The organism is Amycolatopsis sp. NPDC114478, assembly GCF_055633805.1.
In genome coordinates, this window is sequence record NZ_JBVKDO010000021.1 from 1 (window position 1) to 55,368 (window position 55,368).

The 55,368-nt window shown below is 71.9% G+C and carries 55 protein-coding genes (1 of these 55 only partly in view); 26 read left to right on the forward strand and 29 right to left on the reverse strand.

What is annotated here, in order from left to right:
- Positions 1-180: 180 nt before the first annotated feature.
- Together ACZ7OH_RS40645 and ACZ7OH_RS40650 are read right to left on the reverse strand one after the other, a co-directional pair.
- The gene (locus tag ACZ7OH_RS40645) at positions 181-792 is read right to left on the reverse strand and encodes a TetR/AcrR family transcriptional regulator (protein ID WP_470285767.1); all 612 of its coding nucleotides are present in this window, start codon (positions 790-792) and stop codon (positions 181-183) included.
- Positions 793-802: 10 nt separating this feature from the next.
- Positions 803-1,621 (reverse strand): class I SAM-dependent methyltransferase, encoded by an 819-nt coding sequence (locus tag ACZ7OH_RS40650; RefSeq protein ID WP_470285768.1) that lies wholly within the window; start codon positions 1,619-1,621, stop codon positions 803-805.
- 189 nt (positions 1,622-1,810) lie between these two features.
- Here ACZ7OH_RS40650 and ACZ7OH_RS40655 point away from each other — a divergent pair, with 189 nt between their 5' ends.
- On the forward strand, positions 1,811-2,404 hold the full coding sequence (locus ACZ7OH_RS40655) for a dihydrofolate reductase family protein (protein WP_470285769.1): 594 nt from the start codon (positions 1,811-1,813) through the stop codon (positions 2,402-2,404).
- Here the strand turns inward: ACZ7OH_RS40655 and ACZ7OH_RS40660 are convergent.
- From ACZ7OH_RS40660 to ACZ7OH_RS40670, 3 genes are all read right to left on the reverse strand, one after another.
- A complete protein-coding gene (locus ACZ7OH_RS40660) occupies positions 2,388-3,239 on the reverse strand; it encodes a sigma-70 family RNA polymerase sigma factor (RefSeq protein WP_470285770.1) in 852 nt (283 codons plus the stop codon). The two genes, ACZ7OH_RS40655 and ACZ7OH_RS40660, sit on opposite strands and share 17 nt — an antisense overlap.
- 220 nt (positions 3,240-3,459) lie before the next feature.
- Complete coding sequence (locus ACZ7OH_RS40665) at positions 3,460-3,795, reverse strand: VOC family protein (RefSeq protein WP_470285771.1); 336 nt, start codon at positions 3,793-3,795, stop codon at positions 3,460-3,462.
- Between the two features lie 9 nt (positions 3,796-3,804).
- Positions 3,805-4,122 carry a DUF6223 family protein gene (locus ACZ7OH_RS40670; RefSeq protein WP_470285772.1) on the reverse strand — a complete coding sequence of 106 codons (318 nt, stop codon included), beginning with the start codon at positions 4,120-4,122 and terminating at the stop codon, positions 3,805-3,807.
- Between the two features lie 186 nt (positions 4,123-4,308).
- Here ACZ7OH_RS40670 and ACZ7OH_RS40675 point away from each other — a divergent pair, with 186 nt between their 5' ends.
- Together ACZ7OH_RS40675 and ACZ7OH_RS40680 are read left to right on the forward strand one after the other, a co-directional pair.
- On the forward strand, positions 4,309-5,403 hold the full coding sequence (locus tag ACZ7OH_RS40675) for a sensor histidine kinase (protein ID WP_470285773.1): 1,095 nt from the start codon (positions 4,309-4,311) through the stop codon (positions 5,401-5,403).
- Positions 5,400-6,071: a response regulator gene (locus ACZ7OH_RS40680; RefSeq protein WP_470285774.1), complete on the forward strand. Its 672-nt coding sequence runs from the start codon at positions 5,400-5,402 to the stop codon at positions 6,069-6,071. The genes ACZ7OH_RS40675 and ACZ7OH_RS40680 overlap by 4 nt, the downstream gene beginning before the upstream one ends.
- On the opposite strand, the gene ACZ7OH_RS40685 is transcribed toward ACZ7OH_RS40680, so the two are convergent.
- Both ACZ7OH_RS40685 and ACZ7OH_RS40690 read right to left on the reverse strand, forming a co-directional pair.
- Positions 6,034-6,258: a hypothetical protein gene (locus ACZ7OH_RS40685; protein ID WP_470285775.1), complete on the reverse strand. Its 225-nt coding sequence runs from the start codon at positions 6,256-6,258 to the stop codon at positions 6,034-6,036. The two genes, ACZ7OH_RS40680 and ACZ7OH_RS40685, sit on opposite strands and share 38 nt — an antisense overlap.
- Before the next feature lie 199 nt (positions 6,259-6,457).
- The gene (locus tag ACZ7OH_RS40690; RefSeq protein ID WP_470285776.1) at positions 6,458-7,489 is read right to left on the reverse strand and encodes a C40 family peptidase; all 1,032 of its coding nucleotides are present in this window, start codon (positions 7,487-7,489) and stop codon (positions 6,458-6,460) included.
- An 81-nt stretch (positions 7,490-7,570) separates the two neighbouring features.
- Between ACZ7OH_RS40690 and ACZ7OH_RS40695 the strand changes: the two genes are divergently transcribed.
- From ACZ7OH_RS40695 to ACZ7OH_RS40715, 5 genes are all read left to right on the forward strand, one after another.
- On the forward strand, positions 7,571-8,368 hold the full coding sequence (locus ACZ7OH_RS40695) for a biotin--[acetyl-CoA-carboxylase] ligase (RefSeq protein WP_470285777.1): 798 nt from the start codon (positions 7,571-7,573) through the stop codon (positions 8,366-8,368).
- A gap of 85 nt (positions 8,369-8,453) precedes the next feature.
- A complete protein-coding gene (locus ACZ7OH_RS40700; RefSeq protein ID WP_470285778.1) occupies positions 8,454-9,047 on the forward strand; it encodes a PH domain-containing protein in 594 nt (197 codons plus the stop codon).
- A complete protein-coding gene (locus tag ACZ7OH_RS40705) occupies positions 9,047-9,976 on the forward strand; it encodes a hydroxymethylglutaryl-CoA lyase (RefSeq protein WP_470285779.1) in 930 nt (309 codons plus the stop codon). Before ACZ7OH_RS40700 ends, ACZ7OH_RS40705 begins: the two co-directional genes overlap by 1 nt.
- A 103-nt stretch (positions 9,977-10,079) precedes the next feature.
- Entirely contained in the window at positions 10,080-11,039 is a 960-nt protein-coding gene (locus tag ACZ7OH_RS40710) for a TNT domain-containing protein (protein WP_470285780.1), read from the forward strand.
- Positions 11,039-11,299 (forward strand): hypothetical protein, encoded by a 261-nt coding sequence (locus ACZ7OH_RS40715; RefSeq protein WP_003105220.1) that lies wholly within the window; start codon positions 11,039-11,041, stop codon positions 11,297-11,299. The genes ACZ7OH_RS40710 and ACZ7OH_RS40715 overlap by 1 nt, the downstream gene beginning before the upstream one ends.
- 23 nt (positions 11,300-11,322) lie before the next feature.
- On the opposite strand, the gene ACZ7OH_RS40720 is transcribed toward ACZ7OH_RS40715, so the two are convergent.
- Positions 11,323-14,589, reverse strand: coding sequence for a GH92 family glycosyl hydrolase (locus tag ACZ7OH_RS40720; protein ID WP_470285781.1), 3,267 nt, complete (start codon positions 14,587-14,589; stop codon positions 11,323-11,325).
- Between the two features lie 134 nt (positions 14,590-14,723).
- Complete coding sequence (gene hisN / locus ACZ7OH_RS40725; RefSeq protein ID WP_470285782.1) at positions 14,724-15,509, reverse strand: histidinol-phosphatase; 786 nt, start codon at positions 15,507-15,509, stop codon at positions 14,724-14,726.
- Between the two features lie 42 nt (positions 15,510-15,551).
- Between hisN and ACZ7OH_RS40730 the strand changes: the two genes are divergently transcribed.
- Positions 15,552-16,247 (forward strand): response regulator transcription factor, encoded by a 696-nt coding sequence (locus ACZ7OH_RS40730; protein ID WP_086677054.1) that lies wholly within the window; start codon positions 15,552-15,554, stop codon positions 16,245-16,247.
- A 3-nt stretch (positions 16,248-16,250) separates the two neighbouring features.
- The gene (locus tag ACZ7OH_RS40735; protein ID WP_470285783.1) at positions 16,251-17,534 is read left to right on the forward strand and encodes an ATP-binding protein; all 1,284 of its coding nucleotides are present in this window, start codon (positions 16,251-16,253) and stop codon (positions 17,532-17,534) included.
- Between the two features lie 126 nt (positions 17,535-17,660).
- On the opposite strand, the gene ACZ7OH_RS40740 is transcribed toward ACZ7OH_RS40735, so the two are convergent.
- The 9 genes from ACZ7OH_RS40740 to ACZ7OH_RS40780 all read right to left on the reverse strand — a co-directional run bounded on the left by ACZ7OH_RS40740 (position 17,661) and on the right by ACZ7OH_RS40780 (position 25,744).
- Positions 17,661-18,080: a Pvc16 family protein gene (locus ACZ7OH_RS40740; RefSeq protein ID WP_470285784.1), complete on the reverse strand. Its 420-nt coding sequence runs from the start codon at positions 18,078-18,080 to the stop codon at positions 17,661-17,663.
- A 123-nt stretch (positions 18,081-18,203) separates the two neighbouring features.
- Positions 18,204-18,836 (reverse strand): response regulator transcription factor, encoded by a 633-nt coding sequence (locus ACZ7OH_RS40745; RefSeq protein WP_470285927.1) that lies wholly within the window; start codon positions 18,834-18,836, stop codon positions 18,204-18,206.
- A gap of 118 nt (positions 18,837-18,954) precedes the next feature.
- Entirely contained in the window at positions 18,955-19,599 is a 645-nt protein-coding gene (locus ACZ7OH_RS40750; protein WP_400900240.1) for a response regulator, read from the reverse strand.
- 18 nt (positions 19,600-19,617) lie between these two features.
- Positions 19,618-20,472, reverse strand: a complete 855-nt coding sequence (locus ACZ7OH_RS40755) for an NAD(P)H-binding protein (RefSeq protein WP_470285785.1) — start codon at positions 20,470-20,472, stop codon at positions 19,618-19,620.
- Positions 20,469-21,542, reverse strand: a complete 1,074-nt coding sequence (locus tag ACZ7OH_RS40760) for an MFS transporter (RefSeq protein ID WP_470285786.1) — start codon at positions 21,540-21,542, stop codon at positions 20,469-20,471. The genes ACZ7OH_RS40755 and ACZ7OH_RS40760 overlap by 4 nt, the downstream gene beginning before the upstream one ends.
- Positions 21,543-21,978: 436 nt before the next feature.
- On the reverse strand, positions 21,979-22,473 hold the full coding sequence (locus tag ACZ7OH_RS40765; RefSeq protein WP_470285787.1) for a GNAT family N-acetyltransferase: 495 nt from the start codon (positions 22,471-22,473) through the stop codon (positions 21,979-21,981).
- Between the two features lie 7 nt (positions 22,474-22,480).
- A complete protein-coding gene (locus ACZ7OH_RS40770) occupies positions 22,481-23,008 on the reverse strand; it encodes a GtrA family protein (RefSeq protein ID WP_400900232.1) in 528 nt (175 codons plus the stop codon).
- Between the two features lie 38 nt (positions 23,009-23,046).
- The gene (locus ACZ7OH_RS40775) at positions 23,047-23,544 is read right to left on the reverse strand and encodes a GtrA family protein (RefSeq protein WP_400900230.1); all 498 of its coding nucleotides are present in this window, start codon (positions 23,542-23,544) and stop codon (positions 23,047-23,049) included.
- Positions 23,545-23,554: 10 nt separating this feature from the next.
- On the reverse strand, positions 23,555-25,744 hold the full coding sequence (locus ACZ7OH_RS40780) for a sigma-70 family RNA polymerase sigma factor (RefSeq protein ID WP_470285788.1): 2,190 nt from the start codon (positions 25,742-25,744) through the stop codon (positions 23,555-23,557).
- A gap of 269 nt (positions 25,745-26,013) precedes the next feature.
- Here ACZ7OH_RS40780 and ACZ7OH_RS40785 point away from each other — a divergent pair, with 269 nt between their 5' ends.
- The 5 genes from ACZ7OH_RS40785 to purE all read left to right on the forward strand — a co-directional run bounded on the left by ACZ7OH_RS40785 (position 26,014) and on the right by purE (position 31,164).
- A complete protein-coding gene (locus ACZ7OH_RS40785; RefSeq protein ID WP_470285789.1) occupies positions 26,014-26,847 on the forward strand; it encodes a GGDEF domain-containing protein in 834 nt (277 codons plus the stop codon).
- A gap of 71 nt (positions 26,848-26,918) precedes the next feature.
- Complete coding sequence (locus tag ACZ7OH_RS40790) at positions 26,919-28,268, forward strand: glycosyltransferase 87 family protein (RefSeq protein WP_400900224.1); 1,350 nt, start codon at positions 26,919-26,921, stop codon at positions 28,266-28,268.
- Positions 28,243-29,454: a glycosyltransferase 87 family protein gene (locus ACZ7OH_RS40795; RefSeq protein ID WP_470285790.1), complete on the forward strand. Its 1,212-nt coding sequence runs from the start codon at positions 28,243-28,245 to the stop codon at positions 29,452-29,454. Before ACZ7OH_RS40790 ends, ACZ7OH_RS40795 begins: the two co-directional genes overlap by 26 nt.
- Before the next feature lie 13 nt (positions 29,455-29,467).
- Positions 29,468-30,652, forward strand: coding sequence for a 5-(carboxyamino)imidazole ribonucleotide synthase (locus ACZ7OH_RS40800; RefSeq protein WP_470285791.1), 1,185 nt, complete (start codon positions 29,468-29,470; stop codon positions 30,650-30,652).
- Between the two features lie 14 nt (positions 30,653-30,666).
- The gene (gene purE, locus ACZ7OH_RS40805; RefSeq protein ID WP_470285792.1) at positions 30,667-31,164 is read left to right on the forward strand and encodes a 5-(carboxyamino)imidazole ribonucleotide mutase; all 498 of its coding nucleotides are present in this window, start codon (positions 30,667-30,669) and stop codon (positions 31,162-31,164) included.
- Between the two features lie 41 nt (positions 31,165-31,205).
- Here the strand turns inward: purE and ACZ7OH_RS40810 are convergent, their stop codons facing one another.
- Both ACZ7OH_RS40810 and ACZ7OH_RS40815 read right to left on the reverse strand, forming a co-directional pair.
- Entirely contained in the window at positions 31,206-31,400 is a 195-nt protein-coding gene (locus tag ACZ7OH_RS40810) for a hypothetical protein (RefSeq protein WP_470285793.1), read from the reverse strand.
- 260 nt (positions 31,401-31,660) lie between these two features.
- Positions 31,661-33,337, reverse strand: coding sequence for a class I adenylate-forming enzyme family protein (locus ACZ7OH_RS40815; protein WP_470285794.1), 1,677 nt, complete (start codon positions 33,335-33,337; stop codon positions 31,661-31,663).
- Between the two features lie 110 nt (positions 33,338-33,447).
- On the opposite strand from ACZ7OH_RS40815, the gene ACZ7OH_RS40820 reads away from it, so the two are divergent.
- The 3 genes from ACZ7OH_RS40820 (at position 33,448) to ACZ7OH_RS40830 (ending at position 36,446) form a co-directional block, all read left to right on the forward strand.
- Complete coding sequence (locus tag ACZ7OH_RS40820; protein ID WP_436389947.1) at positions 33,448-34,605, forward strand: acyl-CoA dehydrogenase family protein; 1,158 nt, start codon at positions 33,448-33,450, stop codon at positions 34,603-34,605.
- A 417-nt stretch (positions 34,606-35,022) separates the two neighbouring features.
- Complete coding sequence (locus tag ACZ7OH_RS40825) at positions 35,023-35,952, forward strand: esterase/lipase family protein (RefSeq protein WP_470285795.1); 930 nt, start codon at positions 35,023-35,025, stop codon at positions 35,950-35,952.
- Between the two features lie 68 nt (positions 35,953-36,020).
- Entirely contained in the window at positions 36,021-36,446 is a 426-nt protein-coding gene (locus tag ACZ7OH_RS40830; protein WP_470285796.1) for a hypothetical protein, read from the forward strand.
- On the opposite strand, the gene ACZ7OH_RS40835 is transcribed toward ACZ7OH_RS40830, so the two are convergent.
- Positions 36,443-36,838, reverse strand: coding sequence for a hypothetical protein (locus ACZ7OH_RS40835; RefSeq protein ID WP_470285797.1), 396 nt, complete (start codon positions 36,836-36,838; stop codon positions 36,443-36,445). The two genes, ACZ7OH_RS40830 and ACZ7OH_RS40835, sit on opposite strands and share 4 nt — an antisense overlap.
- Before the next feature lie 137 nt (positions 36,839-36,975).
- Between ACZ7OH_RS40835 and ACZ7OH_RS40840 the strand changes: the two genes are divergently transcribed.
- Entirely contained in the window at positions 36,976-37,791 is an 816-nt protein-coding gene (locus tag ACZ7OH_RS40840) for a DUF1206 domain-containing protein (protein WP_400901891.1), read from the forward strand.
- Here ACZ7OH_RS40840 and ACZ7OH_RS40845 read toward each other — a convergent pair.
- On the reverse strand, positions 37,788-39,638 hold the full coding sequence (locus ACZ7OH_RS40845; protein ID WP_470285798.1) for a GTP-binding protein: 1,851 nt from the start codon (positions 39,636-39,638) through the stop codon (positions 37,788-37,790). The genes ACZ7OH_RS40840 and ACZ7OH_RS40845 overlap by 4 nt on opposite strands.
- A 258-nt stretch (positions 39,639-39,896) precedes the next feature.
- On the opposite strand from ACZ7OH_RS40845, the gene ACZ7OH_RS40850 reads away from it, so the two are divergent.
- Positions 39,897-40,337, forward strand: a complete 441-nt coding sequence (locus tag ACZ7OH_RS40850; RefSeq protein WP_470285799.1) for a DoxX family protein — start codon at positions 39,897-39,899, stop codon at positions 40,335-40,337.
- Here ACZ7OH_RS40850 and ACZ7OH_RS40855 read toward each other — a convergent pair.
- Positions 40,334-41,044: a TIGR03089 family protein gene (locus ACZ7OH_RS40855; protein ID WP_470285800.1), complete on the reverse strand. Its 711-nt coding sequence runs from the start codon at positions 41,042-41,044 to the stop codon at positions 40,334-40,336. The genes ACZ7OH_RS40850 and ACZ7OH_RS40855 overlap by 4 nt on opposite strands.
- 108 nt (positions 41,045-41,152) lie before the next feature.
- On the opposite strand from ACZ7OH_RS40855, the gene ACZ7OH_RS40860 reads away from it, so the two are divergent.
- A complete protein-coding gene (locus tag ACZ7OH_RS40860; RefSeq protein ID WP_470285801.1) occupies positions 41,153-41,983 on the forward strand; it encodes an NAD(P)H-binding protein in 831 nt (276 codons plus the stop codon).
- Here ACZ7OH_RS40860 and ACZ7OH_RS40865 read toward each other — a convergent pair.
- Positions 41,976-43,256: an LCP family protein gene (locus ACZ7OH_RS40865; RefSeq protein ID WP_470285802.1), complete on the reverse strand. Its 1,281-nt coding sequence runs from the start codon at positions 43,254-43,256 to the stop codon at positions 41,976-41,978. The genes ACZ7OH_RS40860 and ACZ7OH_RS40865 overlap by 8 nt on opposite strands.
- A gap of 38 nt (positions 43,257-43,294) precedes the next feature.
- Positions 43,295-44,821: an LCP family protein gene (locus ACZ7OH_RS40870; RefSeq protein WP_470285803.1), complete on the reverse strand. Its 1,527-nt coding sequence runs from the start codon at positions 44,819-44,821 to the stop codon at positions 43,295-43,297.
- Between the two features lie 140 nt (positions 44,822-44,961).
- Here ACZ7OH_RS40870 and rfbB point away from each other — a divergent pair, with 140 nt between their 5' ends.
- Both rfbB and rfbD read left to right on the forward strand, forming a co-directional pair.
- Positions 44,962-45,951, forward strand: a complete 990-nt coding sequence (rfbB, locus tag ACZ7OH_RS40875; protein WP_470285804.1) for a dTDP-glucose 4,6-dehydratase — start codon at positions 44,962-44,964, stop codon at positions 45,949-45,951.
- An 8-nt stretch (positions 45,952-45,959) separates the two neighbouring features.
- The gene (gene rfbD, locus ACZ7OH_RS40880; protein ID WP_470285805.1) at positions 45,960-46,847 is read left to right on the forward strand and encodes a dTDP-4-dehydrorhamnose reductase; all 888 of its coding nucleotides are present in this window, start codon (positions 45,960-45,962) and stop codon (positions 46,845-46,847) included.
- A 326-nt stretch (positions 46,848-47,173) separates the two neighbouring features.
- On the opposite strand, the gene ACZ7OH_RS40885 is transcribed toward rfbD, so the two are convergent.
- Genes ACZ7OH_RS40885 through ACZ7OH_RS40895 form a run of 3 tightly spaced genes read right to left on the reverse strand, consistent with a single transcriptional unit; the run spans position 47,174 to position 51,728 of the window.
- Positions 47,174-48,259, reverse strand: a complete 1,086-nt coding sequence (locus ACZ7OH_RS40885; protein WP_400900188.1) for a glycosyltransferase family 4 protein — start codon at positions 48,257-48,259, stop codon at positions 47,174-47,176.
- Positions 48,252-50,762 carry a glycosyltransferase gene (locus ACZ7OH_RS40890; protein WP_470285806.1) on the reverse strand — a complete coding sequence of 837 codons (2,511 nt, stop codon included), beginning with the start codon at positions 50,760-50,762 and terminating at the stop codon, positions 48,252-48,254. The genes ACZ7OH_RS40885 and ACZ7OH_RS40890 overlap by 8 nt, the downstream gene beginning before the upstream one ends.
- A 30-nt stretch (positions 50,763-50,792) precedes the next feature.
- Positions 50,793-51,728 carry a glycosyltransferase family 2 protein gene (locus ACZ7OH_RS40895; protein ID WP_470285807.1) on the reverse strand — a complete coding sequence of 312 codons (936 nt, stop codon included), beginning with the start codon at positions 51,726-51,728 and terminating at the stop codon, positions 50,793-50,795.
- Between the two features lie 9 nt (positions 51,729-51,737).
- Here ACZ7OH_RS40895 and ACZ7OH_RS40900 point away from each other — a divergent pair, with 9 nt between their 5' ends.
- The 3 genes from ACZ7OH_RS40900 (at position 51,738) to ACZ7OH_RS40910 (ending at position 54,931) form a co-directional block, all read left to right on the forward strand.
- Positions 51,738-52,814 (forward strand): glycosyltransferase family 4 protein, encoded by a 1,077-nt coding sequence (locus tag ACZ7OH_RS40900; protein WP_470285808.1) that lies wholly within the window; start codon positions 51,738-51,740, stop codon positions 52,812-52,814.
- Positions 52,815-52,885: 71 nt separating this feature from the next.
- Positions 52,886-54,016, forward strand: coding sequence for a glycosyltransferase family 4 protein (locus tag ACZ7OH_RS40905; protein WP_470285928.1), 1,131 nt, complete (start codon positions 52,886-52,888; stop codon positions 54,014-54,016).
- A 54-nt stretch (positions 54,017-54,070) separates the two neighbouring features.
- Positions 54,071-54,931 carry a glycosyltransferase family 2 protein gene (locus ACZ7OH_RS40910; RefSeq protein WP_400900180.1) on the forward strand — a complete coding sequence of 287 codons (861 nt, stop codon included), beginning with the start codon at positions 54,071-54,073 and terminating at the stop codon, positions 54,929-54,931.
- Here the strand turns inward: ACZ7OH_RS40910 and ACZ7OH_RS40915 are convergent.
- A protein-coding gene (locus ACZ7OH_RS40915; protein WP_470285809.1) for a hypothetical protein crosses the window boundary here: on the reverse strand, positions 54,928-55,368 show its 3' portion. 27 nt of this gene lie beyond the right edge of the window; only the last 441 of its 468 coding nucleotides appear in the window; its start codon lies beyond the right edge, outside the window; the stop codon is at positions 54,928-54,930. The genes ACZ7OH_RS40910 and ACZ7OH_RS40915 overlap by 4 nt on opposite strands.

Genomic DNA, 55,368 nt, shown 5'->3' on the forward strand with positions numbered 1-55,368 from the left:
CTTGCCAACGGCGATTCCGTGAGAGCCATACCCGGAGCCCCAGGGCCCACCGATCCTACGAATGACCAGTTCAGACCCAACAAAGAAGGTAGGACGGACCGTGACCGGTGTCGTGGAGCGGGCAGCGGGGGTGGTCGGCGAGGGCGCGGGCCGGTGACATGTCGGGTGCGCCTGGGAGAGCTACGGCGCGATGCCCTCGAGCATTGCACGCACCACCGCGTCCGGCGTTGGTGGGTCGAGGGGGCCCGTGTGCGGGAAGACCGCCGCCAGTACCGAGGCGTGGCAGTAGCCGACCAGCATCGCCGCGGCCGCGTCCACTTCGGACTTCTCGCGCAGCCTGCCGAGGGCTCGCTCCTCCTTCAGGTACGCCAGCAGGCGGTCGCGCCAGTAACCCGATCGCTCGCTGATCTCCGCGAACCGCTCCAGCACCCGCGGCTGGCCGATCAGCCCGCTGAACGCCGGCACGATCACCTTGTGCAGCGCCAGCCCGAACTCCAGGTGGCGGTGGAGGTTGCCCGCCACGGTGCCTTCGCCCGCCACCGGCAGGTCGCCCAGTTCCGCTTCCGTCGTGCGCACGTGCTCCAGCAAGGCCCGGGCCACCAGCTCCTCCTTGTCGGAGAAGTGGTTGTAGAGCACGCCGTCGGCGACGCCCGCCATGCGCGCGATCTCGCGCACGGTCATCCCGGCCGTCCCGTGCGTGGCGATCATCTTCTGGGCGGTCTCGACCAGCAGGTCGTGCAGCGACTGGCCGTCCCGCTGCGCCGCGGCTTTCCTCGGTGACATCACCGCCATCGTAAGGGCCTCACGACCTCCTTCCCGTGACCAGCCACGCCGTTCCGCGCAGGCGGACCGCGTCCGGGCCCGCGTACGGCGCCAGTGCCGCCGTCAGAGCCTCCGTCGCTTTGGCCGCCGTCTCGCCGTCGACCATGCCCAGGTGGTGGCGGACCGGACCCCAGTCGCTGATGAACCGGGCCGCGTCGGGGACGTCGTGGCCCCAGACCTGGTCGGCCTCGACGCGGGTGCACACCACGTCGGTGAAGCCGGCTTCGGTCAGGACTGCCGTCGTGCGGTCCGGGTCCGCGAACGACGTCGGCCCGCTGCCGTCGGGGCCGGTGGGCTGGGGAAGGTACTCGGCCAGCGCGCCGAAAACCCGGCCGAGGTCGGTGCCCGCCAGCGCCGTCATGCACAGGAACGCCAGCCGACCGTCAGTGCTCAAGGCCCGCCGGACGTTGGCGAACGCCGCCACCGGGTCGGCGAAGAACATCACCCCGAACCGGCTGACCGCCAGGTCGAACGAGCCTTCGGCGAACGCGTGCACCTGGACGTCACCCTGCTCGAACGCCACGTTCGGCACCTCCGCCGCCCGCGCCCGCGCGGTCGCCAGCATCGGCCCGGACAGGTCGACCCCGGTCGCGGACCCGGCCCGGGCCGCCGCCAGCCGCGTCAGCTGGCCGTTGCCGCAGCCGATGTCCAGCACCCGGTCGCCCGCGCTGACCTGGTCGAGCAGGAAGCCGTTGAACCCGCTGTTCACGGCGTCGTAGCGGTCCGCGTGCGACGCCCAATGTTCCCCCTCGTACCCGTTCCACGCCTCGGCCTGCGCGGTGTTGACGATCCCCGTCATCCCCATCTCCTTCGTTGTGAACACGCGTTCATGAACACTCGTTCATAGTCCCGAGATCCGCCACGGCTGTCAAGGCATCGGCCACCCGGAGCCGGATGTCGGCCAGGTGGCAGATCTTCCGGTCAGGCGATCGCGGAAGACTTCTCGTCATCAGGGAAACCGCCCCTGACCAGCACAGAGGAGCTAGAAATGGCCGACGTGATCGCCAACATGTCCATGTCCCTCGACGGTTTCGTCGCCGACCCGCAGGACCGCATCGACCACCTGTTCGGGTGGTTCGGCAGCGGCGACGTCGAGGTCCCCACCGCCGTCGAGTGGGCGACCTTCAAGACCTCCGAAGCGAGCGCGAAGATGCTCCGCGACGCCATGGCCAACGTCGGCGCGCTGATCACCGGCCGCCGCCTGTTCAACCTCACCCAGGGCTGGGGCGGCGCGCACCCGATGGGCGTGCCGGTCTTCGTCGTCACCCACGAGGAGCCCGCGGACTGGCCGCACCCCGACGCGCCGTTCACCTTCGTCACCGACGGGCTCGAAAGCGCCGTCGAGCAGGCCAAGAAGGTCGCCGGGGACAAGAACGTCGCCGTCGCCAGCACCACGATCGCGCAGCAGTGCCTCAACCTCGGCCTGCTCGACGGCATCCAGGTCGACCTCATCCCGGTGTTGCTGGGCGACGGCGTCCGGTTCTTCGACCACCTCGACGCGACCGTCGCGCTGACCGGCCCCGAGGTCGTCGAGGGCACCGGCGTGACGCACCTGTCCTACCGGGTCACGCGAGGAGCGTGACGTGCAGCGCGGCCAGGCGGGCGGGTTCGGCGATCACTTCGTACGCCGCCACCCGCTCGCCTTCGACCGCCACGGCCAGCGCGAGCAGCAGCCGGCCGCGCGCGGCCATGACGACGCCGACCGCGCCGTCGACCAGGGCCGCTTCGGCGAAGTGAGCCCGTTTCCCGAACACCTGGGTCTCCTCGGCCACCGCTCGCGCCCCACGGGCTTCGAGGGCCGCTCCGGCCGGCAACGCGGCCGCGTCGGCGCGGCGGACGACGTCGGGGGCGAGCACGTCCAGGAGCTCGTCGAGGTCACCACCGCGGGCCGCGGCGAGGAAAGCGTCGACCACGCGGCGGTGCCGCGCCAGGTCGGCCGGCGGCAGCGGGGACGTGCCCCGGACCCGCTGCCGCGCGCGGCTCGCGAGCTTCTTCGCCGCGACCGGCGTGCGGTCGAGCACCGGCGCGATCCGCTCGAACGGCACCGCGAACAGGTCGTGCAGCACGAACGCGATCCGCTCGGCCGGGCCCAGCGCGTCGAGCACGACGAGCAGCGCGCGGCCCACCGAGTCAGCCAGCTCGACCTCGCCCGCCGGGTCCGCGTCGGCGGCCGGCTCCGGCAAGACCTCGAACGGGTCTTCGCGACGGGCCTTCCGCGAACGCAGGACGTCGAGGCAGACGCGGGAAACGACGGTCGTCAGCCAGGCCGCCAGGTTGTCGACCGAGTCCACGCGGTTCAGGCGCAGCCAGGCCTCTTGGACGGCGTCGTCCGCCTCGGCCAGCGAACCGAGCATCCGGAACGCCAGCCCGCGCAGCCTGCCGCGTTCGGCCTCGAACGCCGCGGCCAGCTCATCCATCGGTCACCTTTTCGCCCGCACCCACCGTCGCACTTCCGACGGATCCCGGCGACCAGAGGTGACCGATGAGCTTGCTGACCCCCTGCCGGCCTGGGCGCGTGTCCCGGACGGCGGGTCTTGGAGTCGTCGACGCCGTGCGCACGGCCGGGATCGCCGTCGGCGTAAGGCTTTCGCCGTGGTGGACCGGCGGGCGGCCCACTGGCGGGGACCGGTCGTCGCGCTACTCCGGGCACCACACCGCGAGCTCGCTCCCGCCGGGCTCGCGGAAGTGGAAGCGCCGGCCGCCGGGGAAGGTGAACGGTTCCTTCGTCACCTCTCCGCCTGCCGCCTCGATCGCGGTGCGCGCCGCGGCCAGGTCGTCCGTGCGGACCGTGACCAGCGGCGCGCGGGCTTGCTCGGCCGCGTCCGCCTGGAAGCCGAAGGTGAGGCCCGCGGCCCGGACGTCGGTGTAGTCCGGGCCGTACGGCGTCACCTGCCAGCCGAAAGCGCGCGCGAAGAACTCGCCGGACGCGGTGGCCGACGTGGACGGGAACTCGACGAAGTCGACTTCGAACATGCCCCGACGCTAGCGGCGACCACCGACAAAACCGCGCGAGCGAGCCAGCGCCAGCCCGCCCAGCGCGACGGCGGCCAGCCCGATCACCAGCGCCACCCAGCCCCCGACGATCCCGTACCCGGTGCCGGGACCGCCCTTGGCCATGGCGACGACGACACCGCCGCCGGCCGCGCCGGCGACCCCCGAACCCAGCGCGACGACGGCTCCCCGGCCGCGGGTCAGGGCCAGCACGCCGGCGACGACGCCGGCCACTCCCACCACCGTGGCGATCACGGACCACACGCGCCCCGGCGTCATGGCGTAAGTACTGACAGCGGCAAGGGTCATGGCGTACTCCCATCTTCGGTGTCCGGGCAGCATGTCCGCCGGATCCGTCGCCCGTCGTCGTGCGGATGCGGGCACTTCCCGCTGCCGCGGCCGCCGCAGGAACCCGGGATGTACCGCGGCCGCGGTAGTCCGCGAATGCTCTTCACGCCGGATTCGCCGTCCGGAACATCCGGTTAGGGTGCGGGGATGCGGGTCGTGGACGGGGTGATCGCCGTCGGGGTCGCGGCGGCGTTGCTGGTCGCCGGGCTCTCGGCGCGGCACGTCCCCACGGACCTCGACCCGCTGGGGTACGCGCTCCTGGTGGCCGGCGGGCTGGCTCTGGCCGCGCGCCGCGGGGCTCCGGTCGCCGTGCTCGCGGTGACCGCGGCGTGCGCGCTGGGCTACCAGGCCGCCGGGTTCGAAGTGCCCGTCGTCGCCTACCTGTTCGCGGTGTACGCCGCCGTCCGGGCCGGACACCGCGTCGCCGCGCTGGTCGCGTCGGTGCTCATGCTCGGCGCGGTCCCGTTCGCGATCCTGGCCACGGGCCTGCACACGACCGGCGAGGCGTTCACGCAGTCCCGCGACGTCCTCCAGATCGCCTGGCTGATCGCCGCCGGCGCCGCGGGGGAGGCCCTGCGCCAAGCCGAGCGCCGCGCCGACGAGGCCGAACGGACCCGCGAGGAGACCGCGCGCCGACGGGCCGACGAGGAGCGGCTGCACATCGCGCGGGAGCTGCACGACTCGCTCACGCACCAGATCTCCGTCATCAAGCTGCAGGCCGAAGTGGCCGTCCACCTGGCCGCCAAGCGCGGCGAAGACGTGCCGGACGCCCTCCTCGCGATCCGCGACGCCGGCCGTGACGCGGCGCGGGAACTGCGGGCGACGCTGGCGGCGTTGCGCGACGACGGCACGAGCCCGCCGCACGGCCTCGACGACGTCCCGGACCTGGTGGAGCGGGCCCGTTCCGGCGGTCTCGACGCGCGGCTGACGATCGAAGGCCGCTGCGAAGACGTGCCGGCGGCGGTCGGCCGGACCGCCTACCGGATCGTCCAGGAGTCGCTGACCAACGTCGCCCGGCACGCCGCCGCGGCCGGCGCGTCGGTCCGGATCGACCACCGGCCCGGCACGCTCGTCGTCCGCGTCGACGACGACGGTCAGACCACTGTGGACAGTGCGCCGGGCGTCGGCCTGACCGGGATGCGCGAGCGCGTCACGGCGCTCGGCGGCCGGCTCCACGCCGGGCCGCGCCGCGAAGGCGGGTTCAGCGTCCGGGCCGAGCTCCCCGTGGACGGCCCGGCGTGATCCGCGTCCTGCTGGCCGACGACCAGCCGCTCATCCGCAGCGGGTTCCGCGCGCTGCTCGACGCGGAGGCCGACGTCGAGGTGGTGGCCGAAGCGGCCGACGGCGGCGAAGCCGTGACACTCGCGCTGGAGCACCTGCCGGACGTCGTGCTCCTCGACGTCCGGATGCCGGGTGTCGACGGCCTCGAGGCAACCCGCCGCATCGCCGCGGACCCGGCGCTGGCCGCGGTGCACGTCGTCATCCTGACCAACTACGGCTTCGACGAGTACGTCTTCGAAGCCCTGCGCGCCGGCGCGGCGGGGTTCCTGGTGAAGGACATCCGCCCGGAGGACTTCCTGCACGCCGTGCGCGTCGCGGCCCGGGGCGACGCGCTGCTCGCGCCGTCGATCACCCGCAAGCTGATCGACCGGTACGTGACGCAGCCGCCGGTGCCCGGGGCGCGGCTGGCGGAGCTGACCAACCGGGAGCGGGAGGCGGTCGCGCTGGTCGCGCGGGGGCTGTCCAACGACGAGATCGCGGCGCGGATGGTGATCAGCCCGTTGACCGCGAAGACGCACGTCAACCGGGCGATGGCGAAGCTGCGGGCGCGGGATCGGGCGCAACTGGTGGTGTTCGCCTACGAGTCCGGCCTCAGCTCGGCGGCGAATCCGTCGATCGGCTCACGGTGAGCAGCAGCGGCACCCCCGCGCCCTCCCGGGCGGCCAGGTCGGCGGGCACCCGATCGACGCCCACCTGGAACCATGTGACCAGCGAAGATCCCGGCGCGGAGAGGGGATGCTCGTGGGTGCGCGAGTCCTTTCCGGACCCGCCGATGCCCGGCTCGCCGGGCGGCGCGAAGCCGGGAACGGCGTCCACGTAGGACACGGTCCGCGGGGCCGCAATTGCCGGGGACCGGACCAGCAACCCCGCCGGGACGAGCACTGCGACCGCGAGAATGATTCGAGTCGAATACCTCTTCGCGCGACTGGACATACGATCTCCCCTTCGTATGCGGGAGGCCGTGCGCCGATTGTTCATTGACGCCGAAGGATTTGACGGCTCACGAACAGTCCGATCAGGCCGGGCGGCCCGCGCCCGCGTAGTCGTCGCCCTTCGAGTGGTACGTGTGGATCTGGATCGCCTGGCCCTCGGTCGGCGCGTTGATCATCAGGCCGTTGCCCAGGTACAGGCCCACGTGGTGGATGCGGGTCGCCGGGCTGCCGTAGAACACCAGGTCGCCCAGGCGGGGCTCCTGCGTGGGCGGGACCGGCGGCAGCGCGCGGAACTGGCTGTCCGCCGTCCGCGGCAACGCCACCCCCGCGCTGTCGTACGACGCCTTCGTCAGGCCCGAGCAGTCGAAGCCCGCCGCGCCCGCGTCCGGGCCGTTGCCGCCCCAGACGTACGGGAGGCCGAGCTGGCCCAGGGCGAAGCGGGTCGCGCGGACCCGGGGCGACGAGGCCGACGCCGGGTCCAGGGAGAGCGTCGCGTACAGCTGGGCCATGCCGAGGACGCGCTGGCGGAACAGCTCCGTGTCGCTGCCCGGGTGGTAGGCCGCGATCGCCTTCCACCAGCCCGGGCCGGCGCCGAGGTCCGTGCCGCCCGCGCACAGCGCCCGGCCGGCCGCGATCGGGGCCTCGCCGCCGTACTTCTTGGCCTGCGCCGCCGTCAGGCCCAGCGCGTTCCCGCCGGCGCGGCCGTGGTCCGACGCCGCCGAGCCGACGCCCGCCAGGGTGACCCACGAGAGGTGGCAGGACGGGTCTTCGCTCCGCAGCGCCAGCTCGCCGTTCGCGTAGCCGATCAGTGCTTCGGCGGGGATGTCCAACGGCCCCGCCAGCTGCTCGGCCCACTGCTGCAACGGGCTCTTGCCGCCCTGGCCGGACGCGCCCTGGCCCGGTTCCTGGGCCTTCACCGGTGCGCTGACTTCGAGGACCGACGGGCCGGACGCGGCGTCGCGCGCCACCGGCAGCGCGGCCGCCGGTGCGGGCGCGGGCTCGGGTGACCGGTCGGCCAGCAGCCAGCCCGCGGTGACCAGACCCGCGACGAGCGGCAGCGCGACGAGGCCGCGCAGGGCCGCGCCACGAGCCCAGGAGGTCGGCTTGGTCGTCACGGGGTCCAACTTAGAAGAGCGCACCTCTTAGTGAACGACTGAGTAGCTTGCACGTTAGGGGGACTCTCATATGGTGGACACATGACTGAGATCGACGCTGCCCGCCTGAGTGCGGCGCTCAAGGATCGGTACGCGAAGATCGACGTCGTCGAGCGCACCGGCTCCACCAACGCCGACCTGCGGAAAGCCCTCGAAGACGGCGCCGCGGACCGGACCGTTCTGCTCGCCGAGGAGCAGACGGCGGGCGTGGGCAGGCGGGCGCGTCAGTGGAGTTCGCCGAAGGGCGCCGGGCTGTACCTCAGCGTGGCGCTGCGGCCGGAGGTCCCGTTCACGGCGCTGGGCTCACTCTCCGTCGTCGCCGGGCTCGCCGTGCGGGCGGTCGCGGCCTCCGTCGGGGTCGACGCCTCGCTCAAATGGCCCAACGACGTCCTCGCCGGCGGGGCCAAGTGCGCCGGGATCCTCGCCGAGGCCGTCGCCGGGAACCCGCCGTCGATCGTGCTCGGCATCGGCCTCAACGTCCTGCCGCTCGGCGAGGTCCAGCCGGGCCCGGGCGGCCTGCCCGCGACGTCGCTCGCCGAGCTCGGCGCCACGAACACCGACCGCACCGACGTCGCGATCGCGCTGCTCACCGAGTTCGGCGACCTCGAGCGGCGCTGGCGGCTCGCGGGCGGCGACCTCACCGAGGCGGGCCTGCTCGGCGACTACCGCGCCCACTGCGCGACCCTCGGCCAGGACGTCGAGGTGCAGCTGCCGGACGGCACGTCGCTCACCGGGCGGGCCGCCGACATCGACGCCGCCGGCCAGCTCCAGGTCGACATGGTGGGCGGCCAGCGGCACACCGTGTTCGCGGGTGACGTGGTGCACGTCCGCCCGGCCTGATTCTTCGGGGCGTTGCACTCACCGGCCGGGCGTCTCGCCGGTACGGTGAGGCGACACCGCCGCACCGACCTTGGGAGCGTCCGCCGTGGCTTATCCGGACGATTTGCTCAGCGAGCAAGAGCACGTCGTGGTGCACAGTCACCCCCACTTCAAGATGCTGATCTTCCCGACGCTCGCGTTCCTGGTCACCCTGGGCGCGGGCAGCTGGCTGGCGATCCTCGCCAAGGACGCCGGCTCGCCGTGGAACACGGTGGGGCTGATCGCCATCGGGGTCGTCGCCCTCGTGCTGATCGTGTGGCTGTTCCTGGCGCCGCTCGTCCGCTGGCGGACGACCCACTTCATCGTGACCACCGACCGCCTCATCGCCCGCGAGGGCGTGCTGAAGCGCACCGGCATCGACATCCCGATGGGCCGCATCAACAGCGTCCAGTTCGAGCACGGCCTGCTCGACCGGGTCTTCGGCTGCGGCACCCTGATCATCGAGTCGGCGTCGGACGAGCCGCTGCGGTTCGAGGACATCCCGCACGTCGAGAAGGTGCACACGGTCATCTACCGCGAGGTCAACGACAACCCGTACGACGACTACCGGCCGGGCACCCAGGCCGCTCCGGGGCCCCAGCGGACCGAGCCGCTGCCGCCCCAGGGCGGTCGTCCGCAGCGCGGCGATCGTCGCCGCTGATGGGTACGCGCGAACTGGGCCTGCCGGAACGGGTCCCCTCCGCGGGGGAGCTACCGGAGCGGGTCACGATCTGGGAGGTCGGCCCGCGGGACGGCCTGCAGAACGAGAAGACGATCGTCCCGGTCGAGGTCAAGCTGGAGTTCCTCGACCGGCTCGCGGGCGCGGGCCTGACGACGCTGGAGGCGACGAGCTTCGTGCACCCGAAGTGGGTGCCGCAGCTGGCCGACGCCGAGCAGTTGCTCGCCGGGCTGGACCGTCGCGCGGGCGTCCGCTACCCCGTGCTGGTGCCGAACGAGAAGGGTCTCAACCGGGCCCTCGACGCCGGTGTCGAACACATCGCGATCTTCGCCAGCGCGACCGAGACCTTCGCGCAGAAGAACCTCAACTCCTCGCTGGACGAGCAGTTCGGGATGTTCGAGCCGGTCGTGACGCGGGCCCGGGAAGCGGGCGTCGAAGTGCGCGGCTACCTCTCGATGTGCTTCGGCGACCCGTGGGAGGGCGCCGTGCCGGCCAAGCAGGTCGCCGCCGCCGGCCGCCGCCTGCTGGACATGGGGTGCTCGCAGCTTTCGCTGGGCGACACCATCGGCGTCGCGACCGCGGGCCAGGTGGAGAACCTGATCGGCCTGTTCGGCGATGTCGGTACTTTGGCCGTGCACTTCCACGACACCTACGGTCAGGCTCTGGCCAACACCCTGGCGGCGCTCCGATGTGGAGTGTCGACTGTGGACTCTTCGGCGGGCGGGCTGGGCGGCTGCCCGTACGCCGAGTCGGCGACCGGCAACCTGGCCACCGAAGACCTGGTGTGGATGCTGGACGGGCTGGGTATCGCTCACGGAGCCGATCTGGACGCGCTGGTGGCGGCCAGCACGTGGATGGCGGGACAGCTCGGCCGCCCGAGCCCGTCCCGCGTGGTCGCCGCGCTGAGCTGACCGCGCCCGCGCCCGCGCCGAGGGGGTGCGGTATCAAGGGGGACCGGCAGCACCGCGGCCGCGTCGAACGCCATGTGCCCGCGGGCACCGACCGAGCCGGAGGATGGGTGTGACCGAGCCTTCCGAGGCGGGCTCCGAACCGGTCGAGGCCGACCTCGACACGGGGCCGATCCGGGTGCCCGAATACGGGCTGACGGAATCCGGCGCCTTCGAAGAGGCGCCGACCCCGCCCTCGGGCAACCCCGCGGCGTGGCCCCACGCCGTGTCGCCGCTGCTGCCGCCGTTCCCGCTGCCCCCTGCCCCGCCTGCCCCGGCGCCGGCCGCGCCGCCACCGCCGGTCGCGGGGCCGCCGCTCAGCCCCGGTTCGCCGGCACCGCTGCCGCCGCTCGGGTCGCCGCGCAAGGAACGGGAAAGCGTTGTCGCGCTGTTCCTCGTGCACATGTTCCCCATCGGGCACCTGCCGGTGGCCATGGACAAGCCGGCGCTGCAGCTCCCGCTGCCCGAGGATCCCGACGGGTTCGGCCCGAACGACCACCCGGACGCCCGGCTGATCTTCGACGACCAGGCGCTCACGAACGTCACCGCCGGGTTCCGCCGGTCGCCGACCGCGCCGTCGCGGCCGGTGCCGCGGTACCTGACCGACGGGTACGTGCCGTACGCCCACGCGACGCAGGCGGTGTGGATCCGCCGGTTCGTCGTCGGGCACAGCGACCTCGGGCCCGAATACGCGTGGCCGCCCGGTGACTACTACCCGGAGGGCAGCGTCGACCACGCCGAGCCGGTGATGGTCCCGGCCAACACCGTGCTCGACCGCTTCGGCCCGGCGTACGGCCGCGTGTTCTTCGCCGACGGGACGCCCTTCGCGGAACGCTCGCTGCCGCCCGGGATGCTGGACGCCGAGTACCGCCGGTACGTCGTCGTGCGCGCGGTGCCGATGTGGCGGTCGGAGACCGCGAACTGGTTCGGCCAGGTCGGCGGCGGCACCCGGTACCGTGCGCTGCTGGCGGCCGACGAACTGGTGACCCTCGGCTACCTCGCCGAGGCCAAGGGGGATGAGGACTGATGAACACGCAGTCGATCCAGCGCTGGCTCGGCGTGCTGGGCGTGCCGCCGGAGGTCGTCTCGCTCGGCGCCGAGGTCGACAACGCCTGGTGCCTGATGCAGGGCGAGGACGAGGCGTGGGAGGTCTTCTGGCGGGAGCAGGGCAACCGCTACGACTGGGCGCGGTTCACCAGCGAGCAGGTGGCTTGTCACTACCTCTTCGGCCGGCTGGCCTGGGCGCAGGTCGCCCGCGGGGCCGTCGGCCTGCTGCCCGGGTCGTGACGCGCACGACCCGGGCAGGCCGGTCAGCTCACCGCGTAGGTGAAGACGTGCGCCGCGCCTGAACCGGTCGACGTCGGCAGCGTGATGCTGCGAACCTGCTTCGCCGGATCCAGAGCGACCGGCGCCGTCGCGAACAGGTACGACGTGTACGGCCGCTGGAGCCGGAACATGTACCTCGGGAACGCCGAGTTCACGTACGGCACCTTCGCGATGACGGTGTTCCCGAACTGCGGAGTCTCGTCACCGCCCTTCAGCAACCACTCGGACAGGCCCAGGGGAGCCGCCTGCGTCGAGCCGTCGGTGTAGGTGACGGTCACGGTCCCTTGCGCGTCCGCGCCGGTCGCCGCGCCGAGGAACGACAGCTTCGTCGCGCCCTTCGGAGCGTCCACCGCAAGCGTTTGCCCCGCCGCGATCACGTTGTCGGGCGAGCCGGTCGGGCTCGACGGCCAGCGGAACTGCTGCCCGTTCGCCGTCACGACCCCGCCCGGTGTGATGCCGTTCGCGGCGAACCCCTGCGCCGAGTAGGAGAACGCGAACCCGCCCGGGTAGAGGTCGGTCTCGCCGAAGTCGCCGTACTGGACGAACTTGTCGTCCGTGACGCCGACGTTCGTGTTCGCCGCGTGCAGCGACCCCAGCGTCCCGACGGTCACCGGCAGCTGCGCGGGCACCGGTTGCCCGCTGAACGTCACGGGCACGCTCGTGTACGCGTCCGGCGTACCCGCCGCGGCGGTGACCTTCACCTGCTGCGAAGCGGACCCGTGCGCGCCCACGGTGAGCGTCCCGCTCGACGGCGTCACGGTGATCCCCGCCGGCGGCTTCGCCTGCCACGTCACCGTTCCAGCACCGGTGATGCCTTCCGCGATGACCGTGGCCGTCGTCGCGGCGCCGGGCGCGACGACCACGCGACCCGGCCCGACGCGCCCGCGTACCGGGACTTCACCGTCGCGGAAGGACGGCGGGACGTCGGAAGCGCCCGAACCCCACGACGTCGGCGACGCGCCGAGCGTGAAGTCGAGCCGGCCACCGTTGACCGCGAAGGACTCCGGCAGCCACGGCTTGGTGCTCGACTGTCCGTTGACCTTCAACGCCTTCACGTACTTCACCGAGCTGGACGCGCCGGGCGCGGTGATCGTGATCCGCTGCCCGGTCGCCCGGGTCAGCGTGATCTTCGGGAACATCGGGCTGGCCAGCACCATTTCGGCGCGGCCGGGCGCCTCGGGGTACATGCCGAGCGCGGCGAAGACGTACCACGCCGACGTCGCGCCGAGGTCGTCGTTGCCGGGCAGGCCGTCCTCGGTCGGCTTGAACAGCAGCTCCGCCGAGCGGCGCACCATGTCCTGCGTCTTCGACGGCGCGCCCGCGTAGGCGTACTCCCACGGCACCTCGAACGACGGCTCGTTCGACATGAACGCGTACGGCGAGCTGGCGTCGCTGTTCAGCTTCGTGAAGAAGAAGTCGAGGCGCTTCTTCACGGCGTCGTCGCCGCCCATCGCGTCGAAGAGCCCGCGGACGTCGTAGGGCACCATCCACGTGTACTGCGCCGCGTTGCCTTCCTGGTAGCGCATTTCCTGGTACTGCGCGGGGTCGAACGGCGATAGGAACTGGCCGTCGCGCATCCGGGTCTGCAGGTAGCCCGTCGCGGGGTTGTAGACGTTCTCCCAGTACTGGGCCCGCGACATGAACTGCTGGTAGGTGCTCTTCTGGCCGAGTCGCTGGGCCAGCTGGGCGATGCCGAAGTCCGCCGTCGTCTCTTCGAGCATGTCCGAGACGTTGTTGGGGTGGTACCCCAGCGTCAGGTAGTCCGACAGCCCCGGCCGTTCGAGAGCGCGTTCGCCGGCCTGCTGGACGCGGGTGGCGCCGCCGACCATCGACTTCAGCGCGTGGGACGCGTCGAAGTCCGTGGCGCCGAAGGCGTACGTGCTCGCGATGATCGAGTGGTACGGGTCGCCGCCCATCACGCCCATGAAGTCGTTGTTCTGCGACCAGCGGTCCCAGACCCCGCCCGCCTGGTCCGCCTGGTTGAGCATCGACTGCGCCATATCGGCGGCTTCGTGCGGCGCGAGCATCGACAGCAGCTGGACCTCGTCGCGGTAGGTGTCCCAGCCGGAGAAGTTGGCGTACTGCGCGTGCCCTGGTTTCGTCTGGTGGATCGCTTTGTCGAAGCCCGCGTAGCGACCGTCCACATCGGAAAAGACGTTCGGCTGCATGAGCGTGTGGTAGAGCGCGGTGTAGAACGTCCGGGTCGCCGCGTCCGTGCCGCCTTCGACGGTGATCTGCCGCAGCCGGTCGTTCCAGGCTTGGCGCGCCCGCGCCTCGACCGCGTCGAAGGAGTCGTGCCGCTGTTCCAGCACGGTGTTCAGCCGCGCGCCCGCCATGTCCACATAGGACACGCCGACGCGCACCTGGACCGGCTTGGCCGGGTCGAACGTCAGGTAGGCGCCGGAGCCGCCGTCGGCGGTGACGACCTGCTTGTCCCACGTCGTCTTGCTGAGGTCGCCGCCGCGGGCGCTGGTGCCGCCGGGCGTCACGGCGGCGTTCTGCCAGGTCCCGGACGTCGTGAACGGCTGGTCGAACGACGCCGTGAAGTAGATCTTGTACGTGTTGGGGCCGCGGCAGAAGTGGCCACTGGAGACCCAGCCTTCGACGGTCCGCTTGACCGGGTCGACCGTCACCGAGGCGTCGTCACTGCCCATCGCCGACTGCGCGACGTCGATGAGCAACGTGGCGGGGGAGTTCTTCGGGAAGGTGAAGCGGCCCAAGCCGGAGCGCTGGGTCGCGGTCAGCTCGGTGGTGATGCCGGAGTCCGTCGTCACCTTGTAGTAGCCGGGCGACGCGGATTCGCGTGCGTGGCTGAAGGTGGGGAAGTACTTCGTCGCGTCGACGGCGGGTGACGTGGTGATGTTCCCGGCGAACGGCAGGAACGGGACGTCGCCGGCCGCGCCACCGCAGCCGGCGCCGTTGAAGTGGGTGAGGCTGAAGCCGCGGAGCTGGTTTTCCTCCCAGGCGTAGCCGCCGTCGCGGTCGCGGGCGTAGTACCGGCCCTGCCCGGCGGGCGGCTTGGGCTGCAGCGGCGTGTCGGGGCTCCACTGCACCATGCCGAAGGGGACGTCGGCGCCGGGGAACGTGTCGCCGGCGTAGGTGTTGGTCTCGGGGGTGTCGCCGGCCTTCGCGCCGACGAACGGGTTGACGTAGGACGCGAGATCCCGCGCGTGGTCGGGTTCGGCGAGTGCGGGGCTGGCCACGGCCGTGACCAGGGGAATGACCAAAGCCGCGGTGACGACTCTGCGCATGCTCTTCCTCCCGGGGTGAGCGGGCCGCCCGGGCTGACAACGTTGTCAACGGACCGGGTGACCCGGCGAGCACTGGGAGTGAACCACCGGCGATCGAGGCCGGTCAAGAAGTTCCCGCCGAGCGGCCTACCCGGTTACCTCTTGAGGATCGCGAGCGCGTCGTCGTGGAGGCGGCCGTTCGTCGACAGCGCGCTCCCGTTGTCGTACCGCGCGACGCCGTCGAGGTCGCTGAACCGCCCGCCGGCCTCGGTGACGATCACCTGCGCCGCCGCGACGTCCCACGGGTTCACGATGCACTCCGCAGCGACGTCGAGGGCGCCCTCGGCCACCAGCACGTGGTGCCAGAAGTCGCCGAACGCGCGGGTCTCCCAGCACGCGTCCACCAGGCCGAGGTACTTCTCGCGCGAGTGGTACTCCGTCCACGAGTTCAAGTCCGTAGTGGACAGATAAGCGTCCGAAAGGGACGAAACCTTCGAAACTGACAGCTGCCGCGTCCCGGCGGAGTCGCTCGAGAACGCGCCGGCTCCGGTCGCCGCCCACCAGCGGCGGCCCAGCAACGGCGCGCTGATCATGCCGACGACCGGGTCGCCGTCCTCCACCAGGGCGATGAGGGTCGCCCAGACGGGTACACCTCGGAGGAAGTTCTTGGTGCCGTCGATCGGGTCGAGCACCCACGCCCGGCCGGTCGCCGCCGAGCCGCCGCGCTCTTCGCCCAGCACCGCGTCGTCCGGCCGCTCTTCGGCGAGCAGCGAACGGATCCCGTCCTCCACCGCGGTGTCCGCGTCGGTCACCGGAGTGCGGTCGGGTTTGCGCTCCACCGCCAGGTCCAGGGCGCGGAACCGCGCCGTCGTGATCGCGTCGGCGGCGTCGGCCAGCCGGGTGGCGAGGGCCAGATCATCTTCGTAGCCAGGCACGGTCACGATGGTTTCACGCCCCCGCGCCGTAGAGTTGGCCAGGTGAGCATGGTCCTACTTGCCGAAGACGATCCGGCCATCGCCGAACCGCTCTCCCGCGCCCTCGAACGCGAGGGCTACGAGATCCACGTCGTCACCGACGGTCCTTCGGTCCTCGACGCCACCGCCGCCCAGAGAGTCGACCTGCTCGTGCTCGACCTCGGGCTGCCCGGCATGGACGGCCTCGAGGTCTGCCGGCGCCTGCGCGCCAACGGCACCGAGCTGCCCGTCCTGATGCTCACCGCCCGCACCGACGAGGTCGACTTCGTCGTCGGCCTGGACGCGGGCGCCGACGACTACGTCGCCAAGCCGTTCCGCCTCGCCGAGCTGCTCGCGCGGATCCGCGCGCTGCTGCGCCGCCGGGTGCCCGAGGTGCTCGAGGCCGGCGGCGTGCGGATGGACCTCGGCGCGCGGCTCGTGACCGTCGACCTGCACGAGGTCCAGCTCGCGAACAAGGAGTTCGAGCTGCTGCGCGTCCTGATGAGCCGGGCCGGGCAGGTCGTCAGCCGCGACGAGATCCTCGCCGAGGTTTGGAACGACCTCGAGTCGAAGACGTCCAAGACGCTCGACATGCACATGTCGTGGCTGCGGCGGAAGCTCGCCATCGCCGCCGACGAGGCCGCCGGGCGCACCAGCAAGGCCCACGACGGCGAGCGGCGGATCGCGACCGTCCGCGGCGTCGGCTTCCGGTTCAACGCCGAATAAGCCGTGCGCCGCCGCATCCTCCTGGCCATCCTGCTGGCCGTCGCCGTCACCGCGGCGGTCCTGGGCATCCCGCTGGGCATCGTGGCGAGCTGGCAGATCGAGTCGAGCTACCGCGAGACGCTCGCCGAGAACGCCCGCGCGGCGGCGGCGATCCTCGACACCGAGATCGCCAACGGCCAGGAGATCGACCTCGACCAGGTGCGCGCGGCCGTCCCGGCGAACGGCATCCTGTCCGTGGAGGTCCCCGACCAGCAGGAGAAGCGCTACGGCAACGACCCCGGGCCCGACACCGTCACCGAGACGGCCGACCTGGCCCGCGACGGCAAGGTCGCGATCGCCGTCCCGGCCGGCCCGATGCACGAGCGGCAGACGACGGTGACGCTCGTCGTCGTCCTGCTGGTGCTGCTGTCGGTCGGCACCGGCGCGGTGGTGGCGATCGCGACGGCCCGGCGGCTCGCGAAACCGCTGCGGCACGTCGCCGAACGCGCGTCCCGCCTCGGTGGCGGCGACTTCCGGCCCGACCCGAGCCGCTACGGCGTCGGCGAGCTGGACATGGTCGCCGAGGCCCTCGACGCGTCCGGCACCGCGCTCGCCCAGCTCGTGCAGCGGGAGCGTCAGCTCGTCGGCGACGTCTCGCACCAGCTGCGCAGCCGGCTGACGGCGTTGCAGCTGCGGCTGGAACCGCTCACCGTGCACCCGGACGAAGAGGTGGCCGACGAGTCGAAGGCCGCCCAGGAGCAGGCCGACCGGCTCGCCGAAGCGCTGGACGAGCTGCTCGCGGCGGCCCGCGCGGCGCGCGAGGTCGGCGCGGAACCGGTGGACCTGCCGACGCAGCTGCCCGAGATGGCGCAGGAGTGGCGCGAGCTGCTCCGCTCGGAAGGCCGCAACCTCCGGATGCGGGTGGCCGACGGCCTGATGGCCCGCGCGACCCCGGGGCGCCTGCGCGAGGTCGTCGGAGTATTGCTGGACAACGCCCTGCGCCACGGTTCGGGCACGGTCACGATGGCCGCCCGCCGCGGCGACGCCGAGGGCACGGTGGTGATCGAGGTCAGCGACACGGGTTCGGGCGTGCCCGACGAGCTGGCCCCGCACATCTTCGAGCGCGGCTTTTCGGGCGGCGGGTCGACGGGGGTCGGGCTGGCCCTGGCGCGAGCGCTCGTGGAGGCGGACGGCGGCCGGCTGGAGCTGTCGAACCGGCGCCCGGCGGTGTTCAGCCTCTTCCTCAAGGTGCCGCGCCCGAGCGACGTGCCCGAGGTCCGGTGGCCCGCGGAGCGCGTCCCGCGTTAGGCGAGAGATCACGCACAATGCGCACGCGGCGGTCACTTCGGTGATGCCGACATGGTGGCTGTCATTGAACGCCGCCGGGGAAGATCCGCGCCGAAAGGGTCCGCTCGTCGAGCCGGTGGAAAACTGTCAAGGAGTGCTCACCAGGTGGGCGGTCTGTTTCTTGGCCTGATCTAAAGGGGATGCGGGAATCGCGACAGCCGGTTTCATCGGTCTGTCGTGATTTGTCTCGATCTGGTTTCCGCACGTGCGTCGGCCGTGACCAGCAGGACGAACCCGGGCTCGCGCGGGCACGCCCAGACTCGTCCACAGGCCCGTCGGATCCGTTGCGGCCAAAGACATCCGCACCAGAGAAGCGCTTTCCGCGGACAGCTGCCCGGCATCGAGGATCGCGTGGAGCGCCGCGTCGAGCAGGGCGTGCTCGTCCTGGACCGCCCCGGCCCGCGCCGTGACGAGGTAGGAAAGCGCGCAGCGGCGGGCCGCGCGCTTTCCTTCCCCCTCGTTTCCCTCCCCGACGGCGTCGCGCAGCGCGAAGAGGAACAGCTCCACGCTCCGCACCCGCTACTCCGTCTGCCAGGCCGGTTTCGGCGGGTCGAGCCGGATCTGCGTCCCCGCCGGCAAGCGGGGGCGCAGCAGCCGGCACAAGGCCTCGTCGACCTGGGCGATCATGGGTCAGATCAACCCTTCACGCAGCGCGTACGCGACCGCGTGCGACCGGTTGCGCAGCTGGAACCGGTTGGTCACGTCGTGCAGGATGCTCTTCACCGTCCGCTGCGAATAGCACAGCTGGTCGGCGATCTCCTGCGTCGAATACCCCGCCGCGACCAGCCGCAGCACCTCCGTCTCCCGGTTGCTCATCCCGCCCAGGTGCAGGCCGCGCGGCTGGAGCACGTGGCGCTGCAGGCGGGACACCCGGCTCAGCAGCCGGCCGAGCAGGTCGGGCGGCAGCGCGCCCTCCCCGGCCGCGGCCGCCTTGACCAGCCGGACGAGCACCTCCGGCCCGGCGTCGGCGCGGCGGGCGACCGCGCAGACGCCGTGCTCGACGGCGTTGAGGATCTCGTTGTCGTCGACTTCGCCCGCGACCAGCACGATGCGGGTGAAGCCCTGGTGGTGCAGCGCGGACAGCAGCTGGGTCATCGTCTCGTCGAGCCGGTCGGCGACCAGCAGCGCGACCATGGCCGAGTCGGCCGCCTCCCCGTCGACCACCCGGACCTCGTCGCGCGAACGCAGCGCCACGCAGACGCCGTTGTGCAGGATCGGATCGGTGGCGCGGACCACCACCGGCGTCCTGTCGGATTCGAACATCGTCACCCATTCCCCTCGAACGGTGCGAGGGTTTCCACCCCTCACCCTGCCCACAGTGCCCGCTCGGGTGTCCCGAGCGCATGGGACCGGCGTCCCGGATTGCCCGGAATGCTGCCCGTCAGGACCGGCCGAGTCCCGCGTCACGGGCCCGGACGATCGCTTCGGCGCGGTCGGCGACGTGCAGCTTGGCGAAGACGTTCGAAATGTGGTTGCGCACGGTTTTGGGGCTCAGGCAGAGCGTGTTCGCGATGGCGCCGTTGCTGTGCCCGGCCGCGATCAGGGACAGGACTTCGCGCTCGCGCCCGGTCAGCTCCGGGAACACCGGCTCGCTCGTGGGCGGCGGCTGGTTGAAGAAGCCGAGCACGCGGTTCGCGATGTCGGGGCCGAAGATGGCCTCGCGCCGCGCGACGGCCTGCACGGCACGGATGATCTCGTCCGGCTCGGCATCCTTGAGCAGGTAGCCGCGGGCACCGGCGCGCATCGCCGCGAAGACCGACTCGCTTTCGTCGGCCATCGTCAGCATCAGCACGCCGGTGTCCGGGCTGACGTCCGCGATGTGCCGGGTCGCCTGGATCCCGGACAGGTCGGGCAGGTGCAGGTCCATGACCACGACGTCCGGGAGCAGCGCGGCCGCGGCCTCGACCGCGGCGGCGCCGCTGGCCGCCTCGCCCACGATCTCGATCTCGGGCTCGGCGTCCAGCAGCGTGCACACGCCGAACCGGAACAACGGGTGGTCGTCCACGACGAGCACGCGCAGACCCATCCGGTCACCTCCCCGCTGTCACCCCCCGTAATGGTAGGTGAATGCGGCCGCGTTCTCACCTGCCCATTTCGCGAAGGTCAGCGGAGGCCGGCCGAGCAGGCGCTCGACGGTGCCGAACACGACGTGTTCGTGCCCGGCGGATTCCCGCTTCAAAGCGAAGAATCCGTCGACGGCTTCCGCGGGCCAGCCGAATCGGCGCACCATGCGTTTCCGCGCGGCGGTTTCCGGTTCCTCGACGAATTCAATCGGTCGGCCGATCGCCTCGGCGAGGACGGCGACCTGCTGGGCCGTGGTGAGGGCTTCGCCGCCGGTCAGCTCGTAGGTCTTGCCTTCGTGCCTGGACGTCGTGAGGGCGAGCGTCGCGACCGCGGCGATGTCCCGGACGTGGACGAGTGCCGACGTGGGGTCGCCTTCGGGCACGTACACGGCGTTCTCGTCGCGGATCGAGCCGAGCCAGGAGAACCGGTTGTCCATGAAGGTGCCGGGCCGCAGGATCGTCCAGGCCGGCCCGGCTTCGCGGACCGCCTGCTCGGCTTCGGCGTGGGCGCGGGTGATCGGGTCCGTCTGTCCGAAGTAGACACCAGTGGTGGACAGCTTGACGAGGTGGGTGACGCCGGCGCGTGCGGCGGCTTGGGCGACGGCGGCTTCGCGGTCGGCGCTGTGGGCTTGGGTCAGCACGAAAACGCGGTCGGCGCCGTCGAGCAGTGCGGGCAGGTCCGCGGTGTCGAGGTCGGCCCGCACGACTTCGGCGCGCGGGTCGATGCGGGCCTTGGCCGGGTCGCGGGTGAGCGCGCGGACGGCGGCGCCGGCGTCGAGCAGGGCGGGGACGAGGGCGCGGCCCACCTTGCCGGTGGCGCCGAAGACGAAGATCATCGGGATTCTCCTTTTCCGCGAAGCGGGACGTTGGGGAGCGCGAACGCCGTGACGAGGGCGAGCGCGAGGACCGGCAGCAAGGCGAGGAAGACGCCGTGAGTGCCGGCGGCGTAGGCGAAGCCGAGCGCGACCGGGCCGAGGCTCGAGCCGAGCGCGCGGGCGAGGTTGACGCCGGCGGCGACCGCGCCACGGTCCTCCGGTGGCGCGGTGTTCTGCGTGGCGAGGGCGAGGACCTGCAGGTTCAGCCCGGCCGCGAGGCCGAAGGCGATCAGGCAGGCGACGACCTGCGGGAGCGCGTCGACGGTGAGCAGGCCGAGGACGGCGAGCAGGCCGAGTGCCATGCTGAGCCGCGGCGCCCAGCGGTAGTGCCCGGTGCGGGCGATGACCTTGCTCGCGACGACGGAGGAAGCGGCGACGGCGAGCGTCATCGGCGCGAGCAGGAGTCCGCCTTCGGCCGGTCCCGCGTCCTGTTGGAGGAAGACGGCGAGGTAGTTGACCGAGCCGAGGAACGCGAACCCGGCGAGCACGCTGAGCAGGACGGGCACGGTGAACGTCCGGTCACTGAAGAGTCTTGGCGGCAGCACGGGGGCTTCGGCTTTGCGTTCGACGAACACGAACGCGACGGCGGCGACGGCCCCGAGCGTGATCGACCACGGCGTGAGCAGGGTGAACCCGGTGATGGCGCAGCCGAGCAGGACGACACCGCCGAAGTCGAACGGCGCCTGCCGCCGTCGTCTCGGCAGGTCGAGTTTCGGCAGGAGCGCGACGGCGACCAAGCCGAGCGGCAGGTTGACGAGGAAGATCGACCGCCACCCGGCGACAGCGGTGAGCAGCCCACCGGCCACGGGCCCGGCGAGCGACGCGACGGCGAAGCAGATCGAGAACCACCCGAAGTACTTCGCGCCTTCGCGGGGCGTGAACATCTCGCCGAGCGAAGCGCCGATGGAGACGAAGAGGCCCCCGGAGCCGGCGCCCTGCAGAACGCGCCCGGCGACGAGCGCCGCGGCCGACGGCGCGAGCCCGCAGGCGAGCGAGCCGAGCAGGAACAGGGCGAGCGCGCCGAGGAGCACGCGCTTGCGGCCGAAGACGTCGCCGAGCTTGCCGTAGAGGGGAGCGGTGACGGCTCCCGGCGAGCAGGTAGGAGGTGGTGACCCAGGCGTAGGCCCCGGTGGTGCCGAAGTCGGCGGCGATCCGGGGGAGTGCGGTGGCGACTACCTGGGCGTCGAGCATCGCGAGGAAGACGGACAGGAAAAGGCCGGTGAGGGCAGTATTTTGGGCGCGTTTCAGCGCGGTCGTGCTCAAGAAAAGTCCTTGTTTCGTCAGAAGGGACGAGAGATGCGGACGCGTGGGAAACGCGTCCCGTCGAGTCGGGAAAAGGCTCCATCGTCACCCGCGGACGGGTGCGACCTCTTCGCGCTCGGAAACCACCTCGAATCGTCCCGCTCGCCCGGCCGAACCCGGACGGCGTCCTCACGAAGGAACACTGACGAGGATGACTGTAGACAACTACATGTCAGGGGACAAGTAGTTTTCGATCCAATACCGCCGGACCCGCTCGTCGGGTGACGCCTCGGGCACGCCGCCGTGGCGCTCGATGGTCCTCATCGAAGCGAGGTTGTCCGCGGCGCAGACCACCAGGACGCGGGACATGCCGAGGGTCCAGGCTTCGCCGAGCACGCGTCCCAGCGCCCAGCTCGCGACCCCGCGTCCCCGCGCGGACGGCCGGACGCCGTAGCCGATGTGGCCGAACTGCCGGACGAACTCGCCGAAGCCGTGCCGCAGCGCGATTCCGCCGAGCACCCGGTCGCCTTCGACGATCCAGCGGTACGTACAGGCGTCGCCGGCCAGCCGGGCCAGCCAGGTCGCGAAGCCCTCGCGCGTGCCGACTTCGTCGGAGGACCGCAGGCCGAAACCGTCCTCTTGGGGGCCCGGTCCCCACTCGGCGTGCGCCTCCAGCCAGGCGGCGTGCCACCGGGCGTCGGGGGAGATCAGCTCGGGCAAGCCGCGGTCAGCGCAGTCGGGTCACGTCACCGTTGTCGCGCCGGCGCTCGCCCAGTTCGTCCGGGAACACCCACTTCTTGAAGCCCCAGAAGCGGAAGAACATCGCCAGCAGCATGCCGATGATCGACCCGCTCGCGAAGTCCGCGACCTCCTGCACCAGCCGCGTCACGTGCGGGACCTCCAGGTGCAGCACGTACCGCGACACGTACAGCGGGATCAGGTTCACCACGACGGCGACGCCGCTGATCACGAAGAACAACGTGGCTTCGTGCGCCCGTTCGCGGCCGCCGCGGGTGCGGAACGACCACTCGCGGTTGAGGATGTAGGACACGATGGTCGCGACGATGATCGCGATCGCCTTGGCGGTGGTCGGCTTCGACTCGAGCACGGACAGCTTGAGGAAGTACCAGACGCCGTTGTCGACGAAGAACGTCGTGCCGCCCACGATCGCGAACTTCAGCAGCTCCCGGTGCTTGATCAGCACCGAACGCAGTGGCTCCGGCGTGCGTTTGAGCACGGTCTCCACAACGGTCACACCATGCAGTCTAGGAGCACACCGCGTTGACCTGTGGTTCAGGCGGCCTTGCGGTCCTGAATGTCCGGATCCTCCACGACCTCGAGAACCCGCGCCCCGTCGGCCGGGAACACCCACTTCTTGAACGCCCACCAGCGGAACACCGTGCCCAGCAACGTGCCGATGATGATCCCGCTGACGAAGTCGGCCACCTCGACGCCGAACGGCGACAGCCGCGGCGCCTGCAGGTCGAGCACGTACCGCGAGAACCACTGCGGCAGCGCGTTCAAGCCCAGCGCGATGCCGCTGAACAGGAAGAACAGCGCCGCCTCGTGGTGGCGTTCGCGGCCGCCGCGGGTGCGGAACGACCACTCGCGGTTGGCGACGTACGAAAAGATCGTCGCGACGAGGACGCCGACGATCAGCGCCGTCACCGGGTGGGTCCGCAGCACGGTGAACTTCAAGCCGTAGTTGACGGACATCGTGATCACGAAGCTGATCCCGCCGACGACGGCGAAGCGGAGGAGCTCGCGATGCTTCTTCAGCAGCTCGCGCACCGCGCGGACGCTACCCCGTCAGCCAGCCGAATCCCTTCTCGGGGGTGGCGGTCGGCGGCTGGTTGCCCGGTTTGGTGCCCGGCCGCGGCGGCGCGCTGGTCGTGGTCGACGACGCCGGCGGCTCGAGCGTCGGCTCGGTCTCCGAGGTCGTGGTCGGCGGGGTGGAGGACGGTTTCGGCGACGTCGGCTTCGGCTTGGACGGCGTCGTCGAGGACGGCGTCGACGACGTCGTCGGCAGCGGGTCCTTGCCGCACCAGTGGTGGTAGCAACCGAAGTCGATCGTCACCGGCGCCGCCGAAGCCTTGCCCAGCTGCGCGTCGATCGTGACGCGCCCGTCGTCGGGACGGCCCTTCAGCCGCACCCACAGGTTGACGTGCTGGCCGGGGGCGACGGCGCTGTTCGTCGTGCAGGTCGCACTGCCGGCCGTCGTCGTGCAGGGGAAGCCGCGCAGGCTCCACCACTGCCACAGCGGGTGGTCGAAGGTGACCGTGACCGGCCGGGTCGTCTCGCCGGTGTTGCGGACCCGCACGTAGACCAGCGGGTTGCGGGTCCACGGGAACGCCGAAAGCCCGTCGCCCTGCGCTTCGAGGACCACGGCGTCCGGCGGCTGCTTCACGGTGATCTTGACGCTGACCGAGACGTTGATCTGCACGCCGGCGGTGACCGACCCGGTCACCGTGCCGCCTTCGGCGTCCTGGTCGGCCTGGAGCCGGAAGTTCAGCGTCGCGCTCTGGCCGGGCTGCAGGCCGGCGCCGGTCTTGCACGTCACCGTGCCGTCGCCGCCGGGGCAGTTCACCGAGATCGGGGCGCTTTCCTGGGCGAACGCCATCGGCGCGCCGCCGCCACCGGCGTTGACCGCGTGCACGCCCGGGGGCAGCTTCAGCGCGACGGCCACCGGCTCGGACACGCTCCCGCCGTCGTTGCGGACGGTGATCGGCAGGTTCGTGGCGGAGCCGGGGCTGAGCTCGACGCCGCCCGGCGGGGACGTCGCGGACATCGACGGCGGGGCCGGCGCGGGCGGGGCCGGGGGTGGCGGGGCCGGCGCGGGCGGCTGGACCGCGGGCGGCGGGGGCGCGACCGGCGGCGCCACAGGCGGCGGCTGCGGCGGCGCGGGCGGAGCGGGCTTCGGCGGTGCCGGGGGCTGGGCCGGCTGGGGCGGCTGCGCGGGCTGGGCCGCGGGCGGCGGTTGCTGGGCCGCGACCGGGATCTCCTGCGTCCCCCCACCGGCGGTGAGCGCGATGATGACGGCCGCGACGATCGCCGTGCCCGAGGCCGCGACCCCGGCGAACTGGCGGGGGCCGGCGGCGGCGCCCGCAGCCGCGCCGGCCTTGCCCCCGGCCGCGGCGGCACCGGCGGCCGCCGCACCCGCGGTCGCGGCCGTGACCGCACTGGCCTTCGCCGCGCCGATGGTCGCGAGGTAGCCGAGCGCCGCGCCGCCCAGGACGATCGGGGCGATGATCGCGCGCAGCCCACCGTTGACGTCGGCGAGCTCCGCGGCCAGCGCGCGGCAGTTCTCGCACTCGTCGAGGTGGTTCTCGACCTGGTTGCGTTCGCGTTTGGACAGTCCGTCGCGGGTCCACGCGCCGAGCCGCTCGGCGCACGCGCGGCAGCGTTCCTCGGCGTTTTCCTGCAGGTGGACCTGCAGGTACGCCTGGCGCAGGCCCTCGCGGGCGCGGTAGGCGAGCGCCGAGACGCCGTTCGCGGTCAGGCCCAGCAGCGGCGCGACCTCGGCCGGGCTCTGCTGCTCGATCTCGGTGTGCCAGAGCACGGCCTGCCAGCGTTCGGGCAGCCGCGCGAACGCCTTGGCGGCCATCGTCCGCTCCAGCCCGGCGACGGCGGTGTCCGAGAACGGCACGGTGAGCGCCTCGGCCGAGACGTCGGTCATGTCCTCGTTGAGGTCGACCCGGCGTTCCTTGCGCGTGCGGTCGTACGCGGTGTGACGCAGCGCAGTCAGCAGGTACGCCCGGAAGGCGGTATCCGGACCCTTGCCGCCACGGAGCGTGTCCAGCACTTTCGAGAACGCCTCGGACACCAGGTCGTCGGCTTCCGAGCTCGACCGGGCCAGCTGACGAGCGAGGTTGTGCGCCGCGCCGGTGTGGCGTTCGTAGAGCGGCCCGTACGACTCGATCTTCCCGGCGCGGACCTCGGCGATCAGCTCGGCGTCACTCTTTCCGCTGAGATCGGCGGGAACGGTGGACACGGCACTCCTCGGTCGGTTAGGGCCAGGACCTGCCATTACAGGCCGGTCCGGGGCGCGAGACAAGTGTGACTGACCCACCCCGGGCCGTCACGCGGTGGTCGGGGTGTTGACTCCGACGGCGGAGCAAAATCACCCATCCCCGGGTAGCGCCGTGGAAAAGCTTCTTAACAAAACTCGCGAGTACGCGTCACGGGATCCAGCGGGGCACGTCCTCACCGTGAAGCACCGAGCAAGATCGACACGGACCGGATGAAAGGGACAGGGGGCCAGTGGACGTTCCGGCTGCGCGTTCCGGTCCCGGTGACGCTCCGCCCGCCGACCGCGCCCTGCTCGCGCTGCGGGCCCGCTGGCGCACGGCCAGCCTGGCCGCGGGCTGGCGCTTCCCCAGCGACTGGGCGCTGCCCGAGGTCGACGCCGTCTGCGCGGCGGTGATGGCCAAGGGCCGCGTCGAAGCCGCCGAAACCGCGCTGGCCGGTCTGGCCAGGGCGCGCGCGGCGGCCGGTGCCGGCCTCGCGGAAACCCTCGCCGACCTGGCCGCGCTGCACGCGGTGCTCGGCCACGGCGACGACGGGTTCGTCGCACCGGACGTCGACGCCACCCCGGCGCGGCTGCTCCGGACCACCGCGCTGGCCTGGGCCGACGTCGCCACCGACCAGCTCGCGCACACCGAGGTCACCGATCCGCTGACCGGCCTGCCCTCGGCTGCCTACCTGCGCACGCGGCTCGCCGAGGTCTACCAGGCCGCCGCCGCGCGCGAGCGGCCCGCGGCCGAGGACCACGTCCTCCTGCTCGTCTCGCTCGACCTCAGCACGATCGCCGGGTTCCCGCGGCTGACCGGGATGATCCTGGTCGCGGACGCGCTGCGGGCGGTGTTCGACAGCGGGCAGAGCGTCGCCTCGCTGGGTCCGTCGGTCGTCGCCGCGCTGGTCCCGAAGGACGAGGGAGTCGCTTCACACGGCGTCGCGCTGCGAAGGGCGTTGCACGAGCGGCTGTCGGTCGATTCGCAGCTGGCCGACGTCGGCCGGCCGCGGGTGTCGGCTGTGCGCCTGCCGGCCACCCACGAAATGGCCTGCGAACTGCTGGCGCGGCTCGCGCGGGTGTAGAACGTGCGAAAAGTCCGGTTCCGCCCGGACCCTTCCGACCGGGATCGCGCGGGTCATGATTTCCTGGTGAGGTGACCCGGACCGTACCCACCGACGTCGACGGCGCGATCGCGGCCGGACCCCAGCACCGCCTGGCCCTGCGGAAGTCACTCGCGCGCCTGTCCGTCCGCCCGCGGTCGATCCTGATCCTCGCGGTGATCCCGCTGGTCGCGGTCGGGTACGGCATCTGGGGCTGGCAGCACGACTGGGTGCTCGGCGTCGACAGCGCGGTCTACCGGGCGGGCGCGCTGACGCTGCTGCACGGCGACTCGCTCTACGACGCCAACACGCTGGCCCCCGAGCCGTGGTGGGCCCTGCTGCCGTTCACCTACCCCCCGACGGCCGCGCTGATCTTCGTGCCGCTCGCCGCCTTCCCGACGCAGATCTCCTGGGGCCTGATCACCGCCGTCTCGCTGGCCGCGATGGCGCTGTCGATCCGGATCGCGATCGGCGCCCTGCCCCGCCCGGCCGCGGACGGGCCGCGCTGGTGGGCCTCGCCCGCCCGCTCGACCATCGTGTTCTTCCTGGTCTTCCTCGGCCTCGAGCCGGTGTGGCGGACGATCTTCCTCGGCCAGATCAACCTGATCCTGATGGCCATGATCCTGCTGGACATGCTGGTCATCGGCGCGCGGGGGAGCCGCTGGGGCGGCGTGCTGGTCGGCGTCGCGGCGGCGATCAAGCTCACGCCGCTGGTGTTCCTCGGGCACCTGTTCGTCACCGGCCGCCGGATGGACGCGATCCGCGGCTTCGCGACGTTCCTCGTGCTGCAGGGCCTGATGTTCCTGATCAACGCCCACGACGCCGCGAAGTACTGGACCGTGACGCTGCCGGACACCGGCCGGATCGGGCCGGTGCACTGGGCGGGCAACCAGTCGCTGAACGCGCTGATGAACCGGGCCACCGACCTCGCGCCGTGGGCGTCGAAGGCGGCCATGGGCATCGGCTTCCTGCTCGCGATCCCGGCGCTGTGGCTGCTGATCCGCTTCCACCGCAAGGGGCAGGCCCTGGCGGCGCTGCTCGTCACCGCGTTCTGGACGCTGCTGATCTCGCCGATCTCGTGGACGCACCACTGGGTGTGGGTGATCCCGCTGATCGTGCTGCTGGTCTCGCGGCTGCCGAAGACCACGCCGAAGACGGCGTGGAAGCGCTGGGTCGGGACCGGCCTGGTGGCGTTCGTGTTCGTCAGCTGCGTGCTGCTGATCCTGCCGAACGGCCGCAACGTCGAACTGCACTGGAAGGTGTGGCAGAACGTACTGGGGGACGCCTACATCCTGATGCCGGTCGTGCTTGCGGCGGCGTTGATCCTGCGCTGGGGCCTGCAGCGGCGCGCGCGGGAGAAGGCGGCTTCGGACGAGCATGTCGACGTCACGACCGGCGTCTGAGGCGCGCGCCGGTCGCTTCGCCGCCGGCGGGATCGCGCTGCTGGTGCTGGCGTTCGGGGTGGTCGTCTGGCTGGCCGGGTGGCACCTGGGCGCGGACAGCGCCGTCTACCGCGCCGGAGCGTTGACGCTGGTGCACGGCGATCCGCTGTACACGCGGGACGTGCTGACCGCGCTGCCGGACTGGGTGCGGCTGCCCTTCACCTACACGCCGGCCGCCGCGCCGCTGTTCCTGCCGCTCGCGCTGGTGCCGTCCGGCCTGGTGTGGGGCGTGATCGCGTTTTTGTCGGTGGTCGCCCTTATCGTCGTCATCACGGTGGTTTCGTCGTCGCCGGGGCGTTCCCCTCAGCTTTGGGTGAAAAGCTGGTGGGCGTTGCCGGCGGGAACGGCCATCGCTCTGGTCCTGGAGCCGGTGTGGAAGACGCTGTTCCTGGGCCAGATCAACTTGATACTGATGGCGTTCGTGGTGCTGGATGTCCTGGTGCTCTCGGTGCGTGGGTCGCGCTGGGCGGGCGTGCTGATCGGCGTGGCGGCGGCGATCAAGCTGACCCCGCTGATCTTCGTGCCGCACCTGTTCTTCACGGGCCGGTGGAAGGACGGGCTGCGGGCCCTGGGCACGTTCGTGGCGCTCGAAGCGGTGATGTTCGCGGTCATCCCGGTCGACGCGGCGCGGTTCTGGCGGGATTCGGCGACCGACCCGAGCCGGGTCGGGTCGGTGCACTGGATCTTCAACCAGTCGCTCAACGGGCTGGTCAACCGGGCTTCGGAGCTGGCTCCCTGGTCGCTGGCGGTGGCGGTCGGGGTGGCGGCGGTGCTGGCCTGGCCCGCGGTGTGGCTGGTCGTGCGGCTGCACCGGCGGGGCGAGGACGCGGCCGCGTTGCTGGTGACGGCGTTCTACGGGCTGCTGCTGTCGCCCGTGTCGTGGTCGCACCACTGGGTCTGGTGCGTGCCGTTGCTCACGCTGCTGGTGGTGAAGGTGCGGTGGTGGGCCGCGGCGGCGGTCGCGCTGCTGTTCGCCTCACAGATCGTGATGCTGGTGCCCAACGGCGGCGACCGCGAGTTCGGCTGGGGCCTGGGCTGGTCGGTCCTCGGCAACGTCTACGTGCTCGCGGCGGCGGCCGGGATCCTCGGGCTGGCGGCGCGTGAGCTACGCCTGGTCCGGCGGTCGACCGGCCTGGTGACCGTTTAGGCTGATCGGCGCTATGGACAAACACACCGGTCTGCCCGTCGTGGGCATGGTGGGCGGCGGCCAGCTGGCCCGGATGACCCACCAGGCGGCGATCTCCCTCGGCCAGTCCCTGCGCGTGCTCGCCGCGAGCGAGAACGAAGCGGCGGGGCTCGTCGCGGGCGACGTCACCCTGGGGCACCACACCGACCTCGACGCGCTGCGGAAGTTCGCGGCCTCGGTCGACGTGCTCACGTTCGACCACGAGCACGTGCCGGGCGAGCACCTGCTGACGCTGGCGATGGAGGGTTATGCGATCCGGCCGGCGCCGAGCGCGCTGGGCTTCGCGCAGAACAAGCTGGTCATGCGCGAGATGATGGCCGGGCTCGGCGTGCCGGGTCCCGCCTTCGCCGAGGTGTCCACTGTGGACGACGTGGTGCGGTTCGGCGGCGAGCACGGCTGGCCGGTGGTGCTCAAGGCGTCGACCGGCGGCTACGACGGTCGCGGCGTCTGGATGCTGGACACCGCGCAGCACGCCCGCGAGACCGTGCCGGAACTGCTCGAAGCGGGCACGGCGCTGCTCGTCGAGGAGAAGGTGGCGATGCGGCGGGAGCTGGCCGCGCTCGTCGCGCGCTCGCCCTTCGGCCAGGGCGCGGCGTACCCGGTGGTCGAGACGGTGCAGGAGGGCGGCATCAACACCGTGGTCCTCGCCCCGGCGCCGGGCCTCGCGCCCGAGCGCGTCCACGAGGCGCAGGACCTCGCGCTGCGGGTGGCGTCGACGCTGGACGTCACCGGGCTGCTCGCGGTCGAGCTGTTCGAGACCGACACCGGGCTGCTGGTGAACGAGCTGGCGATGCGCCCGCACAACTCCGGGCACTGGACGATGGACGGCTCGCGCACGTCCCAGTTCGAGCAGCACCTGCGCGCGGTGCTCGACTACCCGCTGGGCCGGACGGACCTGATCGCGCCGGCGTGCGTGATGGCGAACGTGCTGGGCGCGCCGGAGCCGCCGAAGATGGGTCCGGACGAGCGGCTGCACCACCTGTTCGCGCGGTACCCGGAGGTCCGGGTGCACCTGTACGGCAAGCAGGAGCGGCCCGGGCGCAAGCTCGGGCACGTCAACTTCACCGGTGAGCGCATGGAGGACCTGCGCAACCGCGCGCTGCTGTCGGCGCACTGGCTGTCCCACGCCGTCTGGCTCGACGGCTACGAGATCCACTGACGGGAGTATCGGGTATGGCGCCGCAGGTGGGCGTGATCATGGGCAGCGACTCGGACTGGCCGGTGCTGGAGGCGGCCGGCGCTGCGCTGGACGAGTTCGGCGTCGAGTACGAGGTCGGCGTGTATTCGGCGCACCGCACCCCGCAGCGCATGCTGGACTACGCGACGTCGGCGGTGGCCCGCGGCATCCGCGTGATCATCGCGGGCGCGGGCGGCGCGGCCCACCTCCCGGGCATGGTCGCCTCGGCGACGGTCCTCCCGGTGATCGGCGTCCCGGTCCCGCTGAAGTACCTGGACGGAATGGACTCGCTGCTGTCGATCGTCCAGATGCCGGCGGGCATCCCGGTGGCCACGGTCTCAGTGGGCGGCGCGCGCAACGCGGGCCTGCTGGCGGTCCGCATCCTGGCAGCGTCCGACGAGAGCCTGCGTACGAAGATGGCGAAGTTCCAGCAGGATCTGGAGAAGCTGGTCCTGGACAAGGACGCGGCGTTGCGCGCCAAGGCCGGCCGCTAGCACGGTCGACCGGCGCCGGCTTCCGGCCCGGAGAACGTGCGTCAGCGGAGGAAATCGTGGAAGCCCGTGCAGCCGTTGACGTTGCAGAGCTGGATCCGCACTCTCGTGATGCCGCCAACGGGACCTTGCACGGTGAAGTTGAAGCTCCGCGTCTCGTCGGCCGCCGTGCGGGTCTGGCCGACGCAGAAGTCGCTGGCTCCGTAGAAGTCGAAGTAAACCGTGCTGTCGCGGGCCACGTTCGCGCTGTCGACACGTAGCCCTGCACGCCGACTGACCAGTTGTACCAGGTCAGAACGCCGGCGGTGGCCCCGCCGGTGATCTCGTAGCGCCCGAACGGCGTCGTCGGTTAGTCGGCGCTCGCCTCGCCGGCCACGGCGACGACAGCGCAGAGGGAGGCGATCGCGGCGACGACGGCCCGGGTGAGTTTCCGCATCTGGAGGTTCCTCTCGGGGAGCGGACGGTTCCGTGCCGCCCACGCCCCGGGACGTCCTCCGGTTCAGCCGTCGAGCTTGCCGATCAGCTGCTGCCGCAGTTCGCGCTTGAGCACCTTCCCCGCGGCCGACACCGGGATCTGCTCGACCACGTGCACCTCCCGCAACCGCTTGTACGGCAGCACCTTCTCGTTCACCGCGGCCATCAGCTCGTCGGCGTCCAGCTCGCCGCGCGGGACGACGAACGCCACCGGCAGCTCGCCGACCTCGGTGTCCGGGCGGCCCACCACCGCGGCCGCCGCGACGCCCGGCATCGTGATCAGCAGCTCCTCCAGCTCGCGCGGGAAGACGTTGTAGCCCTTGTACAGCAGCATGTCCTTCTTGCGGTCCACGATCGACAGGTAGCCGTCCGCGTCGAGGATGCCGATGTCGCCCGTGTGGAGCCAGCCGTCGACCAGGGCCGCCGCCGTCTCCTCGGGGCGGTTGCGGTAGCCCTGCATGATCTGCGGGCCGCGCAGGCAGACCTCGCCCTTCTCGCCCCCCGGGAGCGGGTCTTCGCCGCCCTCGGCGGGGACGATCTTGACCTCGGTGTCGAAGATCGGGACGCCCACCGAGCCGACCTTGCGCGTGCCGGAGGCGTACGTCGGCGAGATCACCGCGCCCATCGTCGCCTCGGTGAGGCCGTAGCCCTCGCTCACCACCACGCCCGGGAACCGCTCGCGCAGCGCGTTGATCATCGCGTGGTTCATCGGCGCGGCTCCCGAGCCGATCGCGCGCACCGAAGACAGGTCCGCCGTGTGGAACGACGGCGTCGCGAGCAGCGCGGCGAACAGCGCGGGCGCACCGCCGATGCCGGTGATGCGCAGCCGTTCGGCGTCGGCGACGTACGCCGGCGGGTCGAAGCGCGAGTGCAGGACGATCGTCGTCCCGGCCATCACCGCCGCGTTCAGGCCGCCGATGATGCCCATCGCGTGGAACCAGGGCGTCAGGTTGATCGCGACGCCGGTGCCCAGCCGCGTCGGCCACTCGTCCTCGCTGCCGATCTGGTCGAGCGTGATGTCGCCGTGCGCGTCGAGCGCCGGGACCGAGCCGCTGCCCCAGCACGAGTGCTGCAGGGTGTTGACCACGACGTTGCGGTGTGTGAGCCGCACGCCCTTCGACCGGCCGGTGGTGCCGCCGGTGTAGGCGAGGTGGGCGAGGTCTGCGTGGACGTCGGTGTCCACCGGCGGACGCGTCTCGGGGTGGCCGGCCTGGAACGCCTCGAACTCGAAACCGCCTTCGGGCAGGTCGCCGGTCGGCCCGACGACGACGGTCAGCCGCGCCGGGATCCGGTCGGCGACGCTCGCCAGCGCGCCCGCGACCGGGCCGAACGTCACGACGGCGGCGGCCTCGCAGTCGGTGAGCTGGAAGGCGAGGTCGTCCGGCGGGAGCAGCGGGTTGGCCGGGCTGAAGGTGGCCCCGGCCAGCATCGTGCCGTAGTAGGCGACCGGGAAGGCGAGGCAGTTCGGCAGGTGGAGCGCGACGACGTCGCCGCGGCCGACGCCCTGCGCCCGCAGCGCGTGGGCGAAGCGGCAGGCCGCGCGGTAGGTCTCGGTGAAGGTGAGGCTGCGGCCGTCGTGGGCGAAGGCGGTCCGGTCGCCCCAGCGCGCGGCGCCCGCGGCGAGGATCGAACCGACCGGGACTTCGGGGTAGTCGAGGGAGGTGGGCAACCCGGGCGGCGTCGTCGGCGCGGTGAGCGGCATCACTCGACCTTACGAATTCTGCGGTCCGCGACACAAGGACGCAGCCGGTCGGTGAACGAGCGCTAACATCGAGCAGGACTCTCCCGACGTCGTAGAGAAGGTGACCCGAAGTGACCGACGGCCTGTACCAGCTTGCCGAGGAGCACGAGGAGCTGCGGGCTGCGGTCCGGGCCCTGGCCGAGAAGGAGATCGCGCCGTACGCGGCCGAGGTCGACGAGAACGAGCGCTACCCGATCGAGGCGTACAACGCGCTGGTCAAGTCCGGGTTCAACGCCGTCCACATCGGCGAGGAGTACGACGGCCAGGGCGCGGACGCCGTCGGTGCCTGCATCGTGATCGAAGAGGTCGCGCGGGTCGACGCGTCGGCGTCGCTGATCCCGGCGGTCAACAAGCTCGGCACGCAGCCGATCATCCTGTCCGGTTCGGAGAGCGTGAAGAAGCTGGTGCTGCCCTCGATCGCGTCGGGCGAGGCTTCGGCGTCGTACGCGCTGTCGGAGCGCGAGGCCGGTTCGGACACGGCGTCGATGCGCACGCGCGCCCGGCTCGACGGCGACCACTGGGTGCTCAACGGCACGAAGTGCTGGATCACCAACGCGGGCGAGTCGTCCTGGTACACGGTGATGGCGGTGACCGACCCGGACGCGGAAAAGAAGGCCAACGGCATCTCGGCGTTCGTCGTGCACAAGGACGACCCGGGCTTCTCGGTGGGCCCGAAGGAGAAGAAGCTCGGCATCAAGGGCTCGCCGACGCGTGAGATCTACTTCGAGAACTGCACGATCCCGGAGGACCGGATCATCGGCGAGCCGGGCACGGGCTTGAAGACGGCGCTGCGGACGTTGGACCACACGCGCCCGACGATCGGCGCGCAGGCGCTGGGTATCGCCCAGGGTGCGCTCGACGCGGCGGTGGCGTACGTGAAGGACCGCAAGCAGTTCGGCAAGTCGATCGCCGAGTTCCAGGGCGTCCAGTTCATGCTGGCCGACATGGGGACGAAGATCGAGGCTGCTCGGCACTTGGTTTACGCCTCGGCGGCGGCTTCGGAGCGTGGGGACAAGCGGGCCGGGTTCATGGCTTCGGCTGCGAAGGCTTACGCGTCGGACATCGCCATGGAGGTGACCACGGATGCCGTTCAGCTCTTCGGTGGGGCTGGGTACACGCGGGACTTCCCGGTTGAGCGGATGATGCGGGACGCGAAGATCACGCAGATTTACGAGGGTACGAACCAGATTCAGAAGGTTGTCATGGCTCGGGCTTTGCTCAAGGGCTGAACTTCGGGATCTGGGAACGGCCCCCGGCGCGGTTATCGCGCTGGGGGCCGTTTTGTGTGTGGGCCGGACTCGCCGCCCCTCGGAAGCCCGAGTTGGTCTTCGCCACCCCGATGCCCGATTGTGACTACGGCCGGCGGTACCGCGTCAAGGCGGGAAAGCGTGCCTTGACCCGGCACCGCCGGCCGTGTTCTGGCTTCGGATCGGGGTTGCGGGGAGGTCTGGGTCTCGGGTTTCTGGCTTGGTCAGCCCCTGGCCGGACCTCGGCCCCCGGCGTGCCTCGGCTAAGTGGGTCGCAAGGCTTCTAGCAGGTGGAACCGGGCACGAAAATCACTCACCAGGGGGAGTGTCCGGACAAGTTACTTGCGCGTTAACTCTCTGGTGACGTGGATCACCATCCTTCACAGAGAGGTGAACCGGATGGGTGCAACGACGCGCAGGTGGCTCACGGTGGCCGTCGCTACCGCGGTGACACTCACTCTAGGGGCCGGGGCCGGGCAGGCCGCCGGGCGGGAACCCACCGGGCCCGTTCAGCCCAACATCCTCACCGCCGCCGCCTACTCGCTCGGCGATCCGACCATCGCTCCTCCCGGGGCGAACGACTGGAACTGCAAACCCACCGCCGCGCATCCCAATCCCGTTCTTCTCTCCAACGGGACCACCGCCAACGCCTACGAAAACTGGGCCAACCTATCCCAGAAACTCGCCAACGCGGGTTACTGCGTCTTCGCCGGCAACTTCGGCGGGGCGCCCGGCTCCTTCCTGCAGACCGTCGGGCCCATCGCCGACACCACGAAAGCGCTTGCCGCCTTCGGGGACAAGATCCTCGCCACCACCGGGGCCGCCAAGCTCGATGTCGTCGGGCACTCGCAGGGTGGGATGAACGTCCGGTACTGGATCAAGTACCTCGGGGGCGCGAGCAAGATCAGCCGGCTCGTCGGGCTCTCGCCCTCCAACCACGGGACCGACCTCTTCGGCCTGCTCAGCACCCTCGAAATGATCCCCGGGGTGCCCGCCGGGCTCGGGACCGTCTGCCAGGCCTGCAACGAACAGGCCGTCGGCTCGGCCTTCCTCACCGATCTCAACGCCGGTGGCGAAACCGTCGACGGCATCCAGTACACCGTCATCCAGACCCGGTACGACGACGTCGTCACGCCGTACACGAGCGCGTTCCTGCCGCAGAAAACCAACGTCAAGAACATCCTGCTGCAGAACGTCTGCGTGCTCGACTTCACCGACCACCTCGGCATCACCTACGACCCCGTCGCCGAGGGGCTCGTGCTCAACGCGCTCGACCCGGCCCACGCCAAGACGCCGCCCTGCGTGCCCGTGCCGCCGGTGATCAGCTGAGTTTCGCCACATGAGACATAACCCACCGCCGGGGCGGATTTCCGCTCCGGCGGTGTCACTCTCGAAGCATGTACTGGCCGGTTCCGGCGTCCTGGACGCCCCACGACGAAGCCGAGCTGGTCGCCGGCTGGCGGCTGTGGCTCGAGCTGTCCGACCGCGCCTGGCCGACGGCCGCCTGGGACGGCACGCCCGCCGGTGCCGTCCGCCAGCTGCGTGACCTGCTCGCCGCCTGCGACGAGATCGAGACGGCCTATCGCGCGGCCGCCGCGGAGCCGTCGCCCGGGTTCCTGAGCCTCACGCAGGGCCTCGCCGTCACGGCGGGCTCGGCCATCTCGCTCTGGTTCGACGACTTCGACCAGCTCGACGGCGAACGCGCCGCCCTGCTGCACGACGACCTCGCGCGCTTCGCCGAGCAGGCCGAGCAGGTGCTGACGCTGCTCGCGGCCAACGGCGGCTGGGCGCGCCTCGACGAAGTCCGGCGCCGGCCCGCCTAAGCCAGCGTCGGGTCCGTGCCGCCGCCCTCGACGGGCCGGAAGCGCGTGCCGCCCAGGAACTCGTCGAGCGGGCGCCCGAGCGTCAGCTCCGGGCCCGGCTCGAGGGCCCAGGCCAGCTCGATGAGCTCGTCCACGTGCTGCCGGCGCTCGACGCGGTGGGCGACCTTGGCGCCGTCCAGCGACCACGTGCCGTCGAGCTCCATCCGCAGCCTCAGGGTGAGCCGGCCCGGTTGCGGCTCCGCCCAGTCGAAGCGGTGGACGGCGAACTCCGTGCTCCAGCTCGACCAGTACTGCCAGCCCGTCCCGTCGGCGCGGAAGCCGAGCTCGGTGTACTCGGGCGAGCCGGGGTACAGCTCCGACTCCGACCAGTAGCCGACCAATCGCGCGTTCACCCCGCGATCGTTCCACAGGCACAGCAAGTGATTACGCCGCTTGGCCCAGCCGATCCCGACCCGGAGTGGGTACCCGACCAGGCATGAACCGGACATCAGACCGCACGAACCGGGCCGAGGCGAAGGCCGAAAGAGGAGTGCACCGGACCGAGGCCGACGCCCAGCGGGGCGAGAAGAGCGACACCGCCCAGCTGCTCGGCCGGATCGGCATGGCGTGCTACGGCGTCGTGCACCTCGTCATCGCCTACCTCGCCGTCCAGGTCGCCTTCGGCGACCGGGAACAGGCCGACCAGAAGGGCGCCCTGCAGCAGATCGGCTCGACGGCGTTCGGCCAGATCCTGCTGTGGATCGTGGCCATCGGCCTCGTCCTGTTCGGCCTCTGGCAGTTCCTGATGGCCGCCACCGGCTACGAGTGGGTCAGCGGCGGGAAGCGGACGCGCAAGCGGATCGGCGCCGCCGCCCGCGGGGTCATCGTCATCGTGCTGGGCTTCACCGCGTTCCGGATCGCCACCGGCAGCGGGGGCGGCGGGTCGAGCAGCCAGAACCAGCAGGAGTTCACCGCCAAGCTGCTGAAGCTGCCGGCCGGCCGGGCCCTGGTGGTCATCGCCGCCGCGTGCGTCCTCGGCGTCGCCATCGCCGCCGGGGTGAAGGGCTTCAAGAAGAAGTTCCTCGAAGACCTGAACACGAGCGAGCTGCCGGGCAAGGCCCAGCGCTGGATCGGCGGCGTGGGCCAGGTCGGCTACCTCGCCAAGGGCGTCGTGCTGGCCGTGGTCGCGATCCTCCTCGCCATCGCCGGGTTCCAGGCCGACCCGAACAAGGCCGGCGGGCTCGACTCCGCCCTCAAGACGCTCGCCGCTCAGCCCTTCGGCACCGTGCTGCTGACCGTCGTGGCGCTCGGCCTCGCCGCGTTCGGCGCGTACTGCTTCGGCGCGGCCTGGGCCCACAAGCGCTAGCGCCGGGCCAGCCGTGCGAGGTACTCCTTGCGGTCCAACGGGTTCTCGCCGGTCCGCGGCCGCGTCGGCGGCGGACCGGGGTACGGCCGGTAGCCGGCGAACTCGCTGAGGAAGACGCCCTCGCCCTGGCTCAGGGCCGGCAGCGCCCGCTCGAACGCGTGGACGTGCTCGGCGGGGATCGTCCCGTGCAGCGTGCACGACGACGGCCCCACCACCGGTTCGCCGGGCACCGCGCGCGGGTTCGCGAGCTTGATCAGCACCGCGCTGACGGCGTTCGCCGGCACCTCCAGTTCGAAGCGGTGCACCGGCTCGTGCACCCGCGTCCCGGCCTTCCGCAGCGCCGCCATGAGCACCAGCGGCGTCATCTTGCGGAAGTCGCCCGCCGCGCTGAGCGGGCCGAAGAACGCCGTATGCGTCAACGTGACGGCGACGTCGAGCACCTCCCAGCCGTACAGCCCCTGCTCGAGCGTGCTGTGGACGGTCTCCTCGATCGCCTTGTGGAACGCCAGCGGCAGCGAACCCAGCTCGACCGACAGCCCGAACGCGACCCCGGGACCGGGTTCGACGCGCAGCCCGACCGTCGCGAAGAAGTACAGCCGCTGCGCCGGATCCAGCCCCTCGACCGCTTCCCCGGCGCCGACCGGCTTCTCGACGTACAGCGTGCGCGTCTCTTCGAACGTGACGTCGATGCCGGCGCCCTCGGTCAGCATGGAGCGCAGCACCTCCTTCTGCACTTCGCCGTAGAGCCGGACCGACACGTCGTGGCCGCGGCGGCGGACGTCGCTCAGCGGGTCCTCTTCGGACAGCCGAGTCAACGCCGTGAACAGCGCCGCGGCCTGCTCGGGCCGGACCGGCCGCACGACGGTCTCCAGGCTCGGCGGCGCGAACACGCCGTCGCGGGCGGTGCCGGGGGAGCCGAGGCGGTCGCCGATCCGGACCTCCCGCAGCCCGCGCACCCGGGCGACGTCGCCGGCGAGCGCCACGTCGTCGCCGGCGACCTCGAGCGCCGAGACCCGGCCGGTCAGCTCGGTTTCGGCGCGGTAGAAGGGAATCCGCTGCCGTGGCGCCAGTGAACCGGAGTGCAGGCGCGCGTAGGCGATCTTTTCGCCGGCGCGGCCGCGGTCGATCTTGAAGACCGTCGCGGCCAGCCGGCCGGCGCCGGTGCGTTCGGTCGCCGGGAGCAGCTCGGTCATCGCCGCGACGAGGTCCGCGACGCCGGTGCCGGTGATCGCCGAGCCGGTCAGGACGGGGTGCACCAGACCCCGCGCGACCTGGCGGGCCAGCTCGGCGCGGCAGCCGGCTTCGTCGACACGCTCGTCCACATAGGACTCCAGGAAAGCGTCGTCGCCGTCGGCCAGCAGCTCGGCCAGCTCCTCGGGTGACGCGGTCAGCGCGATTGCCCGCGGTGCCAGCTTCGCGCGGATGTCGCCGAGCTGGTCGCGGGCGCCCATCCGGTCGACCTTGTTGACGAAGACGAGCGTCGGGATGCCGAGCCGGCGCAGCGTCCGCATCAGCACGCGGGTCTGGGCCTGCACGCCCTCGACGGCGGACACCACCAGGACGGCGCCGTCGAGCACGCGCAGCGCGCGTTCGACCTCGGCGATGAAGTCCGAGTGGCCCGGGGTGTCGATCAGCGTGATCCGGGTGTCGCCGGCCAGGAACGAGACCACCGCGGAGCGGATGGTGATGCCGCGACGGCGTTCCAGCTCCAGGGAGTCGGTCCGGGTGTCGCCGCCGTCGACGCTGCCGAGGTGGTCGATGGCGCCCGCTTCGAAGAGCAGGCGCTCGGTCAGGCTGGTCTTACCGGCGTCGACGTGCGCCAGGATGCCGATGTTCAGGGTTTTCACGGTCGTGGGAGGTCCTTTGTGATGCGGGTGACAGGCCGGGCAAGTCGGTCTGTCGGCGCATCGGGGTCTCCTCACGGTCGTCGACGCAGGTCAGGGCGAAGATAGCGCTCGTTCCGGTGGTCGCCAACCGCTTTTTCACGGCACAGCCGGTCCCTGTCGGTTCCCTGTCGATCACCCTCCGATGCTTCGATCGGGCGTTCCGGGGCCCTAACTTGGGGCGGGTCAGTTGAAAATTCACCCACCGGGGAGCTGAAACCGATGTTCGGACGAGTCAAGGACGTGGCGCTGCTGCTGGGGAGGATCGGCGTCGCGGTCGTCTTCCTCGCGCACGGGCTCCAGAAGTGGAACAACGGCGTCGACGGCACGGCGAAGTTCTTCGAGATGTCGGGCATCCCGCTGCCCACGGCGGCCGCGGTCTTCGCGATGACCGTCGAGATCCTCGGCTCGGTCGCCTTCATCGTCGGGTTCCTGATGCCGCTGGTGGGCATCGGGTACGTCGTGATTTCGGTGGGCGCGCTGCTTTCGGTGCACATCGACAACGGCTTGACCGGCCAGGGCGGCTACGAGCTGGTCCTGGTGCTCGCGCTGACCGGGCTCGCCCTCGGCTTCAACGGCGGCCGCCTGTCGCTGGACCACCTGCTGTGGGGCCGCAAGCGGGCGCGCCGCGAAGCCGAGGTCGGCGAGCTGCAGAACGCCTAGGCCGGGAGGTCCGCCGTGGTGCGCTCGGCATCACGGCGGGCCGCCAGCTTCGCCTGGTCCGCGTTGCTCACGTGGACCAGGTGGGCGCCCGCGGCGAGGGGGACGAGCAGGCCGTCGAGGATGCCCTCAGGCCCGCTCCAGTCCCGGGTGGACAGCACCCGGTCGTCGGCGGTGAGGCCGAGTTTCGCCGCGCGGGCGCGGGCTTCCGCCAGCAGTTCGTCCACAGTGGACTCGAACAGCGCGGGCGTGTCACCCGGGATCGGGAAGAGCGGGCTGTACTGGTCGCCCGCCGCGCGGGACTCCGTCAGGTAGTCGAACGCGCCGCCGCCGGGCGGCTCGGCCAGCCCGCGGCCCATCGGGTCGAGCGTGACGACGGCCGTCGCCGCGGCGCCGGTCGGTTCCGGGTCGTCCGGCCCGACGAACGCCACCCGCGCGCCCGCGCCCTCGGTCACGACGCGCGCCCCGCACCACCACGCGCCGAGCAGCACGCCGACGGTCTGCCAGTGCGCCGGGAGCTGCACGGCCACGGCGTCGCCCGGCTCGACGTCGAACTCCTCGGTCAGCCAGTTGGCCGTCTTGGCCGCCCAGTTGGCGGTCGTCACCACGGACAGCTCGACGCGGCTGCCCAGCTGGTCGTCGTAGTGGGTGATCAACGGTTTCGCGGGCGAGGCCAGCAGCGGGCGCAGCAGCTCGTCGGTCAGGCTCATGCGGACAGGCTAAAGCGCGGACCACGCCCTTCGCCGGTTGACACCACCGCGCGCAGCTCAGTACGTTTGCTTTGCAAGCAAAGGTAACTGGAGAGCTGGGGGACAGCCATGACCATCCTCGTCACCGGAGCGCGCGGGCACGTCGGCCGCGCGGTCCTCGACGCGCTCGTCGCCGCAGGTCAGGACGTCCGCGCGGCGAGCCGCGACGCCACCACGCTCGACGTGCCCACGGCGAAGGTGAGCGCCGACCTCGAAGATCCGTCCACACTGGACGCCGCGCTCGACGGCGTCGAGTCGGTGTTCCTGTACACGCGGCCGTCGGGGATCGAGGGCTTCGTGAAGGCGGCCGAGGCGGCCGGCGTGCGGCACGTCGTGCTGCTGTCGTCGGGCGCGACGCTCGAACCGGAGTCCGCGCAGAGCCGCATCGCGCTGCTCCACCACGCGGTGGAGCGGGCGCTGATCGCGGCGCCGTTCGGGGAGACCCGGCTCAACCCGGGCGCGTTCGCGACGAACGTCCTGGGCTGGCGTGCGGACATCGCCGAGGGCGTCGTCCGCACGGCGTACCCGGACTCGCGGATCGGCGCCATCCACGAGCGGGACATCGCCGACGTCGCGGCGAAGGTCCTCGTCGACGGCTCGCACGTCGGGGAGGCGCTGCGGTTGAGCGGACCGGAGCCGATCAGCTACCGGGAGCAGGCGGCGGTGCTCGCCGACGTCCTGGGCAAGCCGCTGCCGGTCGAGGAGCTGACGCCGGAGCAGGCCGCCGAGCGGATGATCGCGCTGGGCTGGCCGCCCGAGGCGCCGCCGGAGATCCTGCGCGCGTGGGAGCGGACGACGCGGGAGCCGTCGGTGGTGACGGACGTGGTGCGCGAGGTGACCGGGCACGCGCCGCGGACGTTCCGGCAGTGGGCGGAAGACCACCGCGCCGACTTCAGTTGACGCAGGGGACTCCGCCGGAGGCTTGGAGCACCGGTGCCGGGGCGGCGCCGCTGCCCGAGCCGCCACCCGCGCCGCCGGCTGCCGGGGAGCCACCCGGGGCCGGGCGGCCGGCCAAGCCCGCCACGAACGCGCGGACCGCGTTCGGGTCGACCTCGACGATGCTCTGGCCGTCTTCGCTGCGCCCGTTCGCGGTGATCACCGGGATCGTCGCGAACGACAGGTCGCCCGACGCGAGCCCCTTCGCCTGCTGCGCGAACTGCAGCAGGTCGAGGCCGGGGTCGAGGATCAGCGACCGGTGCACCGCGTCCATCAGGTTGTTGAGTGTGCCCGGGCTGGTCAGTGTGCCCGCCGAGAGCACCTGGTGCAGCGCCGAGGACAGGAACGCCTGCTGCCGCACGATCCGGTCGAGGTCGCCGCGCGGCAGGTTCTTGCGCTGCCGGACGAACGAAAGTGCTTCACCGCCCGAAACGGTCTGCTCGCCACGGCGGAAGTTCGCGCCCGAGTCCTTGTCCTCGGTCGCGTGGTTCAGGCACACCTTGACCCCGCCGAGGGCCTCGGTGAGCAGGTAGAAGCCCAGCAGGTTGATCTCGGCGTAGTGGTCGACGCGCACCTGCGTGAGGTCCTGCACCGTCTGCACCAGGACCCGGCGGCCCTCGGTGTCGGAGTCGCGCTCGATCTTCGCCTGGTCGTGCTCGCCCTGCGCGCGCAGTTGCTGCGCGAAGTGCGCTTTCGCGATGCCGTACGCCGAGTTGATCTTCGCCTTACCGCGGCCGGGGACCTCGGTCCACGTGTCGCGCGGCACGGACACCGCCGACGGCTTCGAGCCGTCCTTGGGCACCCGCAGCAGGATCACCGTGTCGGTGTTCACCGCGCCGTTGTTGGCCTCGGTCCGCAGCTCCTTCAGCACGCGCAGCGGGAGCGGGTTGCCCTGCGCGTCCGTCCGCGCGTCGCTGCCGACGAGCAGGATGTCGTCGGCGCCGTCGTCGGCGGGCGGCGGCGCGGGCTCGCCGGCCCGCGGGGTGAGCGCGTCGGTCGTCGGGACCTTCTGCTGCAGCTGGTCCTTGGTGACGTAGGCGTAGCCGCTGGCGCCGAGCGCGAGCACCGAGACGAGCCCGACCGCGATCCGCCGCGTCACCCGACCGGCGCGGCGCGCCCGCGAGGGGGCCTCAGCCACCGGAGCCGTCCGCGGGAACGGCGATGGCTTCCACTCCGGATCGTCGCGCTCCGTCACCGGCGTCTCGGCCGGTTTCGGCTGTTCCTGCTCGTCTTCCATCCCCTGCTTACCTCCCCCGACCACCCTGCGTGCTCAGTCTAGTTGACGCAGGGAACGTCGCCCGCGGTGATCGCCGGTGCGGTGGGGGCGGCGGAAGCCGCGGTGGACGGCGGGGCCTTCGGGGCCGACGACGTCGGCGCGCCACCCGCGCCGGCGGCCGAGCTGCGGAAGTCCTTGCCCAGCAGGACGCGCACGTGCCCGGCGGTGACGTCGCGGTCGGGCTCGGCCTGGACCGTCGTGCCCAGCGCCTGCTTGACCAGCTCCAGCGCGGCGGAGTCGGCCGGGTTGTAGCGGACGACGGTGGTGTTGCGGGTGCTCAGCTTCTGGTCGGCGGCGAGCGTGAAGCCCTTGCCCTGGAGCAGCGTGTGCGTCTGGCCGGCCAGCGACGGCGAACCGGAGCCGTCGAACAGCTCGATCGTGACGGCCTTCGCGCCCGGCAGCTGCGTCGTCGTCGGCTGGGCCGGGGTGTCGCCGTCCGAGGTCATCCGCGTCACCTCGGCCTGGACCGCGGCCTGGTCGACGCGCAGCACGTCGGCGCCGCCGATCACGGCGTTGCCCAGCGTCGGGATCGTGTGGAACTCGATGTTGCCGCCGGTCAGGCCGCGCATCTGCTCGGCGAACTCGGTCAGGTCCCAGCCCTGCGAGACCACGACGGACTTCTTGATGGCCGACACGAGATCGGCGATCTTCGCCGGGCTCGTCAGGACGTCGCTCGAGATCACCTTGCGGGCCAGTCCGGAGAGGAACGCCTGCTGGCGCGCGATCCGGTCGAGGTCGTAGTTCGGCAGGCCGTAGCGCTGGCGGACGAACGCGAGCGCCTGCACGCCTTCGATCGTCTGGCGCCCGCCCGGCAGGTCCACGCCGGACTTCACCTCTTTGACCGGTCCGTTGAGGCAGACCTCGACGCCGCCGATCGACTTGGTGATCTCGTAGAAGCTCGCCAGGTTGACCTCGGCGTAGCGGTCGATCATGCCCGGCTTGCCGATGAACTTCTCGATCGTGGCGATCAGGTTCTTCCGGCCGGCGACCTTCGCCTGGGCGTCGGCCTCCTTGAGGTCGGTCATGCCCTGGCGCTGCAACGTTTTGTAAGTGTCCGTGTACGCGTAGACAAAGGCGCTGTTGAGCTTGTGCTTGCCGTAGCCGCCCGCCAGCTCCACCCAGGAGTCGCGGGGGAAGGAGATCGCGATCGCGCGCTTCCCGTTCTGGGGGATGTGCACGAGGATCATCGTGTCGGTGTTGAGCTCGCCGTCGGAGACGCCGGCGTGCAGCATGTCCAGCACCTCGCGGGGCAGCGGGTTGCCCTGCGCGTCGGTGCGGCTGTCCTGGCCGACCAGGAGGATGTCGATCGCGCCGTCGAGCGGCTTCGCGTGGGCCGCGGTGTCGGCGAAGACGTTCGTGGTGGTCAGGCCGCTGTTCGGGTCACCGATGAAGTGCCAGCCGTACCAGGTCAGGGCCAGGATCGCGACGGACAGCAGGGACACGACGACCTTGCCGCCGCGGCGTGCGAAGACCGCGGCGCCGGTGTGGCGGCGCGCCGGGACGGGCGGCGCAGGCCATTCGGTCACGCGCTTCCTCCCCTGTGAAACCCCGTGCTTCCCCCAGGGCACCGATGTGCCTCCGACCATGACTCTACTGAGGGTGTTGTCAGACCTCCGTAGGCTGGGGGCCGACTGCCCCGGTCGGGGGCCGAAGGAAAGGCGGGAAGATGCGGGTCCTGGTCACCGGGGGTGCCGGCTTCATCGGGTCGCACTACGTACGGCAGGCGCTGAGCGGCGCTTACCCGGCGCTGCGCGACGCCGAGGTGGTGGTGCTGGACAAGCTCACCTACGCCGGCAACGAGGCCAACCTGGCTCCGGTCGCCGCCGACCCGCGGCTGCGGTTCGTCCGCGGCGACATCTGCGACGCCCGGCAGGTCGCCGATGTCATGCGCGGGGTGGACCTGGTCGTCCACTTCGCCGCGGAGTCGCATGTGGACCGCTCGATCCTCGGTTCCGCCGACTTCGTCCTGACGAACGTGCTGGGCACGCAGAACCTGCTGCAGGCGGCCCTGGAAGCGGGCGTCTCGAAGTTCGTCCACGTGTCCACGGACGAGGTGTACGGCTCGATCGAGACCGGCTCCTGGACCGAAGACCACGTACTGGAGCCGAACTCGCCCTATTCGGCGTCGAAGGCGTCCTCCGATCTGGTGGCGCGGTCGTTCTTCCGCACCCACGGGCTGCCGGTGTGCATCACGCGGTGTTCCAACAACTACGGTCCGTACCAGTTCCCCGAGAAGGTCATCCCGCTGTTCGTGACGAACCTCCTCGACGGCCGGAAGGTGCCGCTGTACGGCGACGGGCTCAACGTCCGTGACTGGCTGCACGTGGACGACCACTGCCACGGCATCCAGCTGGTCGCCGACGGCGGGCGCCCGGGCGAGATCTACAACATCGGCGGCGGTACCGAGCTGACCAACCGTTCTCTCACCGAGAAGCTCCTGGAGGCGGTCGGGGCGGGCTGGGACAGCGTCGAGCCGGTCGAAGACCGCAAGGGCCACGACCGCCGGTACTCGGTGGACATCACGAAGATCGGTTCGGAGCTGGGGTACGCTCCGCGCGTGTCCTTCGAGGACGGTCTGGCCGCGACAGTGGCCTGGTACACGGACAATCGCGCGTGGTGGGAGCCCCTGGCGGAGCGGGCCGCGCTGAAGAAGTAGGGGTTTTCGTGCCGCTGACGGTGCTTGTGCCCGGGGGTTCCGGGCAGCTCGGCCGGGACCTGGCCGCGCTGGCGTCCCCTTCGGTGGATGTGGTGGCGCCGGGTTCGTCCGAGCTGGACGTGACGTCGACGGGCCAGGTGCTCGCCGCGGTCGGCGCATTGGCCGACCGGGCCCGCGAGAACGGGTCGTCGCCGGTGGTCATCAACGCGGCGGCGTACACGGCGGTCGACAAGGCCGAGACGGACGAGGAGCGCGCGTTCGCGGTGAACGCGGACGGGCCCCGGGTGCTGGCGGCGGCGTGCGCTTCCCGCCGGGTGCCGCTGATCCACGTGTCGACGGATTACGTGTTCGCCGGAGATGCTTCGTCGCCGTACGAGCCGTCGGACGAGCTGGGTCCGCGGTCGGCGTACGGCCGGACCAAGGCGGCGGGCGAGGACGCCGTGCTGGGGTCGGGGGCTTCCTCGTGGGTCGTGCGGACCGGGTGGCTGTACGGCAATTCGGGCTCGAACTTCGTGAAGACCATGGCACGGCTGGAGTCTTCCCGCCCAGAACTGTCTGTTGTGGACGATCAGATCGGTGGTCCTACTTGGACTTCCGATCTGGCATCGGGGCTTCTCGAGCTGGCTGGGCGCGTGGCTTCCGGCGACGGGCCGGAGCGGCGGATCCTGCACTGCACGAACGCCGGGTCGGTGAGCTGGTGCGGGTTCGCGCGGGCGATTTTCCGGCATTTGGGGGCGGATCCTTCGCGGGTTCGGCCGTGCACGTCGGCGGAGTACCCGCAGGCAGCGACGCGGCCGGCTTACTCGGTGCTGTCGCCGACGTCGTGGAAAGAGGCATGGCTGACCCCGATGCGGCCGTGGGAAGAGGCGCTCGAGGCGTACTTCCGGGCTCAGTGACGGCCTGAGGCCGGTTGTGTTTTCGGCTCGAGCACTTCCCTGGCCTCCGCCGCGTGCCTGAAGCCGTAGACCCACTACCCGATGACGAGTGCGCCGGCGCCGCCGTCGATGATCGCCTCCATCACCTTGTGCGGCATACCAAGAATGAGTGGAACGCGGCCACCAGCCACAGCGGGCTCGGGAGAATGGCCACCACGACCCAGCTGACCGCGGACCCGAACTTGTCCGTAAAAGCGAGTGTCGCGGTTATGTAGGCGGCTCCAGCGCTCAGTAGCGCGAGCGCTCCTAGGTCGCCGACCTGCGGGAATCGTTACGGCCCGTCCGGCTCAGTGACGGCCTGAGGCCATCCGGTACGCGCCGACCGTCAACTCGGCGCACGTGCGCCACGTGAAGTTCGCCGCGTGCGCTCGCCTCGATGCCGATGTTGCCACCGCGTGCGGGTCCGTCACCGCCGTTCGCAGCGCCTCTGCCAGCCCGTCGACGTCGCCGTACGGGACCAGGCTCGCGCAGTCGCCCGCCACCTCGCGCAACGCCGGGATGTCCGTGCACACCACCGGGACGTCCGAGGCCATCGCCTCCAGGACCGGCAGCCCGAACCCCTCGTCGCGCGAGGGCAGCACCAGGGCCGATGCTCCCGCCACCACCGTGCGCAAGTCCACATCGGACAGATAGCCGGTCTGCGCGGTCCGGGACGAGCGCGGGAACGGGCCCGGGCCGGCGAACACCAGGTCCGGCAGGTCCGGGGCAGCTTCGTGCGCGCGCGTCAGCCAGTCCAGGCCCTTGCGCGGCCCCGCCGCGCCCGCGAACAACAAGTACCGTGCCGGCAGCCCGAGGCGTGCACGACGCTCGTCGTCGGGCGGGCGCGCCGTGAACCACGCCGGGTTCACGCCCAGCGGTGTCACCACGATCTTGTCGCGGGAGACGTCCAGGCGCTCCGCCACCGAGTCGGCCACCGCCGCCGTCGGGGTGCAGATCACGTTGGCGCGCCGCGCGCCGCGGCGGACCAGCTCCGGCAGGCCGCGGTCGCTCGGGGCCAGCTCGGCGGGGTTGTCCAAAAAGGCCAGATCGTGGATCGTCACCACGCCCGCCGCGCGCAAGCGGCCCGGCAGCACGAAGTTCGTGCCGTGCACGACGTCCGTCGGGCCGGCGAACAGCTCCACCGGCGGGAAGTCCGAACGCTCCCACGCCGCCCGCAGCAGCCGCGCCGCCACCGGCATCCCGCGGGCCCGCGCGCCGTACGGGAGCACGTGCCGCAGCCGCCGCCAGCCGCGCAGCGTGAACGCCACCGCGCGCGTGTCCACCTCGGGGATCGACACCAGCTCTTCGATCAGCGCCGAGGTGTACCGGCCGATGCCGGTGCGCGCGCCGAGCAGCGGGGTGCCGTCGAGGAGGACGCTCAGGGACCTAGCCACGGCGGAGCCGCTGCTTCACGAGCTTCAAAGCGCGCCCGCTCGCGCGCCGCGCCAGCTCCGACGGGCCGCCCGCGGCGAGGTACTCGCGGATCAGGTCGGCGTCCCGGCGCAGCATCGCCCGGCCGCGGACCGGCGCCGTCGTCGTCAGATCCGCCGAACCGGGCAGCCGGTCGGCCGCCGGACGCGGGTCGCGGCAGAACTCCACCAGCGGCTTCAGCGCCTCGGGCCAGGTGTACCGCTGCGCGACGACGGCGATCCGTTCGACGCAGCCCGCGGCGAACTCCTCGTCGTACAGCACCTTTTCCAGCGCGTCCGCCAGCGCGGAAGCGTCCTCGGCCGGGACGACGACACCCAGCCGTTCCGCCCGCACGAGGTCGGCGAACGAGTCGCCGTCGGTGGTGACGATCGGCAGCCCGGCCCACAGGTAGTCGAGCACGCGGGTGCGGAACGCGAACGTCGTCTCGACGTGCTCGTAGTGCGTCGTGACGCCGCAGTTCGCGTCCAGCAGCCAGTTCTGGCGCTCGTGGTAGGGCACCCACTGCTCGTTGAAGTAGACGTGCTTCCCCGTCAGCCCCAGCGAATCCGCGAGCCGGATCGTGCGCGTCCCGATGTCCATCTCGGCGACCTCGGGGTTCGGGTGCTTCATGCCGAGGAACACCAGCCGGACGTCGGCGCGGCGGCGGCGCAGCTCGTCCATCGCGCGAATCAGCGTCAGCGGGTCGAACCAGCTGTAGACCCCGCCGGCCCAGAGGACGACGTGGTCGGTGCCGCCGATGCCCAGCGTCGAGCGCAGCCCGGGCCCGGTGCGCACCGGGGCCTGCGGCGACAGTCCGAAGGGGACGACCGCGAGCAGCGACTGCGTCGTCGGGTCGGCGTCGTAGAGCCGCGGGGACAGCCGGCCGAGCGCGGCCAGGTGGCCGAGCCAGAGGTGCCGCTGCCGTTCGGACGCGCAGAGGAAGAAGTCGCCGCGCTCGATCTGGGCGTCGAGCACGCGGGTGACGCCGGCGAGGTCGGCCGCGCGCTGGTCGTCGGCGATGCCCTTGCCCTGCTCCAGCAGCTCCAGGTGCATCGGGTCGTAGAGGTCGGCGACGACGATCTTGCCGCTGTGCTCCTTCTTCAGCGACGGCGCGAGCTCGAGCACGTGACCCTGCAGGACGACGACGTCGGCCCAGGCGATCGGCGCTTCCAGCTCGCGGTGCTTGCCCGCGCTGACGCGGAACGGCGCGGGCGGCGGCGTGGCGAGCGGGTTGGTGGTGACGAGGTGGACGTCGTGCTCGGCGGCCAGCGCCAGCGCGATGTTCCAGGCGCGGATCGCCGGGCCGGCCATCCGCTCGGTGAGCGCGTCACCGGTGATCACGAGGATCTTGCGACGCTGCCCGAAAGCCTTTTCGATGCCGAACGCCTCGACGAGGATGTCGTGCGCGGCGAGGTAGCGCGGCAGCGGGTACGCGGGCTCCAAAGCCTTGCGCAGCAACGGAAGCAGGTCGGCGTCGGTACGGACGCGGGCGGCCTGCTCGACCGCCCGGGACTCGGCCAGCGCCGGCAGCTGCTCGACGAACTGGTCGATCGCGAGGAGCCCGGCGAGGGTGGTGCGCGGGATGGCGACGTCGCCGGACTCGATCGGGCCGGAAGGAGCACCGCCCCTTTCGAGGTCCAGCTGCGTGGCGTCCAGCTCGCCGCGGGCGGTGGCCCGGCGCACGGCGAGGGCGAGCGCCGCGGGCAGCGCGCGGGCGAGCGTCTCGTCGGAGAGGTTCTTGTAGAGCGCGGCGAGGGCGTTGCGCTCCAGGAGGAAGGTCTCGCGGCCGGTTTCCGGCGCGTCGACCGCGGCCATCGTGCCGTGGTGGCGGTGGTACGTCAGCGACTCGGGGACGTACCGGACGCGCCAGCCGCGCAGGTTGAGCCGCCAGCCGAGGTCGACGTCCTCGTAGAACATGAAGAACCGCTCGTCGAAGCCGCCGAGCTCGGCGAACACCGAAGAGCGCACGAACATCGCCGAGCCGGTGCCGAACAGGACGTCCTTCGCGACCTCGTGCTCGGCGGCCGGGACGTCGGCCAGGGGCGAGCCCGCGTGGCGCTTGTAGCCCATGCCGAACCAGGTCAGGCCGCCGTCGACGAAGTCGGTGCCGGTGCCGTCCCAGTCGAGGACCTTGCTGGCCACGGCGGCGACGCGGGGCTGCGCGCGCAGCTCGGCGACCGCGGCGGCGACCCAGCCGAGAGCCGGGCGGGCGTCGTTGTTGAGGAAGCCGAGGACAGTGCCCTTCGCGTGCTTCGCGCCGAGGTTGCAGCCGCCGGCGAACCCGGTGTTGCGGCCGGTCTCGACGACGTTGGCGTGCGGAACGGCTTCGCGGATGCGCGCGGCTTCGTCCGAGTTGTCGACGCAGATCAGCTCGAGCTCGGGGTAGTCGTGCTCGGCGAGCGCGCGCAGGCAGGCGATCGTGTCGTCGGCACCGCGGTAGTTCACCACGATCACCGAGACGAGCGGTTGCGGTTCCCCCTGCGCCAAAGCCAGCTCCTTCGTCGGGTGGGCGTCAGCTTAAAGGCCCGCCCAAGCCTCCCAGACCGCGCCTCGGCCCAGTGCGGCGTCCCGGCCGATCCTGCGGCGGGCCAGCAACGTCGCTGGTAGCCGCGTGGCGACCTCGGCCAGCACCCGGCAGCGCACGCCGAAGCGGAAGTTCGCCGCGGCCGGGCGTCCCGGCCGCAGCGGCAGCACCGCTGTCAACACGGCGAACCTGAGCAGCTGGTTCACCGCGACTCCGCGCGGCGCGCACCGCAGCAGCATGAGCAGCCGGTTGCGCTCGTTCCAGCGGTGGAACAGCGGCGAACCCAGCTCGGTGCTGACGCCGTGGGCGTGCCGGACGCGGGCTTCGGGCACCGCGACGACGTCCCAGCCGGCCAGCCGCAGCCGCCACGCCGTGTCGGTGTCCTCGTAGTAGCAGAAGAACCCCGCCGGGACGCCGTGCACGCTCTTCAGCACGTCCGTGCGCAGCAGGGCCGCGCCGCCGCAGAAGCCGAACACCTCGGCGGTGGGCTCGGTGAGGTCGGCGCCGTGGCCGTCGCCGGTCAGCCGGACGCCGGCGGACTGCGTGGTGCCGTCGGCCCGCACGAGCAACGACGTCGCCGCGCCGGCCAAGGGCGCTTTTTCCAGGGTGTCCTCGAGCGTCGCGAGCCAGTCCGGCTCGGGCTCGGCGTCGTCGTTCAGCCACGCCATCAGCGGGGTCTCGACGCGCTTCGCGGCGACGGCGAGCGCGCCCGCGTACCCCGTGTTGCGCGGCAGGCGAATTACTTGCGGACGCGAAGGATGGGCCGCGAGCAGGGCGGCGGTGCCGTCGTCGGAGGCGTTGTCCACCACGAGCGTCCGATGTGGACGCGTCTGCGCGGCGAGCGCGTCGAGGCAGGCGGTGACGTGCCCGGCACCCCGCCAGGTCACGACGACCACCGTGGTGGCGGGATTCGCGGTCACGTCCCGCACAATAGCCGCGTGCCCGAACTGGTCGTGCTCGCCGAGCAGCTCCTCGCGCCCGTGCCCGGTGGCACCGGGCGCTACACGGCCGAGCTGCTGCCCGCGCTCGCGCAGACCGCGCCGCGGGGCTGGACGGTCTCCAGCGTCGTCGCGCGGCACGCCGACGTCGGCCCGGCCCGGCTGGACGGCGTCGAGGGCCCGCGCGTGCTGCGGCTCCCGCCGCGGGCGCTGGTCGGCGCCTGGCAGCTGGGGATCCGCTGGTGGCCAGGCGGCGACGCGGTGCACGCGCCGACGCCGTTCGCGCCGCCGCGCGCGCCGGCCGGAAAGACGTTGAGCGTCACCGTGCACGACACCGTCCCCTGGACCCACCCCGAGACGCTCACCGCGCGCGGGGTCAGCTGGCACCGGTCGATGATCGCGCGGGCCGCGCGGCGGGCGTCCGGGCTGGTGGTGCCGACGCGGGCGGTCGCCGACGAGCTGGCGGTGCTGATCGACGTCGACGTCCCGGTGCGCGTGGTGCCGCACGGCGTGCGGGTCCCGGCCGGGTCGGCGCCGCTCGACCTGCCGCCGCGGTACGTGCTGGCCGTCGGGACGATCGAGCCGCGCAAGGGGATCGACGTGCTGGTCGACGCGGTCGCGGCGCTCGACGACGTGGTGCTGGTGCTCGCCGGGCAGCCGGGCTGGGGTGCCGTCGACCCGGCCGCGCTGGCGCGGGACCGCGGGCTTCCCGCCGACCGCCTGCGGATGCTGGGGAAGGTGCCGGACGCCGAGCTGGCGACGGCGTTGCGCCACGCGAGCGTGCTGGCCGTGCCGAGCCTGGCCGAGGGGTTCGGGATGGGGCTGCTCGAGGCGATGGCGGCCGGGGTCCCGGTGGTGCACACGGACGTCCCGGCGCTGGAGGAGGTGGCGGGCGGCGCGGGCGTGGTGGTCCCGCGCGGCGACGCTGCGGCGCTGGCGGCGGCGTTGCGCGAGGTGCTGGGTTCACCCTCCGTGGCGGCTGGCCTCACACGATCGGGTAGAGAGCGCGCGCGGACGTTCACTTGGCGTCGCGCGGCGGAAGCCGTTTGGGCGATCCACACGCGGGCGCATGGCTGACCGGTTTGCCAGTTCCCCACCATGACACCGGGTCACCGTCGTACCCTGCAGGGGTGAGCGATGACCCCCGGGTGCTGATCGACGCGACCGCGGTTCCCGCGGACCGCGGCGGGGTCGGCCGGTACGTCGACTCGCTCGTCGCCGCGCTCGATGCGGACGGGGCGCGGCTCACCGTCGTCTGCCAGCCCCGGGACCTGCAGCTTTACGATCGGCTGGCGCCGCGCTCGCGCGTGGTCCCGGCGTCCCCGACGACGACCACCCGCACCGCGCGGCTGACCTGGGAGCAGGCGACCCTGCCCCGATTGGTCCGCCGCCTCGGCGCGGACGTCGTCCACTCGCCGCACTACACGATGCCGCTGGCCACGTCGGCGGCATCGGTCGTCACACTGCACGACGCGACGTTCTTCACCGACGCGGTGCTGCACTCGTCGGTGAAGGCGCGGTTCTTCCGCGCGTGGACGGCGACGGCGCTGCGGCGCGCGACGTTGTGCGTGGTCCCCTCGGCGGCGACGGCCGCGGAGCTGGCGCGCGTGGGCCCGGTCCGGCACGCTTCCCTGGAAGTCATTCACCACGGCGTCGACAGCGAGCGCTTTCACCCACCGTCACCGTCGGAGGTCGCGGCCGCCCGTTCGGCGGTCGGGCTCGGGCGGACGCCGTACGTGGCGTTCCTGGGGGCGTTGGAGCCGCGCAAGAACGTGCCGGCGCTGATCCGCGGGTTCGCGCGGGCGGTGGCGGGACAGCGTGACGCGCCGGCGTTGGTGCTGGCGGGGCAGCCGGGGTGGGACACCCAGGTGGAGCGGGCGTTGGACGCCGTCCCGCACCGGCTTCGCGTTATCCGGGCAGGATATCTGCCGTTCGGGACATTGGCGGGGTTCCTCGGCGGTTCCGAGCTGGTGGCCTACCCGTCGCTGGGCGAGGGGTTCGGGTTGCCGGTGCTGGAAGCGATGGCGTGCGGGGCTTGCGTTCTGACGACGCGCCGGCTGTCGTTGCCCGAGGTGGGCGGCGACGCGGTGGCGTACTGCGGGGTCGGCGCGGGTGACGTCGCGGCGGGGCTGTCGGAACTGCTGGCGGACCCGGGGCGGCGGGCGGAGCTGGCCACGGCGGCTCAGCAGCGGGCCAAGGAGTTCTCCTGGGCCACGACCGCGGAGCGGCACCGGGAGGCTTACGCCAAGGCCTGGTTCCGGCACCTCCGCACCCGCTGAGTACGCCCTGTGGGGTGGCGGGGTCGCGCTGGGTGATGAGTGGACAATGGCCGGGTGACTGAGCACTCCCGCTATGGCGACGATGTCGGCGTCGTGACCGTGACCTACTTCTCCGAGGACACCATCGAGCGGTTCCTCGACACGCTCGAGAAGGCCACCGAGCGCGAGGTCAAGGTGGTCGTCGCGGACAACGCGTCCGTCGAGGGGGCCCTCGAGAAGGCCACCGCCAACCGGAAGAACGTGCAGCTGCTCAGCATCGGCGAGAACGTCGGCTACGGCACCGCCGCCAACCGCGGGGTCGCCGAGCTCGACGACCGCTACGGCTGGGTCGTCGTCGTCAACCCGGACCTCGAATGGGAGCCCGGGTCGCTCGACGCCCTGCTCGACGTCGCGAGCCGGTGGCCGCGGGGTGGCGCCTTCGGGCCGCTCATCCACGACCTCGACGGCACCGTCTACCCCTCCGCCCGGCTGCTGCCCTCCTTCGGGCGCGGCATCGGGCACGCCGTCTTCGCGAAGATCTGGCCCGGCAACCCCTGGACCAAGCAGTACCGCCAGGAGACCGGCACCCCGGTCGAGCGCACGTCGGGCTGGCTCTCCGGTTCCTGCCAGCTGATCCGCCGCGAGGCGTTCGACTCCGTCGGCGGCTTCGACACGCGCTACTTCATGTACTTCGAGGACGTCGACCTCGGCGACCGCCTCGCCCAGGCCGGCTGGCTGAACGTCTACGCGCCCTCCGCGCGCGTCACGCACGAAGGCGGCCACTCGACGTCGCAGGCGTCGGAGAAGATGCTCAAGGCCCACCACGACAGCGCCTACCGCTACCTCGCCGACCGCCACCAAGGCCTCGCCTGGAAGCCGGTGCTCGCGCTGGCGAAGCTGGGCCTCGCCGTGCGGCTGAAGCTCGAAACCCGCTAGATCCCGTCGAGCCGGCGCGAAAGGTCGGACTTGCCGTTCGTCTGCGTCACCGTCGGCACCAGGCCGGTGTCTTCCGGGTCCGGCTCCTTCAGCGGGCTCGTGATCGGCTCGGCCTGGGGCCGGCGCGCGAGCGGCGTGGTGATCGGCGGCGTGGGCAGCGGGGTCGTCCGCGACGGCGTGCTCAACGGCGTCGTCGCCTGCGGGCGGCGGCCACCGCGGGCCTCCAGCCGCCGGGTCGGGGACGCCCCGGCCAGCGGGTGGTCGTTCTCCTCGATCAGCGACGCCGGCAGCTGCGTGGTCGTGTCGGGGTCCTGGCTGCGGTCGAGCCCGTCGATCTGCGCCCGGGGTATCTGCTGGGTGTTCGACGAGTCCATCGGTGACGTCGCGCTGTCGGGTGTCACGACGAACACACCGCGCGCTTGGGCTCGTGCGAGCAG

What these genes read in the sequence shown, in the direction of transcription:
- ACZ7OH_RS40860 (WP_470285801.1), top strand. Translation starts at nt 41,153, where the DNA reads ATGACCATCCTCGTCACCGGAGCGCGCGGGCACGTCGGCCGCGCGGTC.
- ACZ7OH_RS40755 (WP_470285785.1), bottom strand. Translation starts at nt 20,472, where the DNA reads ATGATCTTCGTCTTCGGCGCCACCGGCAAGGTGGGCCGCGCCCTCGTC.
- ACZ7OH_RS40720 (WP_470285781.1), bottom strand. Translation starts at nt 14,589, where the DNA reads ATGCGCAGAGTCGTCACCGCGGCTTTGGTCATTCCCCTGGTCACGGCC.
- ACZ7OH_RS40710 (WP_470285780.1), top strand. Translation starts at nt 10,080, where the DNA reads ATGGGTGTGACCGAGCCTTCCGAGGCGGGCTCCGAACCGGTCGAGGCC.
- ACZ7OH_RS40730 (WP_086677054.1), top strand. Translation starts at nt 15,552, where the DNA reads ATGGTCCTACTTGCCGAAGACGATCCGGCCATCGCCGAACCGCTCTCC.
- purE (WP_470285792.1), top strand. Translation starts at nt 30,667, where the DNA reads ATGGCGCCGCAGGTGGGCGTGATCATGGGCAGCGACTCGGACTGGCCG.
- ACZ7OH_RS40705 (WP_470285779.1), top strand. Translation starts at nt 9,047, where the DNA reads ATGGGTACGCGCGAACTGGGCCTGCCGGAACGGGTCCCCTCCGCGGGG.
- ACZ7OH_RS40675 (WP_470285773.1), top strand. Translation starts at nt 4,309, where the DNA reads ATGCGGGTCGTGGACGGGGTGATCGCCGTCGGGGTCGCGGCGGCGTTG.
- ACZ7OH_RS40695 (WP_470285777.1), top strand. Translation starts at nt 7,571, where the DNA reads ATGACTGAGATCGACGCTGCCCGCCTGAGTGCGGCGCTCAAGGATCGG.
- rfbB (WP_470285804.1), top strand. Translation starts at nt 44,962, where the DNA reads ATGCGGGTCCTGGTCACCGGGGGTGCCGGCTTCATCGGGTCGCACTAC.
- ACZ7OH_RS40665 (WP_470285771.1), bottom strand. Translation starts at nt 3,795, where the DNA reads ATGTTCGAAGTCGACTTCGTCGAGTTCCCGTCCACGTCGGCCACCGCG.
- ACZ7OH_RS40830 (WP_470285796.1), top strand. Translation starts at nt 36,021, where the DNA reads ATGTACTGGCCGGTTCCGGCGTCCTGGACGCCCCACGACGAAGCCGAG.
- ACZ7OH_RS40850 (WP_470285799.1), top strand. Translation starts at nt 39,897, where the DNA reads ATGTTCGGACGAGTCAAGGACGTGGCGCTGCTGCTGGGGAGGATCGGC.
- ACZ7OH_RS40865 (WP_470285802.1), bottom strand. Translation starts at nt 43,256, where the DNA reads ATGGAAGACGAGCAGGAACAGCCGAAACCGGCCGAGACGCCGGTGACG.
- ACZ7OH_RS40815 (WP_470285794.1), bottom strand. Translation starts at nt 33,337, where the DNA reads ATGCCGCTCACCGCGCCGACGACGCCGCCCGGGTTGCCCACCTCCCTC.
- ACZ7OH_RS40795 (WP_470285790.1), top strand. Translation starts at nt 28,243, where the DNA reads ATGTCGACGTCACGACCGGCGTCTGAGGCGCGCGCCGGTCGCTTCGCC.
- ACZ7OH_RS40655 (WP_470285769.1), top strand. Translation starts at nt 1,811, where the DNA reads ATGGCCGACGTGATCGCCAACATGTCCATGTCCCTCGACGGTTTCGTC.
- ACZ7OH_RS40645 (WP_470285767.1), bottom strand. Translation starts at nt 792, where the DNA reads ATGGCGGTGATGTCACCGAGGAAAGCCGCGGCGCAGCGGGACGGCCAG.
- ACZ7OH_RS40825 (WP_470285795.1), top strand. Translation starts at nt 35,023, where the DNA reads ATGGGTGCAACGACGCGCAGGTGGCTCACGGTGGCCGTCGCTACCGCG.
- ACZ7OH_RS40800 (WP_470285791.1), top strand. Translation starts at nt 29,468, where the DNA reads ATGGACAAACACACCGGTCTGCCCGTCGTGGGCATGGTGGGCGGCGGC.
- ACZ7OH_RS40855 (WP_470285800.1), bottom strand. Translation starts at nt 41,044, where the DNA reads ATGAGCCTGACCGACGAGCTGCTGCGCCCGCTGCTGGCCTCGCCCGCG.
- ACZ7OH_RS40750 (WP_400900240.1), bottom strand. Translation starts at nt 19,599, where the DNA reads ATGGGTCTGCGCGTGCTCGTCGTGGACGACCACCCGTTGTTCCGGTTC.
- ACZ7OH_RS40650 (WP_470285768.1), bottom strand. Translation starts at nt 1,621, where the DNA reads ATGACGGGGATCGTCAACACCGCGCAGGCCGAGGCGTGGAACGGGTAC.
- ACZ7OH_RS40660 (WP_470285770.1), bottom strand. Translation starts at nt 3,239, where the DNA reads ATGGATGAGCTGGCCGCGGCGTTCGAGGCCGAACGCGGCAGGCTGCGC.
- ACZ7OH_RS40745 (WP_470285927.1), bottom strand. Translation starts at nt 18,836, where the DNA reads ATGTTCGAATCCGACAGGACGCCGGTGGTGGTCCGCGCCACCGATCCG.
- ACZ7OH_RS40715 (WP_003105220.1), top strand. Translation starts at nt 11,039, where the DNA reads ATGAACACGCAGTCGATCCAGCGCTGGCTCGGCGTGCTGGGCGTGCCG.
- ACZ7OH_RS40670 (WP_470285772.1), bottom strand. Translation starts at nt 4,122, where the DNA reads ATGACCCTTGCCGCTGTCAGTACTTACGCCATGACGCCGGGGCGCGTG.